The 57671-nt window shown below is 41.5% G+C and carries 57 protein-coding genes (2 of these 57 running past the window's edge); 21 read left to right on the top strand and 36 right to left on the bottom strand.

The annotated features are described in order from the left end of the window. The 6 genes from yhaM to BMW59_RS05040 all read right to left on the bottom strand — a co-directional run. On the bottom strand, positions 1-878 hold the 5' portion of the coding sequence (gene yhaM, locus BMW59_RS05015; protein WP_093048164.1) for a 3'-5' exoribonuclease YhaM. The gene continues 82 nt to the left of window position 1, outside the view; 878 of the gene's 960 nt are visible here — the first part of the coding sequence; the start codon lies at positions 876-878; the stop codon falls past the left edge of the window. Positions 879-1189: 311 nt separating this feature from the next. Next, positions 1190-2566 carry a sensor histidine kinase gene (locus tag BMW59_RS05020; RefSeq protein WP_093048167.1) on the bottom strand — a complete coding sequence of 459 codons (1377 nt, stop codon included), beginning with the start codon at positions 2564-2566 and terminating at the stop codon, positions 1190-1192. Next, positions 2563-3234 carry a response regulator transcription factor gene (locus BMW59_RS05025; RefSeq protein ID WP_093048529.1) on the bottom strand — a complete coding sequence of 224 codons (672 nt, stop codon included), beginning with the start codon at positions 3232-3234 and terminating at the stop codon, positions 2563-2565. The genes BMW59_RS05020 and BMW59_RS05025 overlap by 4 nt, the downstream gene beginning before the upstream one ends. Positions 3235-3410: 176 nt before the next feature. Next, complete coding sequence (locus BMW59_RS05030) at positions 3411-6428, bottom strand: ATP-binding protein (protein WP_177174187.1); 3018 nt, start codon at positions 6426-6428, stop codon at positions 3411-3413. Beyond that, a complete protein-coding gene (locus BMW59_RS05035; RefSeq protein WP_093048173.1) occupies positions 6428-7657 on the bottom strand; it encodes a metallophosphoesterase family protein in 1230 nt (409 codons plus the stop codon). Before BMW59_RS05035 ends, BMW59_RS05030 begins: the two co-directional genes overlap by 1 nt. A 168-nt stretch (positions 7658-7825) precedes the next feature. Beyond that, complete coding sequence (locus tag BMW59_RS05040) at positions 7826-8227, bottom strand: hypothetical protein (protein ID WP_093048532.1); 402 nt, start codon at positions 8225-8227, stop codon at positions 7826-7828. 213 nt (positions 8228-8440) lie between these two features. Between BMW59_RS05040 and BMW59_RS05045 the strand changes: the two genes are divergently transcribed. Beyond that, complete coding sequence (locus BMW59_RS05045; RefSeq protein WP_093048535.1) at positions 8441-8626, top strand: YhzD family protein; 186 nt, start codon at positions 8441-8443, stop codon at positions 8624-8626. Positions 8627-8680: 54 nt separating this feature from the next. Here the strand turns inward: BMW59_RS05045 and BMW59_RS05050 are convergent, their stop codons facing one another. The 4 genes from BMW59_RS05050 to BMW59_RS05065 all read right to left on the bottom strand — a co-directional run bounded on the left by BMW59_RS05050 (position 8681) and on the right by BMW59_RS05065 (position 12027). Beyond that, positions 8681-9106, bottom strand: a complete 426-nt coding sequence (locus BMW59_RS05050) for a PaaI family thioesterase (RefSeq protein WP_093048176.1) — start codon at positions 9104-9106, stop codon at positions 8681-8683. A gap of 329 nt (positions 9107-9435) precedes the next feature. Next, the gene (locus BMW59_RS05055; RefSeq protein ID WP_093048179.1) at positions 9436-10290 is read right to left on the bottom strand and encodes an HAD family hydrolase; all 855 of its coding nucleotides are present in this window, start codon (positions 10288-10290) and stop codon (positions 9436-9438) included. Positions 10291-10398: 108 nt separating this feature from the next. Continuing rightward, complete coding sequence (locus BMW59_RS05060) at positions 10399-10758, bottom strand: YlbF/YmcA family competence regulator (RefSeq protein WP_093048182.1); 360 nt, start codon at positions 10756-10758, stop codon at positions 10399-10401. Between the two features lie 126 nt (positions 10759-10884). Then, positions 10885-12027: a DUF445 domain-containing protein gene (locus BMW59_RS05065; RefSeq protein ID WP_093048185.1), complete on the bottom strand. Its 1143-nt coding sequence runs from the start codon at positions 12025-12027 to the stop codon at positions 10885-10887. Between the two features lie 179 nt (positions 12028-12206). On the opposite strand from BMW59_RS05065, the gene BMW59_RS05070 reads away from it, so the two are divergent. The 3 genes from BMW59_RS05070 (at position 12207) to BMW59_RS05080 (ending at position 14680) form a co-directional block, all read left to right on the top strand. Then, complete coding sequence (locus BMW59_RS05070) at positions 12207-12425, top strand: DUF5342 family protein (protein WP_093048188.1); 219 nt, start codon at positions 12207-12209, stop codon at positions 12423-12425. A gap of 29 nt (positions 12426-12454) precedes the next feature. Continuing rightward, positions 12455-13351 carry a PucR family transcriptional regulator gene (locus BMW59_RS05075; protein WP_093048191.1) on the top strand — a complete coding sequence of 299 codons (897 nt, stop codon included), beginning with the start codon at positions 12455-12457 and terminating at the stop codon, positions 13349-13351. A 237-nt stretch (positions 13352-13588) separates the two neighbouring features. Then, the gene (locus BMW59_RS05080) at positions 13589-14680 is read left to right on the top strand and encodes an ABC transporter ATP-binding protein (protein WP_093048194.1); all 1092 of its coding nucleotides are present in this window, start codon (positions 13589-13591) and stop codon (positions 14678-14680) included. A 188-nt stretch (positions 14681-14868) separates the two neighbouring features. On the opposite strand, the gene BMW59_RS05085 is transcribed toward BMW59_RS05080, so the two are convergent. The 12 genes from BMW59_RS05085 to nadB form a co-directional block, all read right to left on the bottom strand. Beyond that, positions 14869-15087 carry an alpha/beta-type small acid-soluble spore protein gene (locus BMW59_RS05085; protein WP_093048197.1) on the bottom strand — a complete coding sequence of 73 codons (219 nt, stop codon included), beginning with the start codon at positions 15085-15087 and terminating at the stop codon, positions 14869-14871. A gap of 166 nt (positions 15088-15253) precedes the next feature. Further along, positions 15254-15904, bottom strand: a complete 651-nt coding sequence (locus tag BMW59_RS05090) for a 3-oxoacid CoA-transferase subunit B (protein WP_093048200.1) — start codon at positions 15902-15904, stop codon at positions 15254-15256. Between the two features lie 16 nt (positions 15905-15920). After that, positions 15921-16613 (bottom strand): CoA transferase subunit A, encoded by a 693-nt coding sequence (locus tag BMW59_RS05095; protein WP_093048203.1) that lies wholly within the window; start codon positions 16611-16613, stop codon positions 15921-15923. Positions 16614-16629: 16 nt separating this feature from the next. Beyond that, complete coding sequence (locus BMW59_RS05100; RefSeq protein WP_093048206.1) at positions 16630-18159, bottom strand: acyl-CoA carboxylase subunit beta; 1530 nt, start codon at positions 18157-18159, stop codon at positions 16630-16632. 28 nt (positions 18160-18187) lie between these two features. Further along, the gene (locus BMW59_RS05105) at positions 18188-18964 is read right to left on the bottom strand and encodes an enoyl-CoA hydratase-related protein (RefSeq protein ID WP_342739650.1); all 777 of its coding nucleotides are present in this window, start codon (positions 18962-18964) and stop codon (positions 18188-18190) included. A 2-nt stretch (positions 18965-18966) separates the two neighbouring features. Beyond that, positions 18967-19869, bottom strand: a complete 903-nt coding sequence (locus tag BMW59_RS05110) for a hydroxymethylglutaryl-CoA lyase (RefSeq protein ID WP_093048212.1) — start codon at positions 19867-19869, stop codon at positions 18967-18969. Positions 19870-19880: 11 nt separating this feature from the next. Beyond that, positions 19881-20099, bottom strand: coding sequence for an acetyl-CoA carboxylase biotin carboxyl carrier protein subunit (locus BMW59_RS05115; RefSeq protein ID WP_093048215.1), 219 nt, complete (start codon positions 20097-20099; stop codon positions 19881-19883). A gap of 26 nt (positions 20100-20125) precedes the next feature. Further along, positions 20126-21454: an acetyl-CoA carboxylase biotin carboxylase subunit gene (locus BMW59_RS05120; RefSeq protein ID WP_093048218.1), complete on the bottom strand. Its 1329-nt coding sequence runs from the start codon at positions 21452-21454 to the stop codon at positions 20126-20128. Between the two features lie 84 nt (positions 21455-21538). Continuing rightward, complete coding sequence (locus BMW59_RS05125) at positions 21539-22687, bottom strand: acyl-CoA dehydrogenase (RefSeq protein ID WP_093048221.1); 1149 nt, start codon at positions 22685-22687, stop codon at positions 21539-21541. 189 nt (positions 22688-22876) lie between these two features. Then, positions 22877-23980, bottom strand: coding sequence for a quinolinate synthase NadA (gene nadA / locus BMW59_RS05130; RefSeq protein WP_093048224.1), 1104 nt, complete (start codon positions 23978-23980; stop codon positions 22877-22879). Beyond that, positions 23973-24821 carry a carboxylating nicotinate-nucleotide diphosphorylase gene (gene nadC / locus BMW59_RS05135; RefSeq protein WP_093048227.1) on the bottom strand — a complete coding sequence of 283 codons (849 nt, stop codon included), beginning with the start codon at positions 24819-24821 and terminating at the stop codon, positions 23973-23975. Before nadC ends, nadA begins: the two co-directional genes overlap by 8 nt. Continuing rightward, on the bottom strand, positions 24787-26316 hold the full coding sequence (nadB, locus tag BMW59_RS05140; RefSeq protein ID WP_177174188.1) for an L-aspartate oxidase: 1530 nt from the start codon (positions 26314-26316) through the stop codon (positions 24787-24789). The genes nadC and nadB overlap by 35 nt, the downstream gene beginning before the upstream one ends. Positions 26317-26407: 91 nt before the next feature. Here nadB and BMW59_RS05145 point away from each other — a divergent pair, with 91 nt between their 5' ends. Beyond that, positions 26408-27538, top strand: coding sequence for an IscS subfamily cysteine desulfurase (locus BMW59_RS05145; protein WP_093048233.1), 1131 nt, complete (start codon positions 26408-26410; stop codon positions 27536-27538). 12 nt (positions 27539-27550) lie between these two features. Continuing rightward, entirely contained in the window at positions 27551-28102 is a 552-nt protein-coding gene (locus BMW59_RS05150; RefSeq protein WP_093048237.1) for a transcription repressor NadR, read from the top strand. Positions 28103-28112: 10 nt separating this feature from the next. Here the strand turns inward: BMW59_RS05150 and BMW59_RS05155 are convergent, their stop codons facing one another. Further along, positions 28113-28841, bottom strand: a complete 729-nt coding sequence (locus BMW59_RS05155; RefSeq protein WP_093048240.1) for an urease accessory protein UreH domain-containing protein — start codon at positions 28839-28841, stop codon at positions 28113-28115. A 182-nt stretch (positions 28842-29023) separates the two neighbouring features. On the opposite strand from BMW59_RS05155, the gene BMW59_RS05160 reads away from it, so the two are divergent. Further along, a complete protein-coding gene (locus BMW59_RS05160) occupies positions 29024-29662 on the top strand; it encodes an NAD(P)-dependent oxidoreductase (RefSeq protein WP_093048243.1) in 639 nt (212 codons plus the stop codon). 313 nt (positions 29663-29975) lie between these two features. On the opposite strand, the gene BMW59_RS05165 is transcribed toward BMW59_RS05160, so the two are convergent. The 3 genes from BMW59_RS05165 to BMW59_RS05175 all read right to left on the bottom strand — a co-directional run bounded on the left by BMW59_RS05165 (position 29976) and on the right by BMW59_RS05175 (position 34938). Then, positions 29976-31991, bottom strand: a complete 2016-nt coding sequence (locus BMW59_RS05165; protein ID WP_093048246.1) for an ABC transporter ATP-binding protein — start codon at positions 31989-31991, stop codon at positions 29976-29978. Further along, on the bottom strand, positions 31988-33748 hold the full coding sequence (locus BMW59_RS05170; RefSeq protein ID WP_093048249.1) for an ABC transporter ATP-binding protein: 1761 nt from the start codon (positions 33746-33748) through the stop codon (positions 31988-31990). Before BMW59_RS05170 ends, BMW59_RS05165 begins: the two co-directional genes overlap by 4 nt. Before the next feature lie 578 nt (positions 33749-34326). Further along, positions 34327-34938, bottom strand: a complete 612-nt coding sequence (locus tag BMW59_RS05175; RefSeq protein ID WP_177174189.1) for a response regulator transcription factor — start codon at positions 34936-34938, stop codon at positions 34327-34329. Positions 34939-35256: 318 nt separating this feature from the next. On the opposite strand from BMW59_RS05175, the gene BMW59_RS05180 reads away from it, so the two are divergent. From BMW59_RS05180 to cydS, 3 genes are read left to right on the top strand one after another with little or no spacing between them, the layout of a single operon-like run. Beyond that, positions 35257-36603 (top strand): cytochrome ubiquinol oxidase subunit I, encoded by a 1347-nt coding sequence (locus tag BMW59_RS05180; RefSeq protein ID WP_093048256.1) that lies wholly within the window; start codon positions 35257-35259, stop codon positions 36601-36603. A gap of 22 nt (positions 36604-36625) precedes the next feature. Next, positions 36626-37639, top strand: coding sequence for a cytochrome d ubiquinol oxidase subunit II (locus BMW59_RS05185; protein WP_093048259.1), 1014 nt, complete (start codon positions 36626-36628; stop codon positions 37637-37639). A gap of 22 nt (positions 37640-37661) precedes the next feature. Next, positions 37662-37817, top strand: coding sequence for a cytochrome bd oxidase small subunit CydS family protein (cydS, locus tag BMW59_RS21535; protein ID WP_177174190.1), 156 nt, complete (start codon positions 37662-37664; stop codon positions 37815-37817). A gap of 73 nt (positions 37818-37890) precedes the next feature. On the opposite strand, the gene BMW59_RS05190 is transcribed toward cydS, so the two are convergent. The 3 genes from BMW59_RS05190 to BMW59_RS05200 all read right to left on the bottom strand — a co-directional run bounded on the left by BMW59_RS05190 (position 37891) and on the right by BMW59_RS05200 (position 41671). Further along, complete coding sequence (locus BMW59_RS05190; RefSeq protein WP_093048262.1) at positions 37891-38844, bottom strand: aldo/keto reductase family protein; 954 nt, start codon at positions 38842-38844, stop codon at positions 37891-37893. A 32-nt stretch (positions 38845-38876) separates the two neighbouring features. Continuing rightward, entirely contained in the window at positions 38877-40574 is a 1698-nt protein-coding gene (locus BMW59_RS05195) for a glycoside hydrolase family 13 protein (protein ID WP_093048265.1), read from the bottom strand. A 206-nt stretch (positions 40575-40780) separates the two neighbouring features. Further along, positions 40781-41671 (bottom strand): NAD-dependent epimerase/dehydratase family protein, encoded by an 891-nt coding sequence (locus BMW59_RS05200; protein ID WP_093048268.1) that lies wholly within the window; start codon positions 41669-41671, stop codon positions 40781-40783. 251 nt (positions 41672-41922) lie between these two features. Here BMW59_RS05200 and BMW59_RS05205 point away from each other — a divergent pair, with 251 nt between their 5' ends. From BMW59_RS05205 to splB, 11 genes are all read left to right on the top strand, one after another. Then, positions 41923-42774 (top strand): ABC transporter substrate-binding protein, encoded by an 852-nt coding sequence (locus tag BMW59_RS05205; RefSeq protein WP_093048271.1) that lies wholly within the window; start codon positions 41923-41925, stop codon positions 42772-42774. A 21-nt stretch (positions 42775-42795) separates the two neighbouring features. After that, positions 42796-43494: an ABC transporter permease gene (locus BMW59_RS05210; RefSeq protein WP_093048274.1), complete on the top strand. Its 699-nt coding sequence runs from the start codon at positions 42796-42798 to the stop codon at positions 43492-43494. Continuing rightward, positions 43491-44246, top strand: a complete 756-nt coding sequence (locus BMW59_RS05215; protein ID WP_093048277.1) for an energy-coupling factor ABC transporter ATP-binding protein — start codon at positions 43491-43493, stop codon at positions 44244-44246. The genes BMW59_RS05210 and BMW59_RS05215 overlap by 4 nt, the downstream gene beginning before the upstream one ends. Positions 44247-44468: 222 nt before the next feature. Continuing rightward, the gene (locus BMW59_RS05220; RefSeq protein WP_093048280.1) at positions 44469-44864 is read left to right on the top strand and encodes a GntR family transcriptional regulator; all 396 of its coding nucleotides are present in this window, start codon (positions 44469-44471) and stop codon (positions 44862-44864) included. Then, entirely contained in the window at positions 44830-45729 is a 900-nt protein-coding gene (locus tag BMW59_RS05225; RefSeq protein WP_245732950.1) for an ABC transporter ATP-binding protein, read from the top strand. The genes BMW59_RS05220 and BMW59_RS05225 overlap by 35 nt, the downstream gene beginning before the upstream one ends. After that, the gene (locus tag BMW59_RS05230) at positions 45719-46729 is read left to right on the top strand and encodes an ABC transporter permease subunit (RefSeq protein ID WP_093048287.1); all 1011 of its coding nucleotides are present in this window, start codon (positions 45719-45721) and stop codon (positions 46727-46729) included. Before BMW59_RS05225 ends, BMW59_RS05230 begins: the two co-directional genes overlap by 11 nt. Positions 46730-46898: 169 nt before the next feature. Then, positions 46899-48314 carry a PTS system trehalose-specific EIIBC component gene (treP, locus tag BMW59_RS05235; protein WP_093048290.1) on the top strand — a complete coding sequence of 472 codons (1416 nt, stop codon included), beginning with the start codon at positions 46899-46901 and terminating at the stop codon, positions 48312-48314. Between the two features lie 169 nt (positions 48315-48483). Next, positions 48484-50121, top strand: coding sequence for an ABC1 kinase family protein (locus tag BMW59_RS05240; RefSeq protein WP_093048293.1), 1638 nt, complete (start codon positions 48484-48486; stop codon positions 50119-50121). Between the two features lie 30 nt (positions 50122-50151). Next, positions 50152-50496, top strand: coding sequence for a phasin family protein (locus tag BMW59_RS05245; protein WP_093048296.1), 345 nt, complete (start codon positions 50152-50154; stop codon positions 50494-50496). 130 nt (positions 50497-50626) lie between these two features. Continuing rightward, positions 50627-50905 carry a transcriptional regulator SplA domain-containing protein gene (locus BMW59_RS05250; RefSeq protein WP_093048299.1) on the top strand — a complete coding sequence of 93 codons (279 nt, stop codon included), beginning with the start codon at positions 50627-50629 and terminating at the stop codon, positions 50903-50905. Then, a complete protein-coding gene (gene splB / locus BMW59_RS05255; protein ID WP_093048302.1) occupies positions 50902-51930 on the top strand; it encodes a spore photoproduct lyase in 1029 nt (342 codons plus the stop codon). Before BMW59_RS05250 ends, splB begins: the two co-directional genes overlap by 4 nt. A gap of 832 nt (positions 51931-52762) precedes the next feature. On the opposite strand, the gene BMW59_RS05260 is transcribed toward splB, so the two are convergent. From BMW59_RS05260 to map, 7 genes are all read right to left on the bottom strand, one after another. Further along, on the bottom strand, positions 52763-53083 hold the full coding sequence (locus tag BMW59_RS05260) for a hypothetical protein (protein WP_093048306.1): 321 nt from the start codon (positions 53081-53083) through the stop codon (positions 52763-52765). A gap of 166 nt (positions 53084-53249) precedes the next feature. Continuing rightward, positions 53250-54107 (bottom strand): GNAT family N-acetyltransferase, encoded by an 858-nt coding sequence (locus tag BMW59_RS05265; RefSeq protein WP_093048309.1) that lies wholly within the window; start codon positions 54105-54107, stop codon positions 53250-53252. Between the two features lie 83 nt (positions 54108-54190). After that, a complete protein-coding gene (locus tag BMW59_RS05270) occupies positions 54191-54649 on the bottom strand; it encodes a GNAT family N-acetyltransferase (protein WP_143051194.1) in 459 nt (152 codons plus the stop codon). A 292-nt stretch (positions 54650-54941) separates the two neighbouring features. After that, on the bottom strand, positions 54942-55607 hold the full coding sequence (locus BMW59_RS05275) for a CAP domain-containing protein (RefSeq protein WP_093048315.1): 666 nt from the start codon (positions 55605-55607) through the stop codon (positions 54942-54944). Between the two features lie 107 nt (positions 55608-55714). Continuing rightward, on the bottom strand, positions 55715-56575 hold the full coding sequence (locus BMW59_RS05280) for an STAS domain-containing protein (protein WP_177174191.1): 861 nt from the start codon (positions 56573-56575) through the stop codon (positions 55715-55717). A gap of 188 nt (positions 56576-56763) precedes the next feature. Continuing rightward, positions 56764-57261: a hypothetical protein gene (locus tag BMW59_RS05285; protein WP_245732951.1), complete on the bottom strand. Its 498-nt coding sequence runs from the start codon at positions 57259-57261 to the stop codon at positions 56764-56766. Between the two features lie 286 nt (positions 57262-57547). Further along, positions 57548-57671, bottom strand: partial view of a type I methionyl aminopeptidase gene (gene map, locus BMW59_RS05290; protein WP_093048320.1) — the end only. 647 nt of this gene lie beyond the right edge of the window; only the last 124 of its 771 coding nucleotides appear in the window; its start codon lies off the right edge, out of view; its stop codon occupies positions 57548-57550.

Here is a 57671-nt window from a genome sequence, read left to right on the forward strand (position 1 = left end):
CCAGGCATAACCCGGTCTAACGCTCTGTCCATCATATTCATTTTCGCATCTATATTATCGACCATATGTAACATTTCCGCTTCCCTGATCATCGGTGCTTTAGGGCTCCCCCACTCGCCTTTTGAATGATGTGAAAGAACGAGATGCTGAAGAACCATAACTTCTTCCCCTTCAATTCCCAGTTCTTTTGCAGCTTCTTCAATTTCATTTACCATCATACTGATATGGCCTATAAGTTTCCCTTCAACTGTATATTGAGTAGCCATAGGTCCTGACAGTTCCCTGACTTTTGCCATATCATGGAGAATAACGCCGGCATACAGTAAATCCTTATCTAAACTTGGGTAAAGCTGGGCTATTCCTTTGGCCAGCTGCAGCATAGACACAACATGATAGATAAGTCCTGAAACAAATTCATGATGATTTTTCGTCGCTGCGGGAGACACAGAAAAGGCTTTTTGATGTTTTTTAAAAAGGTGCCTAGTAATTCGCTGGATTTTTGCATTTTGCATATCAAAAATATATTGGGTAATCTCTTCAAGCATTTCTTCCCGGTTTCTCGGCGCTGAAGGTAAAAAGTCATCCGCTTTTACTTGATCCATTCCGGAAGTCGGACGAATAGCCTTTATTTTGAGTTGCCTCATTCCCCTGAAATCCTGAACCTCTCCCTGAAGGTGGACAACCGTTCCACTTATGAAAGTAGCTTCATCTTCCGGAGAAATGCCCCACAGCTTCGCTTCAATTTCTCCTGTTTTATCTGTAAGCTGAAGAGTCAGAAAAGGTTTCCCGTTACTCGCAATCCCTTTTTTAGATGTTTTAATTAATAAATAGGCATCGACTTGTTCACCTATTTGATGATGGTGTATTCCTTTTTTCATTCCGCCAATTACCTCCAGTTTTTACTTTTCCCAATTATAACATAAGCAGCTTTTTCTAACGATAATCATCTATAAGCCTCGTTCCCAAAGCAATCCTTAGGAACGTTAGTTGAAGACAAGCCCTCGGGTAAAGAAAACACAGCGAACTTCCACACGGATGTGGTGACTTCGGCGTTTTCACAGGACGTGAAGGGCTTAGCCGAAGCTCCTAATGACCTATGTGGCACTTATGCCTGTGGTGTAAGCCATGGTCTGGAGTGAACCGGCAAATTAAGCTTCCCCAAATATAAAAAATACCGGCTCCAGCCTCATTAAATTTGAGACTGCAAGCCGGATCCGTCATCTTTTTTAGGTATGACCATTATGAAGACTACCCCGTCTTCTTCATTTCTTACTTTAGGATACCCTCCGTGAAGTTCGCAAATTCTTTTCACGATAGCAAGCCCCAATCCAAATTGTCCCTTGTTCCCTTTTCTGAATGGGGTAAATAAATGATCCAGTTCGTCTTCAGGTATTTTTTCGCCATTGTTCTTAACTTCAATATGAACGTAATTATCGTCTATATCTTCAGCTCTCATTTCAATTTCATCTACCGCATAGCGCAACGCATTTTCTACTAAGTTTTCCATAAGCACACGCATCTGTTCTTTATCCGCATACAACATTGTCTGGTCTCCCTGGACAGAAATTGACACACCGTCCCTGGCCAGACGGAACCTTTCTTCTACATGGTAAGCAATTGAACCAAAAGGAAATTCCGACATTTCCATCGGAGCTTCTTTTAGTGAATCAAGCTTTGTATAATAGAGCATATTTTTCACTCGTTTTTCCATCCGGTTTGATTCTTCTATAATAACATCCATCGTTTTTTCCATGTTATCTTTCGGCATGATCCCGTCTTTTACAGACTGTGCATAACTTTTAACCACCATAATAGGCGTTTTAAGTTCATGGGAGGCGTGTTGGATAAACGTTTTTTGAGCAGAATCGTACTTAATTAAGTTCTGCCTCATTTCTTCAAACTGGTTGGACAGCTTTTCGAAATCTTCATCACCTTCCCAGTGAAAGGGCTCCTTCCAGTTGCGCTCAGCAATTTGCTCAAAATGGTTTCCTAAGCTGGTAAGAGGAGACTTTAAATAATACTTCAGCCAGAATGCGGGTACTAAGCTCATGAGACTGGCAAAAAGCATGATGTAACTGAGTCGGCCCCAAAGCCTGTTAACCATCTGATCGCGGTAAGTGTCCCACATGTATGAAATATGGTACATTTCGCCGCCAGTCGTATAGACTTTATAGACAACATAAAATAGAGTTGCTTCATTATAAGTAAGTTCGTATCTTCCCCTGCGGGTCATCTGATTTTGAGCCCTGTCTCCCATTTCCCTTAATACTTCACTGGGAACAGGATCCCCCTCAATTGTACCGAATTGATTCATTAAGAAAAAATGAAATACAGACCGTTCCGCTTCCCGCCTTTCTATAAAATCCAGTTCAGATTGAGGCGGAGCGATATACTCACCGGAAGGGTTTGCAAAACGGGTCTGTTCCTGTTCAATAATACGGTACGTTTCTTCAGTCAGAGTGCTTTTCAAAGAAATAGGATATATAATTCCAATGAGCAAAGCCACCATCAAAAGAATAGAAATAAAAGAAAACCAGATTCGCTGGGTTAAGTTCAACCTGATCATGAAGAGAGAACCCTGTACCCATAACCATATAATGTTTCAACATGGATACGTGGAAGTTTTTTTCTTACGCGCCGGACCACGTCATCCACTGCACGCTCTGAACCGAAATAGTCAGCGCCCCAAACGTATTCAATAATAGTTTCTCTTGATAATGCGTTCCCCAGATTAGAAGTAAGAAGAATGACAAGATCCATTTCTTTTGTAGTTAATTCAATTGGTTCTTCCCCATCGTACACTGTTCGTGATTTTGGATCGACCAGATACCCGTTTAAATCAATAGCATCTTCTTCCTGAACTTCCGGTGGATACACTCTGTCCAGAAGTTTTTTTGCTCTTATAAGCAATTCCTCAGGCAAAAAAGGTTTCGCAAGATAATCATCACTGCCCAACTCCAGTCCAAGCACCCTGTCCAGATCTTTATCACGAGCGGAAATAAATATAACCGGAGTATCCGCTTCACTCTTAATTGATTTTAATAGCTGGTAACCATCCATTCCGGGAAGCATTATATCCAGAATCCATAAATGCGGCGGGTTTTGAATTTCGTTATAGGCTTCTCTGCCGTCAGTAAAATGTTTAACTTTCCAACCTTCTTTTTCCATATAAGCTTTGATGACTTCACCTAAGTTTTCCTCATCTTCAACTAAATAAACTAGAAACTCACCCATGTGATCATCCCTTTTATAATTAATTTTCTCTTTAATCTCTGTTTCCATCTGCCCCTTTGAATGAAAGTTATATATACTGTGTAGTTATTTTGGCCTGTGCAAAAATGAAGGGCATCACGTTTAGTTTAATATAAAACTAATAAAAAATGAAACGGAACGACATTTTTACACACAATTCAGTATTGCTCCTCAAATTTCAGATCATTTAAGTAAAGCACGGGTAAATGAGGAGATGTCTCTTTAAATTCATCCCTTAGATGGTTATGGCAAGTAAAGAAAAATATTTGTCTTTCCTGAGCGATCGTATGCAGCATCCTTATTACTTTTTTTCTTCTGTTTTTATCCATATTGACTAACGTTTCGTCCATAAACAGAGGAAAAGCGGTCTTCGCCTTATCTTCAATCGCGAGCCCTAAGCGCAAAGATAAATAGAGCAATTCACCTGTTCCCCTGCTCAATTCAGCAGGATCAAACCTTTGTCCATCAGATCTTTCAACAATAAACCGTTCTTCCCCGAGCGGAGCAAATAAAAATAGGTAAGAGCCGGAAGTGAGCTCCCGAAAGATGCTCTGTGCCCGCTTCATTACTTTTGGCTGACGTTCTTTTTCATAAATCTCTTTTACTTTACGAATCATATGCTGGCTTGTTTTTAAAACTGCCCACTCTTTAGCCCATTCATTCAACTTCTCTTTCATACTGATATAGCGCTGCTGAAGCTCCTCATACGTCCCCCTTTCTTCCATTTCTTTCATCTCGTTTATTGATTCTGTTTTCTCAGTTATAAGATCATTCTTGTCTTCTTCTAAAACAGCCGCTCGTCCAAGAAGCCTTTCCTGCTCTCCTGTTTCATCAATGTCTTCTTGAAGGACCGCCCTAATCAAGCCTTCTCTTTCAGTGGCAACAGGTATAATTGCTGTTATTTGAAGCCATAAATCGTTCATACGGTCATATGCCTGCTGCTGGTTATCATAAAGTTTGGCTTTCGCCCTGAAATCCTCTTCTTTTTCAACTCCTGCATGTTCAAAAAGCTTCATTTTTTTATTATTTATGAGGTCTCTTTCCCGCTTTGCTTTTATTAGAGCCTCTTCACGGTATTTAATCTTTTCTGTTAACTGCTGAATATTTTCTTTTAGTGCATTTTGATCCTCTACGTATATTTTTAACGCCCTGATTTCCTCATCAGCCGGCTGGCTGTCTTTTCGTCCAAGCGAAGAAACACTTAAGCGAAAGAGCCATTGCTCATACTTTTCAAGTTCATTTATTAAAGACCGGTGTTTATCTGCAATTACCCGGTGATGGGCATCAAGACTTTTCCATTCTTTAACGTCATTTAGAAGGCTGTCGTAATAAAGAATATCTTTTCCTTGAGGTAAGGATGCTTCTTCCTGCCATCCTGCAAGTTCCTCTTCTGCCTGCTTCCACTCTTCGTGCAACTCCTCCCACTCTTCTTCCCATTGTTCAATTTGACGTTTTATAAATATGAGTCTCTGTTCAAGGGTCCCTATCCGCATGTTTCTTTCTTTATGATTGGCAAGAAGGTTCTCAATTTCTTCTTTATTTGAGCTGCGGGAAGATTGAATTTCTTCTTCGATTTTCTTAACTTTTCTTGCAAGCTCTTCTTTTTCAGCAGGCATGGGACTGGAGCCTTCTCTTTTTCGAATGGAAAATATTAAGTAAGCCCCTGTACCTGCAGTTAAAAATAAAAAGGTAAGAATTACAGCAGGAGATGCTGTAAAGAAAGAGATTACTGCCGCAATCAGCAAGATCAGACTCGTACCAGCTAACTGTTTGATTTTTAAAGTTTCTTTAAGTCTGACTTTCTTTTCTTCATTTTCCAGCCATTCAATCTGATCTTTCAGTAACTTTTTCTCCGTAGTTAAGGCACCGGGATGATTCTTTAAAGCTACTGTTTCCTCAAACTCTTTCACTTTGTCTTCGTCCAGCAAAAATGTTTTCTCAGTTTCCAGCTGATCTGTGACGGTATTTTTTTCTTTTTGCTGTTTTTTTTCTTCTTCAACAAGCTTTGTTTCTTTCGTCATTAATGTATGCCATTTTTTCTTCAGCCGGTCAAATTTCTCAGTGATATACGTATTAACCGATGCGTTATTAAACGCCTTATCAGTCAGCTGCCACTCTTCTGTAAAATTCGATTTTTGATTAATAAGGGATTTTTCTTCAAACTTCAGCTGTTTCACTTCTTCTTTTGTTTTCTTATAAACCGGATACATTTCAAACGTTTCTGACAGTTCGCGTGCCAAATCGTCTGTTATAGAAACTTCCGGCAGCTTACTGCGCTCGCTTATTAACTTCTTAACGGCCTCTTCCTCATGATCCAACTGAACTTCTTTTTCTTCAAGCTGATTATTTATCTCTTTAAGACGATAGATGCCTTCAGCCGGAAAAGTTATTTTCTCGTCCTTATTAGCAGATTCTTTTAAGGCAAACCACTCGTGGACCAGCGGAGATAAAGAAATTCTTTTGTCCAGTTCCCGGACCTGCTGTTGAATAGTTTTTTGCTCCGTATGTATTTTGTTGATTTTCTTTTCTTTATCTGCCGCGGCAATTTGTAAATAAGAATATTTATCTAACCGCGTTTCCCACTCCTGGAGAGACCGTTTCACTCGTGAAATATCTTCAGCAAGAGCATTAATATCTGTTTTCTTCCCTTTAGGTTTGAAAAGCCTGTCTGTTTCCTGCTGGACTGTTTTTTCCAGTTTTGACAGGCGTGAAGCACCGGACATTCCCGCGTCATATAAATACCGGTTCAGTTCTTCTGGATTTAAATTCTTCATTTCCTGAAGACCATCTAAGTCAAAATGAAAAATGCCCTTAAAACTGCCGGCATCCAGGCCTTTAAGTAGCTTTTCCAGCTCCCGTTCATCTCCTGTCCTTCCATCAGCATACTGGACGGTAACTTTTCCTTTTTGCTTCCTGCCTGCCACACGTTCAATAAAAATATTTTCATAAGGCGGAAGATCAATCAGGGCAGCCCCTCCATACCTCTCTGTCTCACGGGGGTGATACTGCCCTTCCCTTTTGGGAGGAAATCCAAAAAAGAGGGCATAAATAAAGGCCATTAATGTTGATTTTCCGGATTCATTGTCACCATATATCACCGACATTCCTGAAGGGAAATCCCATTCACAGTCGACCCACTTTCCGAAACCGTAAATTTTTATCTTTTTTATTTGCACTAATATTCCCTCTCTTCCAATAAAGCTGATAAAATGAGTGTTTCTGCTTTTTCTATAATTTCCTCTTCAAGTTCCCCAGTTATTTCATCTATAAAAGGACGTATTTTTCTATGGTCTGTTAAAGGGGATAATATGTTTGTCCATTCCCCGTCGTATTTTAAGGAATCTCCTGTCCGGACCACATCTCCCAGTAAATTATCCTGCGTCTTCCATTGGTCTTTTTTTAACGGAGGAGAAGAACGGACTTTGACACGGTCAACCCAGGTTTTCTCGCTGGAATACTCTTCATTTAAAAAAGCAACGACCTCTTCCCTGCTTTTTTTATCAGACAACTGATCGTGAAGATCCCCGACACCGGTAATATGCAAGACTAATACGTACTTTTTATGGTCAGGCAAACGGTCAATCTGATTATTAATTGCTTCAGTCAGATGGTCTATATTTCGAAGTCCGTCAATTGGCACGCGGATATTTTCCCACCTGACAGGTGCTGTATCAATAAACTCTAAATGTGTTTTCTGTTTTGATAATTCTACATACATCGCCCCTTTAGGGCCTTCTTCCTTTCTGTGTGCTCCCTGTATATTGCCCGGGTACACAACGGCAGGATCTTTTTTGAGAATCTGCTGTTTATGGACATGGCCAAGTGCCCAATAATTAAACGATTTTTCTACGAGCTCTTTTAACGTGAAAGGAGCGTATGGATCATGGCCTTCCTGTCCTTGCTCCTGGCCATGAAGCATGCCTATATGATAGGCGTCTTCATCGTCAATTTTATTATAAAAGGGCAAAGGGTTTTCTGTATAAGCAGCTTGCGGGTAACTGAAACCGTAAATAACTGCTTTTTCACCGCCCGCTGTATGGCAAACGGTATGGGATACTTCTGTTGAAAAAATATGTACATTGTCGGGCATTTCCACCATTTCCTTGTTGCCGAAAACCGGATCGTGGTTGCCATGTATAACGAATAAGGGTATATTATTGGCCTTCAGCAGCTCTGCCTGCTTCTTAAAAAACCACTGTGCTCTTATAGCACGGTCTTTCTGGTCATAAATATCCCCGCTCACAATAATAAAATCTGTTTTTCTTTTGATTGCTTCCTGAACGATAGCCTTAAAAGAAGTATAAGCAGATTCTACTGCCTCTTCTGTAAATTTCTCATTCATATCAAGAGCCGTTTTGAATGAGCGGCCTAAATGAAGGTCTGCACAATGTATAAAACGAATCATTCTTATTCCTCCTTTTATAATCAAATTATAACACAAAGCGAATAAACGTTCGCCGGAGATAAACGTGCGAAAGCCTGCCTCTGATGTAAAAAAGCTGCCAAAGATCTTCAGAAAAAAAAGACTCAATAATTATTGAGTCACCGCCCCTTATATCGATATGTGAGTTATTTAAAAGTAAGGCAGAACGGATAAAGCGGTTAACGCAGCCAGAGGCAAGATCAGCCTTTGGAAACGCCGCGGGCGGTAATAGAAAGGAGAATAATAACCATAAGGCGGGAAAGACGGATAAGGCGTATAAGGAAATCCGTAAGTTTGGTAGCCTGGGAAAAACTGGCGGGTCTGTCCCCCTTCATAATCTCCTTCGAAACCGCCTTCATATCCATACCTGAACCCCTCCTCTCCATGCGAAGCACCCGTATGCATTTCTCCTCCCATGGGTACGGCAAAAGATACATTTTCATTATCTATAGATTCTATTATTGCATCAAATTGATGGCCGTCCTTAGTTGTTACCAGTACATAACGGTGTTTATGATTTTCACAGAGCTTTTTCATTTCCTGGGCATTCATTACATCGCCTCCTTTACTGCCCAGTTTATTCACCAGAGAGTTAAACGTGACAAAAACCCAAAAATAGGTAAGAATGGTAGTTTTATCTGGAGAAGCCCCTCTAAACTCTTTAACTAAATAAATAACTTTAAAAAAAGAGGAATCTTTTTGAATAAAAAGACATTTCATAGTAAAATGAATATGTATTCATTTCTTGAAGGGAGCTGCTCTAAGATGGCCAAATATTTTTTAACTGCATACAGTAAATCAGGTGAGCATCTGCTGAATGAAATAATTGAAGCAGATTCTGACAATGAAGCCTCGGATAAAGGTAAAGAAAGACTTGATGCTGAGAGCTTAAGCGCTAATCCCAGCCGTGTTGTCCGGTCATCGGGAGGACTTGTACACTTTCACCCATAACAAAAATGAAGCAGGCCTTTTGAACAGGCCTGCTTCATTGCCGGTTTATTTGAACTAAATTGTGTAAAAGGTACCGGTTATTTTGCTGAGTAAATATCCCTCTTCATTATGAATTACGCATTCTGCAAATTGTACTTGTTTGCCTTTTTTAATAAAATAGGCTTTTGCTTCTAATTCTCCTGATTTGACAGATCTGAGAAACTGCGTTTTTAACTCTAAAGACACTGATGGTCTGTCTTGAAATGCGGCGCATAAATGACCCATCGCCGTATCAGCCATATATGTAATTATCCCGCCATGAATATAACCGACCGGGTTGTACATTATTTCTGATATTGGAGCTTTTATTTTCACTTCTTCATTCTCTTCACCATACTCGAATGAAAAATCAAGCATGGAATATAAAAACAGTTGCGGCGTGCCATCTTCGTGGTCATTTAAAGCCTGTTCAAACCGTTCCCTCATTTTTTGTTTATCCATTAGTTCCCCTCCCTCTGTTTGTTCTTTTTATTATACCTTCTTTAGAGACATAATCAGCGATAAAAAGTAAAAACCTGTCTGCTTAATTTGAAAGTTAATAATAAAAGACATTCGGACACTATGTGTCCGGATGCCTTTTGGTTACTATTCTTTTCACCGGGCTTACCCCTCCCGCCAATCACATCGTCAACGCAGCGGAAGTTCCTCCCATGTTGGACATCCGCCTTGGGAAGAACGGGAAGGACGGTTCATGCAAATAAATGGTTACTTTCGTCATGAAAATACTAAGATCCCTCTGCAAATTTCCTGTAAATTAATCAGTGAATAGCTCATTGGTGTGGTGTTTCTATTCTGAGCTGCTTTCTGAATACCTCTTTCACCATATAGGCGACACCGCTCTGATCATTAGAACGAGTAATCCAGTCTGCTGACGCTTTAACTTCTTCAGGGGCGTCTCCCATTGCTACCCCCAGCCCTGCCTGGGAAACCATATCCCTGTCCCTCATATCCGCTCCTACGGCTACGATTTCGTATGGAGCTATCCCCAGCCTGGAGGCAAGATTTTGAAGAGCGAGTGCTTTAGAGGCACTCTCATGGTTAATAAACAGTTCCTCTTTTCCGCCTGGCGTGATACGGATTCCTGTAACGGACTCTTCCAATTCTTCTAAAGCATCCCTTCGCTCTCTTTTATTCCAGAATTCAGCACGGATATTCAACACACTCAAAGGCTGGTCAATAAGACGGTGGCTTGGTGACTCAACATAATGCACAGGATAAAACAAGGGGTCTGTCAACTGAAGGTTCACTCTCGAAATCAGCTGGGCTTTTTGTCTTGTTTTATTTGCAATGACGTATTTTTCGTGAAAAAGTTTAAAGTGGCAATGGTAATTCTCCAGAATATCTACTACCTGATAAACAGTTTCTGCTCCTATTCTTCTTTCGAAAACCGGCTCTTTCACATGTGAGGCCAGAAAAGAGCCATTATGTGTGATAAGGTAAGGATCGGAAAGTTTGAGAGATTTCGCTACTTTTCTAGCAGATATAAATGACCTCCCTGTTGCAAGCGTAATGTAAACTCCTTTATTTTTTACGTATTCGACTGCTTCTTTCGTTTCTTTTGTTAATCGATGATTCGACTTTAACAGGGTGTCATCGATGTCTAACGCAAGTAAGCGGTATGCCATGGTTGTCAGCCCCCTAATTCCATTGATTGGTACTATATATGAGCAGGGACAAGGGATTAGAACAGAAAAGCGACCCGGATTACTCCGGATCGCTTCGTTCTTTATTAATTATTCACCTTGCTGCTGGTCAACTCCATAAAGTTCTTCAAGAGGCTGTGTAATAATTTTGTTTAATTCGCCAACAAGCTGGCTCATCTTTTGTTCTTCTTCCATAAGCTTAGAAATCACTTCATGCTGCTGAACAAGTTCAAATTGCTTTTGAGCATTTTGGATTTCTTCTTCCGTAATCTGTTCACCTTGCATTTGTTTTTGCTGAAGTTCCATTTGAACCTGGCGGAAATTATCAAGCATTCTCTTAGCTACTTCATCTCCATTAACTTCGTTGTGCAAGTCACGAAGTTTTGTAAACTCTTCGCTTTCTTTTAATTCTCTTGCCAGTTCATTTGCTTTATCGTATGGGTTTGCCATGTGTAATGTCCTCCTTCAGTATTTTACGTGCGTTTCTGTCAAAAATTCATTTGTTACAGCGCACATATCTGGACTCTTAGAAGACTATAACATGAATTAATTATGAATTCATCCTGCACAGCCATTTTAAATGAAAAAAAGAACAATTATACCCTGGACAAAACCAACGAGAGCCCCAATTATTCCTCCGAGCACCGCAATCATTTTTAATTCCCTGTTTGCGATCAATAAAAGCATATGCTCCAGTCTGGAGAGGGGAAACTGGTTTACTTCGTCTTTTACAATATCACGAATCCCTATTTTTTTAATCATTGACTTAATATAGCGGGATAAGATCGTAGACGCAGAAGCCATAAAAGTTGGAAGAAGCGTCTCCCTTATGACTGACTCATACTTCCCGCTCCAGGCACTTAGCGGCTTGCTCCATTCCCCAATCACAGGTGCTTGTCCTACCACCTGTTCAGTAAATATATGAACTTTTTCTTCAATCATTTCATCAGTAATAAATTCTGATGGTGCTTTAGAAACGGCAGCTTTCCACTCATTATGCAGAAGATGTGTCAGAAGCTGTTTCGTATGCGGCTGCCTTAAAAAACGAAGGAGCTCTTTCGTGATAGCAGAAGACAAAGAAAAACGGCTCGCCATTCTGCCAAACATGCTGGTAAAGCTTCCTTTAGATTCGAAAAAACGATCAATCATCGCGTCAATCTGTCTTCTGCCTTCCTCTGAGAGCAGATATGTTTCGGTTTTCTTAAGAATATTTTCAGCTACGTCCGGTATTTTGGATTCGAGTTTCTTCTGCCAGGCTAAAGGTGCCCATTCTTTAACAGGTCTGTCTTTATATTCATAGATCCATGCCGTCAGTTTTGCTTTCATGCCTTTTTCAATAGACATTCTGACTGTTTTCATCTGATCTTTTTTTTCCAGGTTTATTTCAATCCACTCATCCAGGGTCCGTTCATCCTGCAGGAGTTCTTTTATTCCATTGGAAAGTCTGTCTTCTATTTCCCGAAGCAGTACCCCGTCTTTAAGTCTTGCCTGTATCCCTTCAGGGGTTACTAAATGCTCTTCAACTGTTTTACCTAAACTGTCTGCTATTTCTTGTCTCCTTTTAGGAATCAGCCCCGGAGTGAACGGTAAACGGAAAGAACCTAAATATACCGGCTTATAAGGACGAAACAGCATACGTATAGCTATAACATTGGTGCCTCCTCCGATAATAGCGCCGATTAAAACTAGTATAGTTAATAAGATAATGGCATTGCCCATAACGATCCTCCATTACTCACTGGTCGTTTTTGTTAGTGTCTATTTTTGGTTACTTTTCTTATGTGCTATGGTACATTCATTCCCAAAATAATAATAAACCAATCTCCCTTTCTTTCATGCGTTTTCCCTTCATGGTAACATATAACTAATATATGCTATCAAAACAGGAGGGGCTAAGTTTGCTTACTCATTTTCAATTAAAAGAGATAAAGAATAATATGATTAATCAGGAATGGGAATTCTCTTTTTACTATAAAAAAACCCGTTACCGGGGTAAATACTATAAAAACGGGGATATTAAATGGCTCTCCCCCTCATCTCTTGCCGAAGAAGAAGAGAAATTTCTCTCTTCTTGCGTCCATGACCTTATGCTTTACCACGTCTATGAAGATCATTAAAATTAAACCGATGAAAGGACCTGCCAACCATGTTTGACCGCTTACTCAGTTATTACTCGCATGCACTGTCTGACGGCAATCTGCCGGCAGAGCACAAACTCACTCTCAATTTTCCTGATCAGAGCCAAATAATTCTTGATAAGTCTCAACTTTCTTCTGAAGAGACCGCTCTCTTAAAAGCACTTTTTGACGGGGAAGAGTCACCGCTGCTTCCTGTTAGTTATCATGACCGGTTTGTCTTTGAATGGCTCATTGAAGAGAGAAACGTTAATACGGAAGAACTGATCAATATTTTCTCTCCTCCTGTAAGGCTGATCCATTTTAATGTGTATGGAGAACTCGGAGAAAAGGAGGGTTTTTCGGAGGCTTTACAAGGTTTATTCCCAGTTACTAAATCCCTTCTGTGGAAAAGTCCAACTGAGGGAATCCTCATACAGCAAATAGACGCTGAATTTGAAGAAGAACTCTCAATAAAATCAATTATTGATACGATTACCACTGATTTTTTTATAAAAATATCTTTTTACATCGGCTCTCCGATAACAGACCTGCCTCTTCTTAAAGAAAGGTATGAATGGGAGAAAAGTATTTATAACAGTGTAAGAGCTGACTTCCCTAAAAAGAATTACTTCTATGAGCAGGAAATATTAATTTACTACCTGTTACATAACCTGCCTGGTGCTTCAACCGAAAAGATGAAAAAAATGCTGGCTCCAGTCCAGGATGACCAGGAACTGATTGATACTGTGAAAACTTATCTGGAGTGTAATTTGAATACCACCCTGGCTGCAAAAAAGATGTTTATGCATCGCAACACTCTTCAGTACAGGGTAGATAAATTTATTGAAAAGACGTCTATCGATATTAAACAATTCCCTAATGCCGTGGCTGTGTATGTGATATTAGCTGCCATAGACCCCCATTAACCCGGATGGACTTGGGGCTGCACGGAGACACCTTCAGCCTGTCTCACCTTTAAAAGAACGGCTGGTTTATTTTCATAAAACCTTTCTCAATCCGCAGAAACTGAAATCGTTTGCAGAAGTGCACAAAAACGGTTTCTTTTTTTTGTGCACTTTGTCAATAGAAGTGAAAACCCTTTCGCGATATACTGTGGTCAGTTAATTAATTACTTGAAGCAATTCATTCAGGAGGTTGTAATAATGGCAGATATTAAATTTGAAAGTCTATACAAAATTTATGACGGTGATGTACAAGCAGTTACAGATTTTAATCTGGATATCGAAGACAAAGAATTTATCGTTTTCGTCGGCCCATCCGGTTGTGGTAAGTCAACCACTTTACGTATGGTTGCAGGCCTGGAAGACATCTCAAAAGGTTCCTTATTCATAGGAGAAGATAAAGTAAATGATGTCGCCCCTAAAGACCGGGACATTGCCATGGTTTTCCAAAACTATGCTCTTTATCCGCATATGAATGTATATGAAAATATGGCATTTGGTTTAAAACTGAGAAAGTTTAAAAAGGAAGATATTGACGAGAGGGTAAGAGAAGCTGCGCGTATCCTGGGGCTGACTGAAATGCTTGACCGGAAACCGAAAGCGATGTCGGGCGGACAGCGTCAACGTGTCGCATTAGGCCGGGCGATCGTCCGAAACCCTAAAGTATTCTTAATGGACGAGCCGTTATCAAACCTGGATGCGAAACTGCGTGTTCAAATGCGTTCAGAGATCATTAAGCTGCACCACCGTCTACAAACAACAACAATCTACGTGACCCACGATCAGACTGAAGCGATGACTATGGCTTCCCGTATTGTCGTTATGAAAGACGGATATATCCAGCAAGTAGGGGCGCCTAAGGATATTTATGACTATCCTGAGAATGTATTCGTCGGCGGATTTATCGGATCCCCTGCCATGAACTTCCTCAATGGTACATTAAAAGACGGAAACTTCTATCTGGGAGAATTCCCGGTAAAAGTGCCTGAAGGAAAGCTGAAAATGCTCCAAAAATACAATAACAAAGAATTAATTTTAGGCATACGTCCTGAAGATATTCATGATGAGCCAGTATTCCTTGATGCTTCTGAAAACTCTAAGTTTACAGCTACTATTGATGTTGCGGAGCTTATGGGTGCTGAATCTTACCTTTACTCAAAAGTAAATGATCAGGATTTCATTGCACGGGTTGATTCCCGAACAGACGTCTCAAGCGGTAAAAAGCTGGAGTTGGCTTTCGATATGAATAAAGCTCATTTCTTTGATCCTGACGATGAACAACGTATCCGCTAATTAATTTTGACTTTAATTTAAGGCTTAGTTAATCTGTTAGGCCCCCGAAATTTTAGATCTTTTCTAAGATTTCGGGGGCTTTTGTATGTATTAATCATTTTTTATGAGCGTAAAAATCAAAGGAGCACTTCTAAACACAGCAGCACCTGCATGAGGCAGGTGCTGCTACAGCCATGTATTCAGTTGAATTATCGTTGTTGTTGCTGACCGTTGAACTGCTGCTCAGCCATTTGTACAAGACGCTTAGTGATTTCACCACCAACTGAACCGTTAGAACGGGAAGTAGCATCCGGTCCTAGTTGGACACCAAATTCTTGAGCAATTTCATACTTCATTTGATCAATTGCTTGTTGAGCTCCAGCTACTACAAGTTGGTTTGAACTTCTGTTGTTATTGTTGTTAGCCATTTGTCTCACCTCCTGTCGTAAGCATAGTTTGTTACAATTGCTCTGAGGTATGTAAATTTATTAATAGCAATATTTAGCAGGTTTTAATTAAAGAGGATGAAAAAAGAATGGTTACCATAAAGAAATCCGAACAAAATTTTAGAATTTTGTTCGGATTTTCTTATATTTAATTAAGCTGATTTTTTAAAACAGGTTCTGTAACAGCCTGGATCTCGTCAAACGTACTTCCATCCAGAATTTCAACTAACGCTAATCCGTCTTCTGTCACATCCATAACAGCACGATCAGTGATAATACGGTCAACCACTCCTTTACCAGTAAGCGGAAGAGCACATTCCTTAAGTATTTTCGGTTCACCGGCACGGTTGACATGTTCCATAATAATGACCACTTTTTGGGCTCCATGGACAAGATCCATTGCTCCGCCCATTCCTTTTATCATTTTGCCCGGAATCATCCAGTTAGCCAAATCACCGTTCTCGGCCACTTCCATAGCCCCAAGTATGGCTACATCAATATGTCCTCCGCGAATCATTGCAAAAGACTCGGCATTGTTAAAGTAGGCTGCCCCATCAATTGCTGTCACTGTCTCTTTACCTGCATTAATCAGATCGGCATCCAGTTCTTCTTCTGTCGGATAAGGACCAATGCCCAGGAGGCCATTCTCCGACTGGAGAATAACTTCTTTATTATCAGAGATATAATTTGCTACCATGGTTGGCATCCCGATGCCTAAATTTACATAAGCTCCGTCGTAAATTTCTTTTTCCGCACGACGGGCTATTTTTTCTCTTACTGCTTTACGATCTACACTCATAAAGTTCTCTCCTCCTTTATGCTTCCTTGACCGTTTTTCGTTCAATTCGCTTTTCCTGTTCTCCCTGGATTAACTTATTAACATAAATACTTGGCGTATGGATATGATCAGGATTCAGATCTCCCGGTTCAACTAAATGTTCCACTTCTGCAATCGTGATCTTTCCTGCTGCTGCAACCATCGGGTTAAAATTCTGCGCAGTTTTCCGGTAAATTAAATTGCCGTATTTATCGCCTTTATATGCTCTTACAAGGCTGAAATCACCTTTTATAGCTTTTTCCATCACATATTCTTTACCATCGAACTCACGGATTTCTTTCCCTTCGGCTATCTTTGTTCCTACTCCGGCCGGTGTATAAAAAGCAGGAATACCAGCTCCCCCGGCTCTCAGCCTTTCAGATAGAGTCCCCTGCGGCACTAACTCCACTTCCAGTTCCCCGTTAAGCACCTGGCGCTCAAATTCTTTATTTTCTCCTACATAAGAAGCATAAATTTTATCAATTTGTTTGTTCTCTAACAGCAGGCCAAGTCCCCAGTCGTCCACGCCGCAGTTATTCGAAACAACCGTTAAATTTTTTACTCCTTTTTCCCGGAGGGCTTTTATCAGGTTTTCAGGTATTCCGCATAATCCGAAACCTCCTACCAGGAGTGTGGCACCGTCGTGGATCTCATCAACAGCTTTTTCAAATGAATTATAAATCTCTTTCATTTTAATTTCCTCCTCATTAAACAGGATATACCGGGTGTTTACGAGTTGAAAATATCTGATCTTTGGATTCATACATTTCGAAACGATCCACCAGCTCATCCCTTAATTCATCTGCTGGCACAATATTATCAACAATTAATTCAGAGGCTAACCGGTAAATATCAATATTTTCCTGATACTCTTTTCTTTTTTCCTGAATGAACGCAGGGCGTTCCTCTTCAGGCAACGATTGAATTTTATTGGCATATACAGCATTTACAGCTGCTTCAGGCCCCATAACGGCTATTTGGGCAGAAGGAAGAGCAATACAGCAGTCCGGCTCAAATGCAGGGCCTGCCATCGCATATAAACCAGCGCCATAGGCTTTACGCACGACGACCGAAATTTTAGGAACAGCTGCCTCTGACATAGCCGAAATCATTTTCGCCCCGTGTCGGATAATACCTGCTTTCTCTACTCTTGTACCAATCATAAACCCTGGGACATCAGCCAGGAACAGGAGAGGGATATGATAAGCATCACATAAAGTGATAAACCTTGCCGCTTTATCTGCAGAATCGTGGAAAAGCACCCCGCCTTTCTGCTTTGGCTGATTAGCTACAATACCAACGGCTTTACCATTTATTCTGGCAAACCCTGTGATCAGTTCCTTAGCGAATAAAGCTTTTATCTCGAAAAAACTGTCTTCATCAATTAAGCCGTTAATAAATTCATACATATCAAAAGGGGCATTCTGGTTTTCAGGAATCAGATCCGCCAGGGCTTTATCCATTTGCTTAGGAGCTGCCGGCTCTTTAACTTCCGTTTTTTCTTTATAGTTAGAAGGGAAATAGGAAATGTATTTTTGTGCTTGTCTGATTGCTTCTTCTTCTGATTTTACAAGAATATCACCGCATCCTGAAATGGAACAGTGCATTTTTGCTCCTCCCATTTCTTCTAACGACACTTTCTCTCCAATCACCATCTCAGCCATTCTTGGAGATCCAAGATACATTGAGGCGTTGCCGTCAACCATCATAACGACATCACAAAAAGCCGGTATGTAGGCGCCGCCAGCCGCAGATGGACCAAACAAAAGACAAATTTGCGGGATCATCCCTGACAGTTTGACTTGATTATAAAAGATTCTCCCTGCCCCTCTTCGGCCCGGGAACATTTCTATTTGGTCAGTGATCCTGGCTCCTGCCGAGTCTACAAGATAGAACAATGGAACCTTTAACTTCTCGGCTGTTTCCTGAATCCTGATTATTTTTTCGACCGTTTTTGCTCCCCAAGAGCCTGCTTTTACCGTGGAATCATTGGCCATGACACAGACGGTCTTTCCTTCTACTTTTCCGATAGCAGTGACTACGCCGTCGGCTGGGAGGCCTTCTGTTTCGCCGTTAGCAAATTTCCCGTCTTCACGCCATTCCCCTTTGTCAAATAATAAAGCCAGCCTTTTTCTTACGAAGAGCTTACCTTTAGCTTCATTAGCCTCATGATATTTTGGGGCCCCGCCGCTTTCAATTTTCTTAATTCTTTCTTCCCAGTTCCTGTCTAACTTCATCCGTGTCACTCCTCCTGAACTTCGTCTGCTATCTCCCTTTAAATACGGGGCTTCGTTTTTCTTTGAAAGCTTTTAGTCCTTCAAGACGGTCTTCAGTAGCTATTATTTGCCCGTATGCGTCCTCTTCAATTGTTAATCCCTCTTCCAAAGAGGACTCAATTCCTTTATTTATGGCATGTTTTGCCCATCGGTTGGCCAAAGGCCCTTTTGTACTAATTTCATAAGCTAAATCCAATCCTACATCCAATAACTCTTTCCTGTAAGTCACTCTTAAAAGAAGCCTTTCATGCAGAGCTTCCTGTGCGCTTAACCGCCTGCCTGTAAAAATCATTTCTTTAGCTTTATGAACTCCGATAATTCTTGGCAAACGCTGTGTTCCTCCTGCCCCGGGGATAATACCAAGCCCTGTTTCAGCTAAAGAAAAAGTGGCATTTTCTGAAGCGATTCGTAAATCACACGCTAATGCGAGCTCTAATCCGCCTCCAATAGCTGCTCCATTTACAGCACATATGACAGGTTTAGGAAAATCATAAACAGCCTGTACTGTTGAGCGGATCTGATCGACAGCTTTCGGTACTTCTTCTTCGCTCATCTGCGCCCTTTCTTTCAGGTCAGCACCGGCGCAGAAAACTTTCTCGCCCGCGCCAGTAATAAGTAAGACGCGTATTTCAGGATGGTCTGTCCATCTTTCTAACTGCTCTCTCAATTCCCGGAGCAGCACCTGCGATAACGCATTCGCGGCCTCCGGACGATTCAGGGTAATAACACCTATAGAGTCTTTAATTTGACTTAAAATGACAGGCAAAATTAAGTCCTCCCTTCGAGCAATTTCAGCTGCCGGCCAGGCAGAGGTTTACCTAAAGCCTTTTCAATGAATGAAGCCGCTTTCAAAAATTTATTAAAATCAATCCCAGTATTTATACCCATTTCTTCGAACATAAAAATTAAATCTTCACTGGCTGCATTCCCGCTGGCACCTTTAGCATAAGGACAGCCTCCAAGTCCGCCAGTCGAACCATCGAATGTCGTTATACCGGCGTTTAAACCGGCTAACGTGTTTGCCAGCGCTAATCCTCTCGTATCATGAAAATGGAGAGCAAAACGATCAGCATCAAAATCGTTAACCAGTTCCCGCAATACCTCATCAACTTGTTTCGGATTGGCGATACCAATTGTATCCCCCAGAGAGATTTCGTAAACTCCCATGCTGAAAAGTCTGTCGCACACTTTCTTTACCTCACTGACAGCCACTTTACCATCATAAGGACATCCGAATACCGTTGAAACGTATCCTCTGACTTTCTTCCCTGCTTTCCTCCCTTCATCTGCCACTTCTTCCAGGACGGGAAAGGTTTCTTCAATTGATTTATTAATGTTTTTACGATTATGCGTGTCACTTGCTGACATAAAGACGGCAAATTCATCCACATTTGCTTTCAATGCCCGCTCAGTTCCCTTGGCATTAGGTACTAGAGCGGAATAAGTAACCCCAGGCTGTCTTGTAATCTTGCTGAATACTTCATCAGCATCCGACAACGCTGGAATCCACTTCGGATGTACGAACGAACTCACTTCAATATAAGAAAGTCCGCTCTCGCTTAATTGATTAATCCATTCAACTTTATCCTCTGTTGAGATAAATACCTTCTCATTCTGCAGGCCGTCTCTTGGCCCAACTTCTTTCAAAATCACATCTTCCGGAAGCCTCATGTGAAACCTCCTTATTTATCTTTTAATTTGAACAGTACGTCTTCTTCATTGACAAATGAGCCTTCTTCGATCAGAATTTCTTCCACTACGCCTTCTACTTCAGACGAAATAGGAATTTCCATTTTCATTGACTCCAATATGACCACTTCTTGTCCAGCAGTCACTTCATCTCCTTGTGCCACTTGAATTTTCCATACGTTACCTGCCATTGTTGTTTTAATTTCCTTCACTGCTGATCGCCTCCATCATTTATCTGCTACTGCCCCACAAAATGGGTATTTACTTTTCCATGTTTAAACCGCTCATCTTTCAAAGCTTCCAAAAGCATTGGAATATTTGTTTTAATTCCTTCAACTTCTGCTTTTTCAAGACATTCAGTTAATAATTTTATACAATTGTCTCTTGAATCAGAAAAAGCTATTACTTTACCGATCATCGGGTCATAATACGGAGTGACGACTGTTCCTTCTTGAACGCCAAAGTCATAACGGATACCATCCATTTCCGGAAAACGCCACGTATTTAAAGTTCCTGGGGATGGGAAGAATGTCTTAGGGTCCTCTGCATATACTCTTACTTCAATCGCATGTGCCGCTTTATGACCACCTTCTTTTTGCTCAGCAATTAATTGTCCTTCTGCAAGCCGGATTTGCCACTCAACCAGATCAATTCCTGCTGTTTCTTCTGTCACTGGATGCTCTACCTGGAGACGTGTATTCATTTCAAGAAAATAAATATTCTCTTCCTCATCAACCAGAAATTCTATCGTCCCGACATTCGTATAATTTAATGCTTTTCCTGCCTTAATAGCTTCTTCAAGAAGGCGCTGATTTCCTTCTTTTGAAAACTCCGGCGGCGGAGCTTCTTCAATTATTTTCTGGTGTCTCCGCTGAATTGAGCAGTCACGGCTGCCGACCGCCACGATATGACCTTCATTATCCCCTGCAATTTGCGCTTCAATATGCCGGGGATGCTCAATATATTTCTCAAGAAAAATATCTGCCGAACCAAAAAATGTCTCTGCCTTCTTCACAACAGACTGAACAGCTTTCATCAGTTCATCTTCATGTTCCACTTTTTGCATTCCAATTCCCCCGCCGCCTGCAGACGCTTTAACCATCAGAGGAAAGCCTATTTTTTTTGCGGCTGTAATGACTTCAAATTCTTCTGTGTTTTTAAGTGTCATACCAGGCACGACAGGAACTCCCGCTTCTTCCATCAGTTTTCTGGCATGAATTTTGTCCCCCATTTTATCAATAGCTTCAGATGACGGGCCTATAAAAATAATGCCTTCCTGCTGAACTTTTTGAGCAAACTCTGCATTCTCAGACAGAAAACCGTACCCTGGATGGATCGCATCCACTTCTGCTTCTTTAGCTGCTTCAATAATTTTTGACTGGTTCAGATAACTTTCATTGACCCTGGCTCCGCCAACTAAATAGCTTTCGTCTGCTTCACTCACATGGACACTGTACTGGTCTGCCTCTGAAAAAACAGCCACTGTTTTTATACCAAGGGACTTGCATGTTTTAATGATACGGCAGGCAATTTCGCCCCTGTTAGCAATTAATATTTTATTGATCATATTTAACCTCCTGGTTTTAAAATTTATTTATCTCTCGTTCTGTTGAAAGTTAGTATCATCATAGACGGATGCTGCAGAAAAACGTTATCGGGGGCAACCTATTTCCCGGGCAATGACAAGCCTCTGGATTTCTGATGTCCCTTCACCAATTTCCATTAATTTAGCATCACGTAAATACCTCTCGATATGATATTCCCGCATGTAACCGTATCCTCCATGGATCTGCAGAGCCTGGTTACATGCTCTTGTAGCAGATTCCGAGGCAAAAAGTTTTGCCATAGCTGCTTCTTTTTTAAATGGCTTTTTCTGATCTTTCAACCATGCAGCTTTATAAACCATATTACTAGCCAGTTCCAGTTCCATCGCCATGTCTGCGAGCTTGAACTGGATCGCCTGGAAACTGCCAATCAATTTGCCGAATTGTTTTCTTTCATTGCTGTATTGCAAAGCCGCTTCGTATGCTGCTTTACCAATACCGAGTGCCAGTGCAGCAATAGAGATTCGTCCGCCATCAAGCGTATATAAAAACTGATTAAAGCCTTTGGACGGGTCGCCAAGTATGTTTTCTTCAGGGACTTCCACGTCTTCTAAAACAAGTTCTGTCGTATTTGATCCCCTGACGCCCATTTTCTCGTATTCACTCCGGATGGTAAGGCCTGGCGAATCTGCCGGTACAATAAAAGCAGATATTTTATTTTTCCCCCGGTCATCTTTTCCTGTTACGGCTGTTACGATAACGGTCCTGGCAAAACTGGCATTAGTTATCCAGCATTTTTCGCCATTTATGACATATTTGTCTCCTTTGAGCTCAGCTTTTGTTCTTGTCCCTCCTGCATCAGATCCTGCATTAGGTTCTGTCAACCCGAAGGCTCCCAGGCTTTCTCCTTTAGCCAGAGGAACCAGATGTTCCTTCTTTTGCTCTTCTGTCCCAAAAGCATATAAAGGAGAGGCTCCTAGAGAAACAGCGGCAGCATAGCTTAGTCCTGTACTTCCGCATGCTTTACCAATTTCCTCAACAGCTAAAATGTACGATAAGGTATCCCCGCCGGAACCACCATATTCTTCAGGGAAAGGAATGCCAAGAAGTCCTAACTCCCCCATTTTTTTAAAGTTTTCAATTGGAAATCTTTCTGTCCGGTCGACCTCTTCTGCAATAGGCGCAATTTCCTTTTGTGCAAAGTCCCTGACCATATCCCTTATCATCAGCTGTTCTTTAGAAAATGAGAAATCCATGTCAACACTCCTCTTATTTAAATGTAAAGGCTTACAAAAACATTTTTAAAACTGACTGAGCATTCGCTCAGACCCATATCAAATAACTATTTATTATTATAATAAATGAATTTAGAATTGTAAATTAATTTTTAATATTCAAATTTATAAAATGATACGTGGCCGGCTTTCGCTGACCACGTATCCTGGTTACACATGCATCATTCTGTTTATTGCAAGTTTAGCTGCTCTCGAAATCTCCTTGTCCACTGTAATCACATTAGGTAACTTCCCATTATAAATCTCATCAAGAGTCCAAACGAAATGCGGTAAATCGATTCTGTTCATCGTTAAACAAGGGCACATTTCCGGATTTAAGGATTCAACAGATTGATCCGGATAAAGTTTTTTCAGCCTTTTGACTAAGTTCATCTCTGTGCCTATGGCCCATTTTGTGCCAGCAGGAGCTTGACTGACCTGCTCAATAATAAACCTTGTGGACCCTGCAAGGTCTGCTGCTTGTGTGACTTCCCAGGAGCATTCAGGATGAACAAGAATCTTACGGTCAGGCTCCTTTTCCCGACTCTGATTGACATGTTCAATTCTGAAATTTTCATGGACAGAACAATGGCCTTTCCAAAGAATCATCTGCACCCTGTCTTTTGGAATTTCTTCCTCCACTACATCAAGAATAGGATTCCACACGACCATGTTTTCTAGTGGGATCCCCAACTCATAAGCCGTGTTCCTTCCAAGATGCTGATCCGGCAGAAAAAGGATCCGTTTCTTTTGAGCAAAGGCCCATTTTAGAACCTCTTTAGCATTTGAAGAAGTCACCGTAGCTCCCCCGTGGTTCCCTACAAAGGCTTTTATCTCTGCGGATGAATTGACGTAAGTGAGAGGGATAATAGTATCTCCGTAGTAAGCCGTTAATTTCTCCCATGCTCTAACAGTCTGATTTTTGTCGGCCATGTCGGCCATTGAACAGCCTGCCCTCAAATCGGGAAGCAGAACACTTTGCCCGTCATTCGTTAAGATATCAGCGGTTTCAGCCATGAAATGCACACCGCAGAACACAATAAAGGAAGAATGCTGATTATTAGCCGATACTTGAGCAAGCTGCAGCGAATCTCCTGTTACATCAGCAAACTGTATGACATCGTCTCTCTGATAATGATGCCCGGGAATAAATAAATCTTTTCCTAATTGCTTTTTTCTCTGATGAGCCCGGGCGATAAGTTCTTTGTCACTCGCTTCCTTGTAACCTGGAGGCAGTTGCGGCTGAACTTCCTGAAATAAATCTGTTTTAAACATAGCTGGTCCTCTCCTTTACTAAAATATCCAGACTAATATCCACTGAGCCGGCAGAGTGAGTCAGGGCGCCAATGGAAATGACATCTGCTCCTGTCTGCGTGAATGCCTCAATCTGACTGATGGTCACACCGCCGGATATTTCAACAGTAATATGGGAAGGAATCATTTTGCACCAGTCTGCAGCCTGCTGAGGACCGCAATTATCCAGCATAATAACATCCGCTTCAGCTGCTACTGCTTCTTTCACCTGATCCGTATTTTCGACTTCAACTTCTATTTTCACCATATGGCCGCCCGCTTGTTTTGCTTTTTTAATAGCAGTTGTGACTGATCCCGCACGGGCAATGTGATTATCTTTTATGAGAAATGCATCATCCAGGCCAAAACGGTGGTTAATCCCTCCACCGCACCGGACCGCATACTTTTCCAGCATTCTGAGGCCTGGGGTTGTTTTTCTTGTATCACTTATCTTTACTTGTGTACCCGCTGTACGGGATACTGCCTCATGCGTCATGGCTGCAATTCCTGATAATCGCTGAACGAGATTTAGAATCACCCTTTCAGTACTGAGAATGCAAGTGACAGGTCCTTTAACTTTTAATAATGTCTTGCCGGCACTGAAGGATTCACCATCCCGGACAAATAACGTAAAGCCCAGTTCAGGATAAAGCTCTTTCACAGCATTAATAATCTCTTCCCCGCAAAAAACACCGGGGGCTTTTGCGACAAATACCCCTTCGCCTTGTTCATCTTTAAAAATAGCGTTAGAAGTGATGTCACCGTAACCTATATCTTCCGAGAAAAAATCAGCTAATTGTTGTTTCAGCAAAAACCTGTTCATTAACGCCTCTCCCCTTCCCGTCTTCTCTGAAATGAGCCCCGCAGCTATGCTCGTTTTTTAAAGCAGCTTTTGCAATTAACCATGCCGAAAGGAGCATACTTCTCTGTTCAATCATTTCTTTATTAAATAGAGAGCTGGAATCAATGGAAGAAGATTTAAATTCATACACTTCAGCCCATGAAATAAAATCCTGAAGATCTTCTCTATTCCGGCAGACTCCGAGTGCAGAGGATACCTTCCTGCGGATGACTTCCTTCCCTGGAAGCCTGGTTAATCCGCCGTCATGAATGTCCTGTAATTTTATGCTCACCTTCCTTGCATGAAAAGGAGCCGGGTGGCTCAATATATACTCTCCTGTTCTTTCACCGAAAACTACTGCTTCAAGCAGAGAATTGCTGGCGAGCCGGTTTGCTCCATGAACCCCATTCCCGGCTGCTTCCCCTACCGCATATAATCCTGGAACAGTCGTCCTGCCATTTTCGTCTGTCCGGACTCCCCCCATATGAAAATGCGCTCCGGGGCGGACCGGAATCACTTTTTGCTTTAAATCAATTCCCTGTGCCCTGCAAATTCGTGATATTTGAGGAAAACGTTGACAGAACCGGTGGATTCGGGAGATATCTAAATAAACATCATGTCCTTCCCGGACTTTTTCATATAGTTTCCGGGCCACCACATCTCTCGGGGCCAAATCTTTCAATGGATGAACACCTTCCATTATTTGTCTCCCTGTTTCGTCAATAAGCCGGGCTCCTTCTCCCCGTAAAGCTTCAGAGGCGAGCCCTGTTGCTTTTCCATTTGAATAAATTAGAGTGGGATGAAACTGGATGTATTCTAAATCTTTCAGAGCTGCCCCGGCCCGCCAGGCCATCGCTAACCCGTCTCCTGTGATTAGACTGTCATTGCTTGTTTCCTGGAAAAGTCCGCCTACACCGCCTGTTGCGAGTATCGTATGCCGGGCAACTATTTTTTTTACGCTTCCTTGGTTACCTGTAAACAAGGCACCTCGGCATACTCCTTGATCTATGAGAAGTTCTGCTGCTGTGAGTGAATCATAAGCTCGAACCCTCCCCTTTAACCGTTGGCCGAAATAATCCATTACTTTTTCCCCTGTCCGGTCTCCCCCGGAATGAAGAATTCTCCTCATCCTGTGTGCGCCTTCTATGCCGTATGAATAGTCCCCGTCCTCTGCCATGTCAAAAGGAAGGCCCTCTCCAATCCAGCGTTTTAACCTTACTTTTCCTTCATGAACCAGAATATTTACCATTTGCCGGTCATTTTTATGACAGCCTGCAATGAGCGTATCCAGTTCATGAAGAGATGGAGAATCACTTTTATGAAGAGCAGCCGCAATGCCGCCTTGTGCTTTACATGAATTGCCGTCTTCTACGGTTCCTTTTCTTACCAGGATCACACTCATTTGATCGGCTAATTTTAGAGCCGCCATAGTGGCAGCCAAACCTCCGCCTATGATCAGTACATCACATTTCCCCATCTGAACCACCTTCATTCTTTACAACTGTCTTGACACCTATATTTACATAATTTTAAACTAATGACAAGACATTTATGAAAGTGGGATATTCATGATATATTTAGATTACGCAGCTACAACACCAATGTCAGATGGCGCTATGGAAACATGGGTGAAAGCCAGCCATTACTATTTTGGCAATTCAAGCAGTCTTCATGAAGCTGGAAACAACGCTCACGAACTGATCAAAACTTGTAAAGAACGGTTTTCTTCAATGGCGGGATGTCCTTCCGAACGCATTTTTTTTACTAGCGGCGGGTCAGAATCAAACCTCCTTGCATTGGAAAGCCTGTATTTAGCCAATAAACATCGCGGAAACCATGTCATCACTTCCTCTATTGAACATCCTTCAGTCCACTCATTTTTTAATCGTCTTGAAAAAAGTGGTGTGGAGGTGACCTATTTGCCTGTTGGTTCAAGTGGCCTTCTTCAACTGGAAGAAGTTAAAAAAGCGATTCGTCCAGATACATTTTTAGCTTCTATCCAGCATGTGAATTCTGAAATTGGTGTTATTCAGCCATTGAAGCAGCTTGGTGAATCGTTTAAGGAAAAAGGAATTGTTTTTCATAGTGATTGTGTCCAGTCATTTGGAAAAATTCCATTTCACTTGTCTTCCCTGAATGTAGACGCCGTTTCAGTGTCCAGTCATAAACTAAACGGCCCTAAAGGGGTTGGTGCTGTCTTTTTATCCAAAGACACTGAATGGGAGTCCGTTTATCCCTTAACAACCCATCAGCATGGTTTTCGTCCAGGCACCTTGAATACTCCGGGAATAGCTGCTTTTACACATGCAGCCGCCGAACATTACGCTCGTCTATCGGAAGAGTTGGCTGCCGCCTGGCACAAGAGGGAACTATTTATACAGGCGCTGTCTTCTTTAGGGGACCGTTTAACCGTTGAAGGCTCTCCCAGAAAAGAAGAGCAGTCCCCGTGGATTGCCGGTTTAGCCATACACGGGGTGCAAGGACAATACATGCTCCTTTCCCTGGACAGGTTTCAAATCTGTATTTCTACCGGAAGTGCCTGTCAATCAGGAAAACTGGATTCTTCTTCTGTCATGCAGGCCATTTATCAATCAGAACAGGAAAGACTTCGCTTTTTTCGTGTCTCTTTTGGGAAAAATACAACTTTGGAAGAACTTCTGCTGGCTGCGGATAAAATACTGCAGATTGCGGATGAATAGGAGGGAATTTCTATGTTGAAAAATAGAAAATGGCTTGGAGATGAGCGCCGAAATGAAATACTTACACTCCTGAAAAATACAGCTGCCCCTATAACCGGTGGTGAACTCGCTGAACGTATGAATGTCAGCCGGCAAGTGATTGTCCAGGATATTTCATTATTAAAAGCCAAAAATTATCCGGTGATGGCAACAAGTCAAGGATATATTCTCACAGAAAATAATGACACTGGAGAAGGAATAAAGCGGATCGTCGCTTGCTACCATGGCCCGGAACAAACAGAGGAAGAGCTGCTTCTGCTTGTGGATCAAGGTGTACGGGTAAATGACGTGAAAGTTGAACATCCGATTTACGGAGATATAACAGCCAGTATTATGGTCAGCAACCGGAAAGAAGTCTATCAGTTTCTGAAAAAGATGGAACGAACAAAGGCCAGCTACTTGTCTGAGCTGACCGGGGGAGTGCACTTGCATACAATTGAAGCAAATTCTGAAAAAGATTTAGATGATGCGGTAGATGCGTTAAACGAAGCAGGCTTCTTATTAACAGGTGAACCCCGCCATTAGCATGTAGAGCTTACCAGAAAGTAAGGATATCCAAGATCCCAATGGCAATCATAAACGTGCCGGCTGTCCTTTGAACATAAAGGCCGATCCGACGGCCTTTTTTCATGACCTTTCCACTTAAACCCAAATACCAGATGGCAAAAATAACAAACAGAAACGGGATGGAAGTCCCAATTGCAAATAAACTCGGCAGGACAGCGCCATACCCTGTTGCTAAAGTCAGTGGCATTAATAATACGAAAAACAGGATAAACATTGTTGGACAAAAGCCCAGGGAAAAACTGAAACCAAGCATAAAAGCTCCCCATTTCCCTTTCCGTTTTTTATTGCCGGACGGTTTCCACAGCTGCAGATTCCAGCGCATCGTAAAAAAGCCAAGCATATAAATCCCAATAAGGATAAGGACTGGTCCCAGTATTTTTCTCATCGGCTCAAAAAATAACGGCAATTGCTGCTGGAATTCCTGTCCAAGCAGAAAGACAATCAAACCTAATCCTGAAAAAGCAACGATTTTTCCAAAGACGTAGAAGAGGGTATCTGACCAGGAAATACCTTCTTTAAGTGAATTCGTACCGTATAAAGTAATGGCGCTTATGTTCCCCGAAAACTGGCAGGGGGCTAAGGCACCGACTAATCCAAGCAGCAAAGCAAACAGCAACGGAACGGACTCCATGCTGTTTGCTGCATTCATAAACGGCTCCCGCAGAAACTGGCTGATTCCTTCTATAAATTCAAACATGGAGGACACTCCTTCCGGGAGGTATTATTCAATGTGATTTTAGCATATTCCAATCTGTATGATAGGATATAAATGTGAACTTTTTGCAAGGTTTTTCAATAGTTATAAAATCGTTAAAAACCGAAACAGGCAAGATAACGTCTCTAATAGTTTATCAGATTGGACATAAAAGGAGAATTTATATGCGGCTCGTTTTATTTGGCGCAACTGGAAGAGTAGGAAAAGACGTTTTAAAATTGGCTTTGGCAGATGGGCATGAGGTTACAGCTTTCGTCCGTTCAGCCGCTCGGCTGCCACAAAGCCTTTCCGGAAACAGAATGTTAAAAATCCACCAAGGGGACGTGTTAAACAAGTCAGATGTCGAAGATGTGATGTCGGGCGGCTATGATCTCGTCTTCAGTGCCTTATCTACTGATAAATCATCTACCCTTTCCAAAGGAGTCCCTCATATTATAAACGCCATGTATAAACACGGCATAAACAGGTTCATATCCATTGGCACTGCAGGAATACTGCAAGCCCGTTCTGCTCCCGCCCTTTACCGCTTTCAATCAAGCGAATCCAGGCGGAAAAGCACAGCTGCGGCTGAAGAACACCTTGCTGTTTATAAGTCCCTGGAAAAAAGTACGCTGGACTGGATAATATTCTGCCCTACTTATTTGCCAGACGGTGAAGCCACTGGAAATGTTATATATGAATTGGATAAACTTCCGGAAAACGTCAAAAAAATATCAGTCGGTAATACGGCTCAGTTTTCTTATTCTCAAATGTTTAATGACTCATTTACAAGGCATCGGATCGGTATTGGCGAGACCGAATAGGGGAAAACCCTCGGGTAAAGGAAACACAGCGAACTTCCACACGGATGTGGTGACTTCGGCGTTTTCACAGGACGTGAAGGGGTTAGCCGAAGATCCCTGCGACGATGTTGCACTTATGCCTGTGGTGTAAGCCTTCGCCGAGAGTGAACCCACAGATTAAATTATTAGTGTACAAGCCCCTGGGCAAGCGTCCGCCTGGCGGACTGAAATCACTCCTTTTCTCAAAAAAAACAGCCGAACAAAATTCGAAAATTTTGTTCGGCTTTCTTTATGATTACTATTCTTTTGTCCCAGCCTCTTCTTTCCCTCACTATTAACCTGCCGATTCTCTTATGGCCCCTTTTTGGAGCTGGTACATGTTGTAATAACGCCCCTTCACGTCCATCAGTTCATCATGGCTTCCCCGCTCGACTATTTCCCCTCGGTTTAAGACCATAATCTGATTGGCCTGCCTGATTGTTGACAGACGGTGGGCAATCACAAACGTGGTTCGGCCTTCTTTTACAACTTCAAGTGCTTTTTGAATAACTTCTTCTGTTTCAGTGTCAATATTAGCTGTGGCTTCATCCAATATCAATATAGGTGGATTAAATACGAGGGCCCTCGCAAATGATATCAATTGGCGTTGTCCGGCGGATAACGTACTTCCTTTCTCTTTTACTTCTTCATCAATTCCACCAGGCAGCGAGTCAAGCATATTTCCTGCCCCTACCTTGCGTAGAGCGTCTATGATTTGCCCGCGTGAAATAGAAGGGTCGTTCATACTCACATTTGAGGCAATGGTGCCTGTAAACAGGAAAGGGTCCTGAAGCACAATAGCCATATGTTCCCTTAATTCCTGCTTTGTCATTGAATGAATGTCAACACCATCCACTGTAATTTCACCTGCCTGGTGATCATAGAACCGGAAAAGAATATTCATAATTGAACTCTTACCGGAGCCCGTATGCCCCACAAAAGCCGTTGTCTCACCTTGACTGGCCGAAAAAGAAATATTTTTCAGAACGTACTGATCTTTCTCATAAGCAAATGAGACATCTTTAAACTCTACCTCTCCTTTAAAACGTGGCCGCCTTTCTTCTGTTAATGGTATGCCTGTTTCATCCATTAAATTAAACACCCGCTCTCCGGCAATTCTCGCTTCTTCCAGTTGGGCGAGCTGATTGACAATGCCGTTCAACGGTTCAAAGAGCCGGTTTATATAATCTACAAAAGCGTAGACGACTCCAAGGCTGAAAACCATCCCTACACCTATAGAACCACCGCCGAAATACCAGATTAAAGCAACAAACCCCGCATTTCTAAAGAAATTCAATAAATTAAAAGACGTCATGGCATTTAACGTAAGAAGTTTATTGTTATATTTAAAGTGTTCCTGATTCAGTTTTTCAAATTCGCCGGTAATTTCTTTTTCACGGCCAAATGCCTGAATGATCGGCATGCCTTGGATGTTCTCGTTAATTTTCCCATTAATATCGCTTAGCTTTTCACGGATCACTCGATTATATTTTCCGGCATACTTGCGGTACAAGGTCATCCAGACAATCAATACAGGAATGATCGTCAAAGCAGCCAAGGCCAGTCTGGAGTCGAGAATAAACAGGGCTGTAAAGATACCCGCCATATAAACCAGACTTGTAAAGAAGGTAGCTAATACACGGACATAAAGCTCTCTGATCGCCTCAGTGTCATTAGTAATTCTTGAAACAATCTTCCCCGTCGGCATACTGTCGAAGTACTGAACCGGCAGTTCATGGACTTTCGCAAAAACGTCTTCTCTCATTTTCTTAATAATCCTGTTTGCAGATGTCTGCAGCCAGAAACTCTGATAGTAATGGAACACCGAAGAAATTAAAATCAGAAGAAGGTACCCTCCCATCAACAGCAGCAGATACGGTATTTCCTGCTGGAAAAATGAATAAATTTCTGCCTGTGTCATAGGTGCAGCTTCATAGACTGCCGAATCGTCCCCTCTTGTAATAGTCATTTCGTGATTTTCATAGTTTCGTTCTCCGTCAAATTCTACAGGACTGTCAATAAAATAATAGGTGAGGCCGACTTGAAGCAGGTTAACCTCCCGATCCGCCTGCCAGTCTGCTTCCATACGGTCGGAACGAACAAATTCCCTGCCCTTGTAGCTGACATCTCCTTCTTCCACTTCGACCCAAGGCTGTTCAATACCGATAATATGATTATCAATCATCGTTTTAGCAATAAACGGACCGGTTAATTCCGCAGCAGCAGCAATCGCCAGAAAGAAGAGTGCAAGTAAAATCGTTCGTTTGAATTGAACGGCGTATTTTATGAGCCTTTTATCTGCATCTTTCATGAGGCAGGCACCTCCTCTTCTTCTGTCTCTGCATTGGCGGATTGCTGTTTTGCATATTGTTCAGCGTACCAGCCTTCTAGTTTTATCAGGTCTTCGTGTGTTCCTGCTTCAGCGACTCTGCCGTGGTCCATAACAAGGATGAGATCGGCATGCCTGACAGCCGACATCCGGTGGGCAGCAATAAATGTCGTTTTACCAGCTCTTTCGGAACGAATATTTTTAACTATAACCGATTCGGTCTTAGCATCCACTGCCGATAAAGCATCATCAAGCAGCAGCAGTTCAGGATCTTTAATTAACGCCCGTGCAATTGCAATTCTCTGCTTTTGTCCTCCGGACAGTGAGACGCCTTTTTCACCAACCAGGGTCTCAAGGCCATGCGCAAACGTTTCTATATCTGCAGTAATGGATGCCTGGTCCATGACCCTCTGAAGAGCCTCCCCGTCAGCGTGCGGATTTCCGAACAGGATGTTTTCCCTGATGGTCTTTGAAAACAAAAATTGGTCCTGCGGGACATAACCGATCCATTTTTTCAATTCGCTTAATGCAATTTTTTCTACAGGTATACCTGAAACGAATAACTGGTTTTTTTCAATCGGATACTCCCTGAGCAACTGTTTAAATAAGGTTGTTTTTCCGCTCCCAGTCTTTCCTGTAATACCGACGTTGTAACCTTTCGGAATGTGCACATTTATGTTTTTCAGCACTTCCCCGCCGGACGAAGGATAGTGAAAGGAGAGATTCTTAATATTAATAGATTCCAATTCTCTCATTCCCCGCCCTTCGCTTTTCACGTCTTCTGTATAGCTTAATGTCTCATTTAAACGATCCATTGATGCATTCCCGCGCTGCATCACATTCATTAATTCACCAAAAGCAAACATCGGCCAGATAAGCATACCTAAATAAATGTTGAACGAGACAAGCTGTCCTAGAGTAATCTCATTTCTGAAAACGAGAAACGCCCCGTAACCCAGTCCGATCATATAGCTCATACCGACTAATATTTTTATCGTCGGTTCAAAAAGAGCGTCAATTTTTGCTACTTTAATATTTTTATCCAGTACATCCTGTGTCTTATTGTTAAAGCGGTTCTGATCATCTTTTTCCTTCACAAATGCTCTGATAACTCTTATCCCTGAGATGGATTCCAGCACTTGATCGTTAAGATCACCAAAAGCTTCCTGCGCTCCCATGAAGCGTTCATGAATTATTTTTCCGTATTTTTTCATCAGCCACGCCATAAGAGGCAAAGGTAAAAACGCGGCAATAGTAAGCTTCCAGCTGACAAGGAAGCCCATCATAAATAAGATAATAATCAAAAACACGGTGGCATCCACAAGCGTTAATACCCCAAACCCTGTCGTGAGGGAAATGGCTTTTAAGTCATTGGTAGCTTTAGCCATTAAGTCCCCTGTTTTATTTTTCTCGTAAAAAGTCGGTGTCATTTTCATTAAATGGTTCATATATCTTGATCTCAACGTTCTTTCAATAATGAAGGCCCCTCCAAAAAGCTGACGCATCCAAGTGAACGTAATGGCATAAATTACCGCCATAAGAACGATAAACAGGAGAATGTAATTTCTCAGGCTCTCTTCTGTCAACCTCCCCTGGTGAACGTCATCAATTACGAGACCAATCAGCCTCGGCGGGAGGACCTCTAAAAAACTCGCGAAAATTAACAACCCGATTGCTGTGATGTAGCGCTTTTTATGCTTCTTAAAAAACCAAGTCAATTTCTTTAATACTGAAAACATAGATTGTCACTTCCTATTCAATTTAACTCAGTAAACTAACCTCCGCCTGTCGTTTCCTCCTCTGTTTTTCTAACTCTTCTACCCATTCTCACGTGCAGCATGTTCATCCCTCCAAAATAAATTTTATGTGAACGGACAGAGCCGTTAACACCTGTGATTCATAGACGCTGTTAAAGAGGAGTGATACCTGCGTTTAAATACCAAGGAGTCTCCAGGATGGCAGGCAGCACAAAAAGTTCTATTTCAATAATTACGTCTAACAGTGTTTAATCAGTAATAAAAAAAGCATGAGATTAATTAATCCCATGCGCGAATTACATTTTTTTACAGTTTCAAGTCATAAAAAAACACATGGTTTTCCTATCCATGTGAACAACTAAAAAACTTCTGTTAACAGAACTGGTGTTTTTTAAGAAGGAGACCGGTCAGCCGCAGCATGGACGAGACATTGGTATTCAATTAGGTGAATGTTCATTACTCTCTTTTTCATGCTGCTCTCCTCCTTTCAAAATTTTTAGATAACTTTCATTTTTTATCTTACACCGGGGGCAAGCCCCCAGTCAATACAGTTTTCCAATTTATATGTTGCCTAACCTTTTTCCCCATTCATACCATTCATGGTTCTTTTTTATGTTTAATTTTTTCTTAATATTACGGCGGTGGTTTTCTACTGTTTTTACAGAAATATTTAAAAGTTTAGCCGAGTCAAGGACAGAGTACCCGCGGACTTTAAGAGTAAATATTTCTTCTTCCCTAGGTGATAAATCACTTGGAATTTCTTCTCCATGGATGTTTTCATCACCAAACACTTTCAGTATACTTTTTTCACCGCTAATCACTTTTTCAAAAAAGACCATTAATTCATTTAAGGAGGATTGTTCATAAAAAAGGCCATCCAGCTTATCTGTCTCTAACATGTCTTCCAGTTCCCTGACTGGTTCTGTATACATAAATACTTTTTTGCACCCGGGGGCCTGGGTTTCGAGAAGTGACACAATATTTCTTAACCCGCCCGGCCCTGCCAGACGGACATCAATGACAATTAAATCGAATGCATACTGTTTTAAAGCGTAGACAAGCTCTTCAGCAGACTCACTCATCACCATTGATTCGATTGGATGAACATCTTTGATCAGCTGGATCAGTCCATATCGGAGAAGTTCATGTTTCATGGCTGTCAAAACCCTCATTTTCCTTCCTCCTGTACACATCAGTATGTATTGATGCTGTTAACGTAGCATCTTCGCGCGGCTTATTCAAGTTTGAACGGCTTAAAAACTCACTTCACAATTAAATCACTCCTCGTTCAAAAAACGCTCACAAATTCACAATAATATAAGGGAAAACACCTATCAACGAAAGCTGTAATATTTATTACTATTTAAACAGTGTTAAACCATGTGCAAAATAACACATAAATTTTTTAATAAAGGGTAAAGAGTGGCGTACTTATTTTATCATTTAATACCTTTTGCTCTCACACATATATAAAGAAAGGAATGTCCTCTATGTTTTTTGAAAACGATCCGGTCTTATTAAGCCGAATTTTGACCTATGTTACGCTTGGTTTCCATGTCATTTTTGCCACAATAGGTGTCGGAATTCCGTTAATGATCGCCATTGCTGAATGGATTGGAATAAAGCGGAATGACCCTCATTATACACTTCTTGCAAGACGTTGGGCCCGCGGCTTTGTGGTGACAGTGGCTGTAGGGGTAGTTACAGGTACAGCTATCGGTCTTCAGCTCAGTCTGCTGTGGCCTAATTTTATGCAGGCCGCCGGCCATACGATCGGCCTTCCTATGTTTATGGAAGTATTTGCTTTTTTCTTTGAAGCTATTTTCCTTGGAATATACTTATATACCTGGGACCGGTTTAAAAGCAAGATGAAACACTTTTTACTTATTATACCAGTAGCCATTGGCGCTACCGCGAGTGCTTTCTTTATTACCACGGTAAATGCGTTTATGAATGTGCCGCAGGGATTTGAATTTGTTAATGGCGTATTAACAGATGTTAATCCACTTGCAGCTATGTTTAACCCGGCTACACCGACGAAAGTATCCCATGTGATTCTGGCATCTTATTTAACCTCTGCATTTATTTTAGGGGCTATTGCAGCGATTCACCTTATCAGAGGAAACAAGCATGTTTATCACAAGAAAGCCCTTCACCTGACAATGGTTTCGGCAGCTATTTTTGCAATTGGGACAGCGTTAGTAGGAGATTTTTCAGGGAAGTATCTTCATGAGTACCAACCTGAAAAATTAGCAGCTGCTGAATGGCATTTTGAAACAGAATCAGAGGCTCCACTTATTCTCGGCGGTATTTTAACAGAAGATAACGAGGTTAAGTATGCATTGGAAATTCCATATGCCCTTAGTATTCTGTCAGGAGGGACCCCAGACACTGAAGTGAAAGGGCTGAATGAGTTCGATCCAGAAGTGCTTCCGCCATTGTGGATTCATTATTTCTTTGACCTGATGGTCTTTATCGGCATGTTCCTGGCGACAGTTTCAATTTTATTCGTCGTATTAAGCCGAAAGAAAGGCTGGAACCCGTTTAACAGACCTCTTGCGTGGATGATAGCAGCAGGCGGACCTCTGTCGATGCTGGCCATCCAGTCAGGATGGGTCTTTACGGAAGTCGGCCGCCAGCCTTGGATATTAAGAGGTTTAATGACTACTGCGGAAGGAGCGACTACTTCTTCGCATGTCGGTTTAATGCTGATCCTGTTCTCGGTCTTATATTTGGTTCTTGGAGTAACGTGCGCCGTGGTGTTAAGGAAAATGTTTAAAGGAAATCCAGTGGAACACGAACTGGAAGAGCGCGGAATCAGCCAGCCTACAGCCTAATAAAGAGAGAAGGTGATTTAAATTGACTTATGAAGTAATTGGAATTACAGTATTGTGGATATTTCTTTACGGCTATTTAATTGTGGCGTCGGTTGATTTCGGCGCCGGATTCTATAGTTACTACACGAAACGCACCAATAAAAACCATATCATTCACGACATTATTCAGCGTTATTTATCGCCCGTCTGGGAAGTTACAAACGTGTTTCTTGTATTCTTCTTTATAGGTATTGTAGGCTTCTTCCCTGCTACCGCCTTTTATTATGGAACGGCATTGTTAATCCCCGGGAGTGTGGCGATAATTCTGCTTGCTATTCGGGGCTCTTACTATGCCTTTGCCACGTATGGCGCACATGAAAGCAAAATATACACCTTTTTATACGGAGCGACGGGGCTTTTAATTCCTGCATCCTTAACGACTGTATTAACTATCTCCGAAGGCGGGTACATTTCGTATGAAGACGGAAATGTTCAGCTGCTCTACGGAGAATTGTTTGGGAGTCTTTATTCCTGGGGCGTTGTTCTTCTGGCGATTGTAAGTGTCTTGTTTATCTCAGCTTCTTTCTTAACTTATTACGCCTCGCGGGCTAAAGACAGAAACGCACTGGCCTTGCTTAGAAAGTACGCTCTTATTTGGTCTTTTCCCTCTATAGGAATGGGGGTCGTTGTCTTTTTATTGTTAAGCCAAAGAAACGCCGAACATTTTCAGAACATGGTAGATATCTGGTGGGTTTTCGCTTTGTCATTAGCAGCGTTTGCCGCAGCCACATATTTGATCTGGCAGAAAAAAGCATTGGGCGTTGCCTTTATCATGGTGATGATTCAGTATTTCCTGGCTTTCTTCGGCTACGGCGCCTCCCACCTTCCTTACCTGCTGTATCCGTATTTAACCATTTATGACGGATTTACGAATGAAACGATGGCGATCGCTCTCATTGCGGCATTTATTGGCGGTCTTGCTATGCTTATCCCTTCATTATATTTATTGATGAAACTGTTTTTGTTTGATGCCGATTATATCGAAGGTAAAAAATAACTGAAGTTAAGGAGGTCAACTTATGGATCTGCACTGGTTTTTAATTATGGTAGCCCCGCCAGCAATGGTTATTGTCACAATTATAGGTCTGTTTTGGTGGGGCGCTAAAGGAAACCCTCCTTCATTTATTTCTGAAGAGGAAAACAACATCCGAAAAAGAAACAAGCGGGACAGCTGACCTTCCCCTGATCCTTTTTAGAGAAGAAAAAAGGCGGTATGAACCTCAAAAGAGTTTCATACCGCCTTTTTGGTTATTCCTCTGACAAAATATCGCTTATATCTTCAAGTGTCTCATTTGTTAAATTAACATCAATCGCTCTTATGTTTTCTTCCACTTGTTCAGGCCGGCTTGCACCAATAAGGGCGCTTGCTATATTTTCCTGTCTGAGAACCCAAGCCAGAGCAAGCTGTGACAATTTAATATTATAATCAGCCGCTATCCCGCTCAGTTTCTCGACTTTATCCAGTTTTTCATCTGTCAGGAAGCGGTCAATAAACTTTTTCTGTTCCGGGTTTGAAGCTCTGCTGCCTTCAGGAATTTTTCCGCCTTTTCGATATTTCCCAGTTAGTACCCCCTGGGCCAGAGGTGAAAAAACAACTTGTCCAATGCCGTGCTTTTCGCCGACTGGTATGACCTCTTTTTCTATATACCTGTTCAGCATATTATAGACCGGCTGATTGACAACAATCCGGTCCAGAAGTTTCCGGTCAGCAATTCTCACAGCCTCTTCTAGTTGTGCCGCTGACCATTCACTGACACCGGCATAAAGTATTTTACCTTGGCGGATGAGATCATCAATAGCTTTGAGCGTCTCTTCCACCGGCGTTTCAGGGTCATATCGGTGACAATAAAAGATATCCACATAGTCGAGTCCTAACCTCTTCAAGCTCGCATGCAGCTGTTCAAATATATGTTTTCTGGACAGCCCTTTATCATTCGGCCCTTCTCCCATCGGCCCAAAAACCTTGGTGGCGAGCACATACGATTCTCTTGGATATTTTCTTAAAGCTTCACCGACTACTTTTTCTGCTTCTCCCCGGTTATAGACATTGGCTGTATCAAAAAAGTTTACTCCTGCTTCATAAGCAAAATCAATGGTTTTTACAGCCCCGTCCCGTTCAACGCTGTCTCCGTATGTCAGCCAGCTTCCCAGGCTGATTTCACTCACTTTTAAGCCTGACTTTCCCAATCGGCGATAATTCATTTTAATCCTCCTTTACTTTAACAAGCATATAGTCAGTTCAATTTGTAAACGCGTGCTTCATATGGCCGAAGCGTGAAGCTGGAAATACTTTCGCTTTCTTTCACCTCATAGTTACTAATAAGCAGTGTTTTATGATCAAATGCAATGTCTTCAGGCAACTCGAATACCGGCTCCCCTGCAAAGAAATTTAAGATGACTAACAATTTTTCTCCGTTTATAGACCTCGTATAAACATAAAGTTCTTCATGGTCTGCCATGTACAGCTCATAAGACCCGTAAACGATCACATCTTCCTGCTTACGAAGTTCGATCAATTGTTTATAATAGTTAAAGATAGAATCCGGATCGGACATTTGCTGTTTTGCATTAATTTCCCTGTAATTTGGATTCACTTTGATCCATGGCGTGCCTGTCGTAAACCCGCCGTTTTCGGAATCATCCCATTGTACAGGAGTCCTCGCATTATCACGTCCGGTGGTCCATATTTTATTCATTACTTCTTCATGTGAATAGCCCCGCTCTTCCGTATATTCTTTATACATATTGTGAATTTCCACATCACGGTAATCCTCTATTGAAGGAAAGCGGACATTCGTCATTCCGAGTTCTTCTCCCTGGTAAATATACGGCGTCCCTCTCATCGTATGAAGGTAAGTCGCTAACAGCTTCGCAGAATGTTTATGGTAGTGCTTATCATCTCCAAACCTTGATACTTGCCGTGGTTGGTCATGATTATTAAAATACAGGCTATTCCACCCTCCGCCTTCCATTTCTTTATCCCACTTTGTCATAATATGTTTCAATTCCGGCAGTTCCCACTGCCGCGTCTCCCATTTCCCTGCATGCGTGCCGGGCTGGGCATCCACTGCCATATGTTCGAACTGAAAGACCATATTTAAAAATCCGACGTTTTCATCAGTCATCTTTCGAGCAGAGTCGATAGGCAAAAATGCTGTTTCACCGACCGTCATAATATCATAATGTTTTAATACACGTTCTTTCATTTCCCCTAAAAACTCCATCAGTCTCGGTCCATTTGCAAAATGTTCAGCAGCAAATTGATAGTCGGAGTCCGGGTCCTTGACTGAGGCATCCGGCAGCCCGGGAGACTTGGAAATATTATTTATGACATCCATCCGGAATCCGTCAACCCCCCTGTCAAGCCACCATGTCATCATTTTATATACATCGTTCCGCACTTCAGTATTTTCCCAGTTCAGGTCCGGCTGGCGTTTTGTAAACAGATGAAGAAAATACTGGTTTGTCCGGTCGTCATATTCCCAGGCAGAGCCGCTGAAGAAAGACACCCAGTTATTTGGTTCACTTCCATCTGGTTTAGGATCTCTCCAAATGTAATAATCCCTGTATGGATTATCTTTCGATTGCCTTGATTCCACGAACCACGGATGTTCATCGGAAGTATGATTGACCACAAGATCCATAATCAGCTTGATTCCCCTGTCATGCAAAGCATCGAGCAGTTCATCCCAGTCTTCCATCGTTCCGAATTCGTCCATAATTTGCTGATAATCGCTGATGTCATACCCATTATCATCGTTAGGAGACTTGTAAACTGGAGACAGCCATACCACATCCACACCTAACTCCTGTAAATAATCAGCTTTTTCAATGATTCCTTGCAGGTCCCCAATACCGTCTCCGTTAGAGTCATTAAAGCTTCTGGGATAAACCTGGTAAACTACTGCCTCTTTCCACCATTGCCTTTTCATGAAAACGCCTCCATTTTAAGTTGTTAAGTAACGTCCTATGTATGTCTTTATAGCTCTTATTCTCCCATATCTGAACGCTTCCGTAAAGTAAACGTTTACGTATAAAGTGTGAACATTTTGTCATAGGAAATTAGCAGAACAATGCCTCATAGAAAAAACGTATAAGAATAAACCTCACCTTCAAAGGCGAGGTCTATTATCTGAAACTAGTTTGTAGATTCTTCCTTTACAATCTGCCGGACAAGCGGTTCAAACCATTCAGAAAGAGGTTTAAAGCTGTAGCCATTTGCTTCAGCTAAAGAGACATCCTGATAAGCCGAAACCGGAAAATTTAAAGGTGAACTTTCTGCCCCGCTGCTGGTTGGCTCTATAACTGCTTTCTTTTCTGACGCTGTTTCAATTAATTCAATCATCTTGCCGAGTGTAATCTGATCTGGCGAAGATGAATTTACCGGTCCTGTAAATTCCTGAAAGCCCGTCCAGTAAAGGAATTCTGCTAAATCGTCTGAATCTACAAATGATACGGCTGCTTCCGGATGATCCAATCCGATTCTTTGCCCGGCTAATACTTTTCGCGCATGGTAATGAAGTCTTTCAGTATAATCATCCGGACCAAAGACTACGGGCGGGCGAGGTGCTGCTACCGGAAACTTTGCTTTCTGGAAAAAAACTGCTTCAGCCTGGCGTTTTCCTTCACCGTAATCAAATTGTTCTTTTCTCCCTGAACGCCATTCATGGGAATAAGGATCAAAATCTGTTTCATTTTTTTCTGGTTTCTCATTAAACTCATAAACAGATAAGGTTGAGGTTAATACATAACGGTCTGTTCTCCCTTCAAAAATTTCACAGGCATCCAGAGCATCATCCGGAGAAAAGCAGATTTGATCATAAATGACGTCCCATTCTCCATCCTGAAATGCTTTTTCCATTGACCCGCGGTCAAATCTGTCCACCTTGATATGATGAACCCGTTCTCCAAATGGGTGCGGTGTTTCTCCCCTTGTAGCTACAGCCACTTCATCTCCATTGTTTAATAGTTTATGAACCAGCCTTTTCCCAAAAAACTTTGTTCCGCCTAAAACAAGTATTTTTCTCATTTTATCACTCCGATCATTCGTATTCAGACAATTCTTATTGGTCTATTTTAGTATAACAGGAGTGAAAATAACAGCGTTCCGTTAATTCGCCATCTTAAGTACAGATATTAGCTGAATTGTCAAAGATTTGATGGAAAGGCCGCTTTATTTATGAGAAAATTTAATAGATATCGCGCTTTACTCCTGGCAAGGACGCTGCCTTTATAACGGCTGTGGAAGGTGAAGGATTAAATTTCGAGAGCGGGGGACAAATGATGAAACAAGTTTCAAAGTGTATGATGGGAATGCTTGCCTTAACAGTTTTGGCAGGCTGTGCAAACAGTGAAGAAAATGCAAGCGGGGAATCTGATGACATTGGCGGGCAGATGATTTTAGCTACTACTACCAGTACATATGACAGTGGGTTGCTGGATGAACTCGTTCCTGTATTTGAAGAAGAAACGGGCACGGATGTTAAAATTATTTCAGTCGGCTCAGGCCAGGCGTTAGCTATGGGCGAAAATGGAGAAGCTGATGTTCTGCTCGTTCATGCCCCTGCTCAGGAAGAAGTCCTGGAGGAGGAAGGCGCAGTAATTAATCGTCATAGAGTCATGCATAACGACTTTGTGATATTAGGTCCTGAGGATGATCCGGCGAATATAAACAGTTTACCTGTTGATGAGGCCTTGTCATCTATTGCAGAAGATAACCACTCTTTCTATTCCCGAGGTGACGATTCAGGAACGCATTTTAAAGAACTGGATTTATGGGAGAGTGCGCAGATAGAACCTGAATTTGAAGCTTATGAGGAAACAGGACAAGGTATGGGAGATACACTCAGAATAACTGCGGAAAAAGATGGTTACACCCTGTCAGACCGCGGGACCTTCCTTTATTTAAAAGATGTGCTGGATCCTCTTTCTATTTTAGTGGATGGTGACCAGTCACTGGAAAACATTTACCATGTGATGCAGGTGAACCCTGACTTGTCAGATCAAATTAATGCTGAGGCTGGCGAAGCATTTGTATCATTCTTTGTACGGGACGATACTCAGAGCATAATAAAAAATTATGGAATAGACGAATGGGGAGAGCCTTTATTCTTCCCTCATTTAATAGACTGACAGACGTAGGAGGTGCCGGGAGTGGAATTAATCTGGAGAGGTATTATTGAAGCTGTGCATATGATTTTATCAGCTGATCGTGAGGTGCTCCAGATAACCTGGCTCACGCTGCAAGTTTGCCTTTTTTCAACTCTGATCAGTACAATTCTAGGTGTACCTGTCGGCATGCTTTTAACCTTTAAATCTTTTCCCGGGAAAAAAGCCGTTCTACTGTTAAGCCATGCAGGCATGGGTCTTCCACCAGTAGTGGCCGGATTATGGGTGACGATGTTTCTGTGGAGATCCGGCCCCCTCGGTGAATGGCAATGGCTGTTTACAACAAATGCCATCGTACTCGCTCAAATTGTCGTTTCACTCCCTATCCTTATTTCTCTCTCTTACTCATCTTTTAAAAAAATAGACAAAGGGACGAGGCTGCAACTGAAAGCCCTCGCTCCTACAAAAATTCAAACTTTGCTGCTCTATTTGAAGCAGGCTCAATTCGGTTTATGGGCCGCAGTAATGGCGGGTCTTGGCAGAGTATTAGCTGAAGTAGGGGCAGCTATGATGGTCGGCGGCAACTTACAAGGGCAGACAAGGATTCTTACCACTGCTATGGTGATGGAGGTATCGCGGGGCAACTTTGAGATTGCCCTTGCTCTTTCTTTCATTCTAATGACTATTGCGCTTGCACTTACCTTTGTATTGTTAAGACTTCAGCAAAAGGAGGCCTCTGTATGACCCCGCTTTTGGAATACAGGAATATTGTATGTAAGAAATCCGGTAAAACTATTATCTCCCTTGACGCTCTTGACGTCCAAAAAGGCGAAATTATTGGCATCATGGGTGAAAACGGAGCCGGAAAATCTACACTCTTAAACGCTCTCAGCTTGCTTGAACTTCCATCAGACGGCAGTATCACGTACAAGGGAAAAGAAGTAAACCTGAAAAAACCACAGCTTCATATAAGAAGGCAATGGGCGTGTGTTTTCCAGCACTCTTACCGGTTCGTCGGTACAGTTTATGATAACGTGGCAATCGGATTGAAACTCCGGAAAGTTTCCCCAATAGAACAACGCCTTCGGGTGATGGAGTGGCTTGCCCGGTTTAACCTTTCCCACCTATCGCAGGAGAAAGCCCATAACCTTTCCGGAGGAGAAGCACAGAGGATGAACCTTGCTCGTGCTTTTGTTCTGGAGCCAAAAGTATTATTTTTAGATGAACCATTCTCTGCCCTCGATGTGCCTGCAAAAATGCATGTGCTGGACTCCTTACGCGACGTTTTAACCGAAACTAAGACTACGGTATTAATGATTAGCCATGATTTAACCGAAATAGAATTCCTCGCCAGTTATTTTATATATATATATAAAGGAAAAGTAGCTGATCAAGGTCATGCAAAAACTGTATTCCAGCACCCTTCCTCTGACTTAAATAAATTTCTTTCGCCCTGGAAAAAAGCCCGTCAAAACCAGGCCTTTACCTTTTACTAATCCGTTATCCGTCCCTCCTCTTCTGGTGCTTACAGGACGGATAAACCCTTATCCTTTTGAGCAATCCTCACATTATTATCGCCCTTCAAATACTCCCTTCCCTCTTTAAATTTTCCTTGACGCCGTTATTTGTCCCTCTTTAGACTATAGGTGTACTAATATCCTTAATACACTTTCAGGTGTTTCTGTTAAGGCACCTGTTAATTAAAGGCGGGGACAGTGATGTTTTTTCATATTGACACGAAAAGTAATGCTCCTTTATATGAACAAATCATTCAACAAGTTAAAGAGATGTGCGCCAAGGGGTTGCTTACCCCTGATGAAAGGCTGCCCTCTGTAAGAGAACTATCTTCACATATGGTTATAAACCCGAATACGGTCAGTAAAGCTTACCAGGAACTGGAACGGCAAGGGATCATCGTTACCGTCCGCGGCCGGGGAACATTTATTTCAAAAAAAACAGACCGTACAAGCGATCCTGGCAGATTAAAGGCGATCAGAGAGTCTTTAAAGGAAGCAGTCATTGAAAATTATTATGCAGGGTATTCCAAAAAAGAGCTTATTAAATTATTGGAAGAGGTATATGAAGAAATGGAGGGAAAAACAGATGAAAATTAGCGGCTTGTCTAAAACCATTCATGGCAAACACATATTGTCCGATATCAATTTCTCAATTGAAACAGGAAGTATTATAGGCGTAACCGGAAGAAATGGGGCAGGAAAAACAACTCTTTTACGCACCATGACCGGAATCCTCGACCCAACTAAAGGCGATGTGACAATTGATGGTTACAGTATATTTAAAAAACCTCAAACAAAAGAACAAGTTATATTCGTGCCGGATTCTTCGGAAGCTTTTAAAAATTACAGCACAAAGGAAATTTTAACACTTTACAAAAATATTTATTCAAAGTTTGATGAAGAGTATTTTTATGGATTAATGGATCGCTTTTCCCTTCCCTTTGTCAAAAAAACAGGTGCTTATTCTAAGGGAATGAAAGCACTTTTCTCACTTATCATTGCTTTCTCGACAGGCGCCAAGTATATATTGCTTGATGAACCGACTGACGGGCTGGATGTTATTGTTAAAAAACAGGTGCTGCAAATTCTGGTCGAAGAAGTAGCCGCTAAAGACGTATCAATCATTATTTCCTCACACAGACTGGATGAGCTGGAGTTTATGGCAAATAAAATAATTATGATTAAAGACGGAAAAGTAGACAGCCTATATGAGATTGAAGAAATGAAAGAAATGTATAAAAAGGTTCAGCTTGTTTTTAAAGAAGCGATGCCTCAAAACCTGAAAAAAGAGGTTACTATATTGGATCAGACAGGAAGAGTTTACACAGTAATAATGGATAGAAATGATCCAAAGCTACAACACATGATTGAAGAAACAGACCCCCTACTCTTTGAAGAACTGCCATTATTACTTGAAGACATTTTTGTAGCTAAATTAGGCGGTGTCAGCAATGTTTCATAAAGCTCTCTGGTATCAGAATTATAAACAGACCAGAATGATTATATGGATTATTCTTGCTTTATTCATTATTCATATGCCGTTTCAGTCAGTTCTGTCTCTGGAAACGTGGAAAGAGAGAGAAGAACAAGCCAATCAAGCAGAAGGATATGTGTATGAGGTGCAAAAATGGGATGTGCTGCAAATATTTTCACAGGGGACTCTGCCTGTCTTTTTATCTTTTTCTATTATCGCTTTAGCATGTTTGCTAATTGGATTAGAAAGGAATACAAGAAGAAACGATTTCACTTTTTCACTGCCTTTTTCGAGAAAAGATTTATTTTTAGCTAAGTGGCTTTACGGGGTTTCAGCCATTTTTTTCTTTCATATTATTAATTTTTTTACAGCTTTTTTTATTATTTATCAGTCTGATTATTCGACTGCCCTTTATCTCGTTTCGTGGATTGAGATTTTCTGGGGCCCGCTTTTAGGATTTATAATGTTTTTTACTTTCGCTCTATTGATTGGAACCTTTACAGGGGAAATGATCTCCCAGGTCGGACTGACCTTCCTGTTAGGTTTCTTGCCTCAAGGGGTGTTTGCATTAATTCAATCTTTTACAGAGGTTCATTTCCGATATATTTTCAGCTTGCCGGACTGGATTAATTATTTAACCCCATTCAACTATGTTTTTAATCAGTCAGGAGAGATATTATCTGTCGTGCTTCCATTAATTTTTACCGGGCTTTTTCTTTGGCTGAGTACTTATCTTTACGAAAAAAACAAAATTGAACATAATGGAGAGTTTTTAATTTTTAAAGTTCTTAATCCTGTATTTCTTACCGGGATAACAATAAGCATTTCTTTGGCAGGCGGGATGATTGTCTCTGCGCTGGCTCCTTGGAGCGCTGATGCTTTAAGAATAATCGCGTATTGGATCGGGTTTACTACATTCTTATTGTTTGCTTTATTGATTGGAAGGCGGATTGTCACAATGAATATTCAATTTTATGGAAAACCTTAATCATTTTTATCTCCCAGTACCTGCGGCAGCCAGGGGTTTTTCCAGTAAATTTTATATAAATAAAACGGTTGCAAAACATGTATATACAAATTATAATAGAGATAGCTAAGATATTTGTATATACATGTTCTTGATTCTAATGTAAACGATTTATTTAGGAGGGTAATTTATGCAAAAATACGAACAGCAAGTTCGTGAACTCCTGGAAGCTATTGGAGGAGAAGAAAACGTTGATAAAGCGACTCATTGTGTGACAAGACTTCGCTTTGCTTTAAAAGATGAATCTAAAGTTGATTCTGAGAAGCTCGAATCTATTGATATAGTTAAAGGGTCTTTTTCCACGAACGGACAGTTTCAGGTTATTATTGGACAAGGGACTGTGGATCAGGTTTACCGGGAAATGGTTGCTATGACTGATATCGGTGAATCTTCCAAAGATGATGTGAAGTCCGCAGGTTCCAAAAAAATGAATCCTTTTCAAAAAGCGGTCAAAACATTAGCTGATATTTTTATACCTATTTTACCTGCGATTGTAACTGCCGGTTTATTACTTGGTTTAAATAATATTTTAACCGGTGAAGGAATTTTCTTTGACGAAGCACTTATCGAAGTTTATCCGCAATGGGCGGATATGGCTGAAATTATTAATATCATTGCAAGCGCAGCCTTTGCCTTCCTCCCCGCTTTGATCGGCTGGTCAGCAGTCAGGCGTTTCGGGGGCAGCGATCTGCTCGGAATTGTTCTTGGTTTAATTATGGTTCATCCTGACTTGTTGAATGCCTGGGCTTATGCAGATGCACAGGCTGCCGGCGACGTGCCAATGTGGAATCTGTTTGGCCTTGAAGTTGAAGCAATAGGCTATCAAGGACAAGTATTACCTGTTTTATTCGCTTCTTATATTTTATCGAAGATCGAACTTTTCCTTCGAAAACGGGTTCCTGATGCTATCCAGCTCCTTGTTGTTGCTCCAGTGGCACTTTTAGCTACAGGATTTATCACTTTTGTCGCTATTGGTCCACTGACATTTGCGTTAGGTAACGGTATTACCGGCGGATTTGTATGGTTGTTTGATGTCCTTCCTGCTTTAGGCGGTTTAGTTTACGGTATCATGTACGCACCTTTAGTTATCACTGGGATGCACCACGCCTTTCTTGCTGTCGACCTGCAGCTCACAGGAACTGGCGACGGTACGTTCTTATGGCCGATCCTTGCTTTATCTAACATCGCCCAGGGTTCTGCCGCATTAGCAATGATGTTTGTGTCCCGAAGTGAAAATCTCAAAGGGCTTTCAGGTACATCAGCTGTATCAGCTTATTTAGGTGTTACGGAACCTGCTATGTTCGGGGTTAATATTCGGTACAGGTATCCGTTCGTCTGTGCCATTATTGGTTCAGCAATTGCCGGAACGTTTATTTCGATTAGCGGGGTATTAGCCTCAGCCATCGGTGTTGGCGGAATCCCTGCATTCTTATCCATCTTCCCTCAGGACTGGGTGCCATTTTTCATAGGTATGTTTATTGTGCTTATAGTACCTTTCACTTTAACTTATCTCTATGGAAAATTTGTTTCTAAAGAAAAAATTTAAGTCATGATGAGCGGCTCTGCCTGAAAGCAGAGTCGCTTTTTATTGTTCCTTTCCAGAAAGGCCTTTCTTTTTTTGACATACATTCTTTCTTAAAGGGGTATACAAAGTTTAAAAGACAGCGTTATTATTTAGTTACAGATCCAGTTTATGTCTGACAGGGAGGACCATTGTGAAAAACTTCTCATTATATCGTATAATGGTTATTGTAGGAATGTTTATAAAATTTATCGTTCAACTTTATTTTTTTAACAAAAGAAATAAAACATGGGATGCCCAAACTCAGGAAAAATGGGAAGAGCTTCTAAAAAAGCAAGCCGAAGAATACAGGGAAAAGGCAATTAAACTGGAAGGCTTGATGATTAAAGTCGGACAGTTTCTCAGTACAAGAGCGGATATTATGCCGGAAGTATTTTTAAAAGAGCTTTCCGGGCTCATCGATCAGGTCCCGCCTGTTCCTGCTGACATATCCAAGAAAATACTGGAAGACGAATGGGGCCAGCCCATCGAAAATTATTTATCGGAGATCAGCGATAAACCCGTGGCTTCTGCTTCAATTGGAGAAGTATACAAAGGTAAATTGATTAACGGCCAGGAAGTAGCCATTAAAATTCAGCGCCATAATATTAATAAAATTATTCATACGGATTTTAAAGCGTTGCGCATTGTTTTATGGATAACGAGCACTTTTACAAAATTGGGAAAAGAGATAGATGCGAAAGCCCTCTATAAAGAAGTCGTTACCATTATCGGCAATGAGCTCAATTACTCTAAAGAATTAAAAAACGGCCAGTATTTCCAGAAAAGGTTTCATGACAGCAATGATTATTATATCCCCCAGTTTTATGAAGATTACTGTACACGTAAAGTGCTGGTCATGGAATGGATGGAAGGAAGAAAAGTGACTGATATTTCCTTTTTAAAAGAGAATCAGCTTGACCGGAAAGAAGCTGCCCGCAGAGTATTTCAGTTTTTCGTCGATCAGCTGCTGGATTACGGCATGTTTCACGCCGATCCTCATCAGGGAAATATTCTTATAACAAAAGATGGTATGATTGTTATTATAGATTTTGGCATGGTGGGTGAGATTTCAAGGGAAGAAACACAGCAAATCAGAAAAATGATCCAAGGATTTGTTCTTGATGATTATGAACTGGTAATCAGCCAGTTGCAGGAGCTTGGCTTCCTCCTTCCCCATGCAAATAAATATAAGCTTCAGTCTTTACTGAGAACTTATGTGGAAATGTATCTGGAACAGGATATTAAACAGCTTGACGAAGAAGTGGTTCAGGAAATTTTTAGGGATCTTCAGGAAATTGTCCACGAACAGCCTATCCAGTTGCCTGCCGAATTCGCTTTTCTAGGCCGTGCAGCTTCAATAGGACTGGGTGTTTTGACAATTATCGATCCTGACATCGATTTTATGTCTTTGGGGAAACCTGTTGTCACACAGTGGCTTGAAGAGAACAATGAAGATACGGGAAGCCTTAAAATGCAGGTTATTAAGGATTCAGCGAAACCTTTACTATCGCTTCCCCGTAATATAAATGAGTGGCTTGAAGCTCCAACATATCAGAGAAGATCGGAAGAACGCCGGCAATGGAGACAATTTGACCATCAGCGCCAGTTGATGATGGCCGGTATTTCCGCTTTAACTTTTCTGCTGTCTTTAGTATTTTTATTGGTTTCTATTATAATGGCGCATTCTTATCTTCTGCTCGTCACGTCAGTTTTGACAATTATTTCTTTTATAATAAGTATCTTAACGTTTATCTTGCATAAACGCTGGGTGGATAAATTTCGAAGATAAGCGGGAAATTATTTAAAGGAGGGCAACCAAATGAGCAACTTATTAAAAACAGGATTTTTATTAGGATTAGGCGCTGCCGTATCAAGTAAGGAAAAAGTGGAAAAGTATATTGACGACCTTTTATCAAAAGGGAAAGTGACTCCTAAAGAGGCAGATGAATTATATCAATCCCTCTTAAAAAAAGGAGAGGAAACGGAAGAACAATGGTCTACCCGCTCTAAAGAGAGAATGCGTTCAGTAATGGAAGATTTAAACATTGTTTCAAGAGACGAACACTTACAGCTTAAACAAAAAGTAGAAGTACTTGAGCAGAAAATCATGCAGCTGGAACATGATAACAAACAAACGAATGATGACAATCAAAGCGAATTTTAATTAAAGCAGCAGTCTGCCAGACTGCTGCTTTTTTGTGCTGACAAGATGGTGAAATTTTTCCTTGAATATTCACGTACCTTTGCTGTCAAGCTATAGTTATAAAGACTGCTTAAAGTAAAGGAGGGTGAAAATGACTATTGAAAAACTCCACGCCGGAGACAAGGTTTATATTATTCAACGAAACCCCCATACACAATCTGTTGCTCATATCCAGGAAGCTTATATTATAGATAATCCTTATCACCCAGGGGAGCTTTCACTTTTTTTTAGAGATGAATATTATCCTCTAACTGACGATTTCGCAATGTTCCCAAGTTATGAAGAAGCTGAAGAAGTCTACAGGGATATTTTTAATCCAAATGATGAGGAGCTGGATTTCAACCCAATTCATGAGGTATACAGATTATGATAAAACCTTTCGTCCCTCAGCTTGTTTATATAGAGCCTGGCGCACTTGAATATCCAGCCGGGGTTCAACTGAAGAAAAAATTTACAGAGATGGGAATTGAAATAAGAAAAACTACTTCCCATAATCAGGTAAGAGATATCCCGGGCAAAAATGATTTACAAAAATATAGGAATGCAAAGTCCACACTGGTTGTCGGTGTGAGAAAAACACTCAAATTTGACACATCCAAGCCGTCAGCCGAATATGCTATTCCTCTGGCAACCGGGTGTATGGGCCACTGTCAGTATTGTTATCTTCAAACGACTATGGGAAGCAAGCCTTATATAAGGACATATGTAAACACAGACGAAATTTTTGAGGCGGCTGAACAATATATGAAAGAGCGCGCGCCGGAAGAAACCCGTTTCGAAGCAGCATGTACGTCTGATATCGTAGGAATTGACCATTTAACACACTCTTTAAAACATGCCATCGAATACTTCGGTAAGTCCAAATATGGAAAACTGCGGTTTGTGACCAAGTATCATCATATTGATCACTTACTGGATGCGGACCATCAAGGAAAAACGCGTTTTCGTTTCAGCATCAATGCAGATTATGTGATAAAAAGCTTTGAACAAGGAACCTCTCCTCTCAATGAAAGAATCGGCGCGGCAGCTAAAGCAGCCAAAGCTGGCTATCCTCTTGGTTTTATCATTGCACCTATTTATTTACACGAAGGGTGGAAAAAAGGGTATAAGGAAATGTTTGAAAAGCTCTATGACGAGCTCCCTGCCTATGCCTTGGATGATCTGACATTCGAACTGATCCAGCACCGTTTTACAAAGCCGGCCAAGCGGGTCATTCAAAAAAATTACCCTATGACAAAACTGGAGCTTGACGAGGAAAAAAGGAAGTATAAGTGGGGAAAATACGGAATTGGCAAGTACGTATATCAAAGTGACGAGCAGGAAGATATTCAAAAAACACTGTATGAGTATCAACAGCAATTTTTTCCTGAAGCCACCATCGAATATTTTACGTAAAAACTTTTTTATTTAATTAGGGAAACCGCGGGGACAAAGATGGGCTGTCTCTCGGTTTCCTGTTTTTTGTGGCTCTGCTTCGTCGCAAGTGGGGAGGGCTACGCCGGTAGCATGTTGGTGCTACACCCGTAGCACCTACCTACCTGTTACTCTTTTTCAGATTGCTTATGCGGCCGTTTCCTCTTCATTTCTTCCTGATACATTTTTAGGTGCTCCTGCGCCGCTTTCGGCTTGCTCGTCGCAGGTGATAAGTGCTACACCCGTAGCACCTACCTCTCTGTTACTCTTTTTTAGCTTGCTTATGCGGCCGTTTCCTCTTGATTTCTTCCTGATACGTTTGTTGGTGCTACACCCGTAGCACCTACCTCTCTGTTACTCTTTTTTAGCTTGCTTATGCGGCCGTTTCCTCTTTGTTTCTTCCTGATACGTTTGTAGGTGCTACACCGGTAGCACCTACCTACCTGTTACTCTTTTTCAGATTGCTTATGCGGCCGTTTCCTCCTGATTTCTTCCTGATACATTTTTAGGTGCTCCTGCGCCGCTTTCGGCTTGCTCGTCGCAGGTGATAAGTGCTACACCCGTAGCACCTACCTCTCTGTTACTCTTTTTTAGCTTGCTTATGCGGCCGTTTCCTCTTTGTTTCTTCCTGATACGTTTGTTGGTGCTACACCGGTAGCACCTACCTACCTGTTGCTCTTTTTCACCCCGTCTTTGGTTCTGCTGCTGCCCTTTGAAAAAAATAAACTGCTTTAGCCTGAAAAGCTAAAGCAGTTTAGCAGCGCTTTATAAGTTTTCCTGTCTCTTTGACAGGAAAGGTTTAAAAGACAGTCGTTCAGTTGCTATTTCTTTTTTTCTTGCCTGGTTTTTCTTTTTTAAGCTCTTCTTCTCTCTTTTGTTCAGATGTATGTACCTGAAACCAGATGAATCCCCAATAAGCTCCAATAGCTAGAAAAACAAGGAGATATATTGTGCTTCTTATCAGTTCGGAAGTTGAAAGCATGACCGAAAAATCAAACTGATAAGATATGATCAAACTTACAAGCATATAAAGTAACCACAATTTAATTCCGAACTGGTAAAGACCTTCTTTCACAATAAAAGAGGTTCTTCCTTCTTTAATTCTTTCTCTCATTCGTTTCTTACGTTTATTCAAAGACTTAATCCTCCTGGCGGCTGCAGAGACTGTAATTTCAATCCCAGTATACTTTATAAACAGCCGGTTTGCCACTTTGCAGACAGCTTGTGCCTTAAAGGAAATTACTGGGGGGACAGACCCCCCAGTAATTTACAAAAAAGTAACTTCACTGGGGTGAAGTTTATCAATTATAAATAAATTTGTATTCAGCAGCATCGCCTACTGATTCATAGCCTATTTTCATATATATGGAATTAGAAGCAGGGTTTTCAGCGTCTGTGTTTAAACTGCAAAAGCGAAAGCCCTCATTTAATAAACGCTCACTCAGGGCTCCTACGCAGCTGGTCGCATAACCTTTCCGCTGGTATTCTTCAGGAGTGTAAACGAAATTAACCACCACTCCATTTTTTAATTCTCTGCCTTTTTTAGCCATTGAAACGGGCGTGCAATGTTCATCTCTCCAAAAGTAAACCTGATTGTTCCTTATTTCCCTTCGAACCGTTTCTTCAAGATTAGGGTGCTCTGTTATCCCTAAAGCTTCTTCTTCAAATTCTTTTGTCCACGCTAAAACTAATGCGATATCGTCTTCAGTTGCGTAAGTTAACCTCCCGGGATTTCTTTGGAAACTTTTAAGTTCCTGCAGCTGGTATATCTTTTGTTTCATAGCCTGCTCCACACGGCAGGATGTTAATTTAGCCCATTCCTCGGAGAAAGCTTTAGCTGTATTTGAGCAGCCTACCACTCCTGGCAGCTCCGTTCCTTCTTCAGCTAACCAGCGGGCTGCCTTTTCCACTCCTGAGCCCGTTCCACAAATAATCAGGTTTCTCGGAGGTGTTCTTACCATCACCACTTCCACTTCTCTTTTATCATTTTCCCCTGCTGCCATGAAAATATCTTTGGAATAGTCCGGTGATCTCTCTTCTTCTTTAGAAAATTGCCGGAGTATACCGAGAGGAAGATTATGGGTCACTTCTTTTTTCAAAAGGAAATCCTCTGCTCTATTTAAAATAAGAGAGGCAGAATCATACCGGGTGAATTTCATAATTAGCCCTCCTTCCAGCTTGATTTACCTGTTAAATACTTCAAGAACAACACAAGAATATCCTTCTAATCATCCATGTCGTTTTATAAAACCTTTTTTTCCATACGTACAAATGGGACCTCTTCTCCATTTGTATGCTGCATAAAGTGGTCAGTCTTTTGAAAGCCTGCCTTCTCATAAACTGCCATGGCTCTCTCATTAAATTCTGCCACCTTTACTATCAGTTTTTTAGGGTCATACCATTTTACTGCCACGGCAAGAGCATAGTCCACAAATGGAACGCCCTTCCCCTTACCTGTTAAATCCGGACGTAACCCTAAGCCAATCTCCACTTCTTCGAGGTTTAGAGGGTTGAATGTATAAAAACCAACCAGCTCATTTTTTTCATAAATCGCAGCATAATGGTTCCACCGGAACGGATTTAAAAACTCATCTAAATCATCCACATCATTTTGCAAATTATAAAATGAATACGGTTCTTCGTATTCCCACTCTGCTATCTCCAAAGCTGCATCATTCGTCATCCATTTCCATTCAAACATTTCTCCCACCCTTTCTATTACGGCAGTTCCTCTTATTCTATTATACCTTTTTCCACTTCTTCCTCCATTATTTTTAAATTTTTTAGGTAAATTCAAGCAAATATTCAATCCTATATATGTGTGTGGAAACAGGTAATTTTTTTAGAAAAGATGTTTGGGAGGGACACTGGAGAGGTTTATTAAAGAACTTTCGAGGCGACAGGAGGTTGTACTTACTTTTTCTGTGAAACTTGCAAGAGCCAAACATGGAAAAGACCGGCTCATAATTTATAAACCGGTCTTTTAAGAGAATTTATTTACTTATAAACATTTGCGTCCAGTAATGACCGTATGAGCCGCCTTGGACATGGCCCACACCTATGTGTGTATAATTTCTGTTCAATATGTTTTGTCTGTGGCCCTGGGAATTCATCCAGGCTTGGACAACTTGCTGAGGTGTTCTTTGGCCTGCTGCAATATTTTCTCCAGCCGCCCTGTAAGACACTCCGTAGCTCCTTAACATATCAAACGGGCTTCCGTATGTCGGGCTCTGATGGGAAAAATATCCCCGGTCCCTCATATCCTGAGACTTTATTCTGGCAACCTTCGAAACTTCCTCGTCAATTTGCAAAGGAGTTAATCCTCTATTTTGTCTTTCTACATTTGTTAAACGGATCACTTCCCGTTCAAACTGAGAAAGCTGACTGGACACTTGCTCTGCAGAAGTCTGCTGTGGTGCAGCCTGGCTGTTATTATTTGTTGGAATGGCCACCCGCTGTCCCGGGTAAATCACATTTGGATTGGAAATTTGACGGTTAGCCGACAACAGATCTGAGAATGAAAGATCATATTGAAGGGAAATCAGCCATAAAGTATCTCCAGATCTGACTTGATGAGTTGTGTTTGCTTCAGCATTTGAAACAAACAGAGGAAACACTAAACCTAAAACCAAAAATGATGTCATAATTTTTTTTAACATCTGTGAAACACCTCCATGGCGATTATTATGACATAAAAAAAACCCCTTTTGGCAAAGGGGAAAAAATTTCCATAAAGCAGATTATGGGAACTGCAGATATATTTACTTTAAATAGTTAAATTTGGATTGTTTTCTTTTATTTTAAGCCCAGTTACTGTTAAAGCCTGTTCAAGGTCACTGACCACTCTCATATTCTCAAATGAAATACCTAAATTAACGATCGTTTGAGCAAGCTCCGGTCTCAACCCTGAGAAAATAGCTGTCACACCAATTACACGCAAGGCGTCATTCAACTGAAATAAATTATGAGCAATAGCGGTATCAATAATATCGACGCCGGATAAATCAACAATCAAATACGCCAACTCCAGTTCGCGTCCCCGGTTAAGCGATTTATCGAGTAATTCTTTAGACCGGTGAGTATCAATTGTCCCAATAATCGGTAAAATGGCAACTTCTTTTGTTAAAGGAACCACAGGAACAGATAATTCCGTTAATTCTTCCTTAGCCTTCTTAAAAGTATCTTCATTATATTCAACATATGCGTGGCTAAAAGCATAAATTGTCCTGTCGACTATCGGATTTATATAATCCACCGCTTGAAAATAATCCTCCACCGGCCTGTCTGTTTTTTTAAATTCTGAGCGAATTAATTCTTCCATAACTTTTCTGAAAAACGGAAGCCCAAGCATCGCTTTATCAATTGCTACACCTGATTGAACCGCTGTTTTTCCAAATGTTGCGCCCCATTCTTCAATAGAAGAATTTGTATCCTGTCCATTATTTTCTAATAGAGTTTTCCCTATCCTATGTAATAATTCCACCATATTGTACTGAGACTCATTTTCATTTAAATCTCTGGCGTCTTTCTCATATTCTTCATAATAAAGGTCCCTAATGCGGTAGGCCAGGTTTTCCTCATTTTCTAAAATTTTTTGACCAAGTGTTGCAATAAAATCCCCCGCCATTTTAAATGCCTCCCATCTTGTTGAATTCTCTATCATATTAATTTACCACAGCTAACTCACTTTAAAACCTGTTTTTTAAAAGAAAACATTGTAATATTTTCTTATACTGTAAGTTAACAGACAGCCTTACAATACAAAAGAATATTTTCCAAAAACGGGGGGGACTGTCCCCCCATTTTTTGGATGCTTTACGTACATTGAAAGGATCTGATCTGGTTTGCGTCGATGCCAAAGTACACCCATCTGAATTGCCTTGGTCTCCAGCGGTAGCCTGCCACAGAAGTGCGGCCTATAAATGTAGGCCAGAACCAGAAACGCCGGCCGTCAACTAAGACCACGTAAGTGTACCGGTACAAGCACCTCCTAAAAGCTCCCGGGTCTACTGCGAACACTCCTATTCCCTCTGGGCCTGTCGGTGGCGGTGTAGCAGGTGGCGGACCTGGAGGCGGTCCCCCTGAAGGACCAAATCCCGGTCCCGGCGGCGGTCCCCCTGGCGGGCCAAATCCCGGTGGAGTACCTCCTGGAGGACCAAATCCCGGTCCCGGACCTCCTGGAGGGCCAAACGCCGTCCCCGGCGGTGGTCCCGGCGGACCAAATCCAAATAAAGATCCTAAACCTCCACCGCCCGTACCAAATTGGCCTGGTTGAGAGGGAAATAGCCAGTTGAAAATTTGTCGATTGTACACAATAGCCTCTCCTTTCCTATCTTTCAATACAGACTATGAAAGACTGAAAACCATGGTGCTTGCCTATATAGCAAAAACCTTAAGTAAAGATAAGAAATGGAGAATAAGGATAATCGCTCACTTCTCATTTAAAAGGAGTGTCTTCTTTATGCGTGGGTTAAGCACAATCTGTAATAAGGAGCTATAAAGCAAGAACCCGCCCCTGGTACATACAGTCCTCTGTATTCCCGGCAAGAAATAAAGAAGCTTATCTGTGACTGGCGGCAAGCCGCTTTATATCTTCATTTTACAAATCAAACAGACCCGGCTGACTTTGGTCTGTAGTAATGATCGGTTTGTCATTTGTTATAACCAGCGTGTGTTCATATTGGGTGGATATTGAACCGTCCTGAGTTCTGGCGGTCCAACCG

The sequence above is a fragment of the Salipaludibacillus aurantiacus genome (assembly GCF_900111295.1).
GTDB classification, from domain to species: Bacteria; Bacillota; Bacilli; order Bacillales; family Salisediminibacteriaceae; genus Salipaludibacillus; species Salipaludibacillus aurantiacus.

Coding starts and splice junctions, on each gene's coding strand:
- BMW59_RS05020 (WP_093048167.1), bottom strand. CDS start 2,566: ATGATCAGGTTGAACTTAACCCAGCGAATCTGGTTTTCTTTTATTTCT.
- BMW59_RS05025 (WP_093048529.1), bottom strand. CDS start 3,234: ATGGGTGAGTTTCTAGTTTATTTAGTTGAAGATGAGGAAAACTTAGGT.
- BMW59_RS05035 (WP_093048173.1), bottom strand. CDS start 7,657: ATGATTCGTTTTATACATTGTGCAGACCTTCATTTAGGCCGCTCATTC.
- BMW59_RS05040 (WP_093048532.1), bottom strand. CDS start 8,227: ATGAATGCCCAGGAAATGAAAAAGCTCTGTGAAAATCATAAACACCGT.
- BMW59_RS05045 (WP_093048535.1), top strand. CDS start 8,441: ATGGCCAAATATTTTTTAACTGCATACAGTAAATCAGGTGAGCATCTG.
- BMW59_RS05050 (WP_093048176.1), bottom strand. CDS start 9,106: ATGGATAAACAAAAAATGAGGGAACGGTTTGAACAGGCTTTAAATGAC.
- BMW59_RS05055 (WP_093048179.1), bottom strand. CDS start 10,290: ATGGCATACCGCTTACTTGCGTTAGACATCGATGACACCCTGTTAAAG.
- BMW59_RS05060 (WP_093048182.1), bottom strand. CDS start 10,758: ATGGCAAACCCATACGATAAAGCAAATGAACTGGCAAGAGAATTAAAA.
- BMW59_RS05065 (WP_093048185.1), bottom strand. CDS start 12,027: ATGGGCAATGCCATTATCTTATTAACTATACTAGTTTTAATCGGCGCT.
- BMW59_RS05075 (WP_093048191.1), top strand. CDS start 12,455: ATGTTTGACCGCTTACTCAGTTATTACTCGCATGCACTGTCTGACGGC.
- BMW59_RS05080 (WP_093048194.1), top strand. CDS start 13,589: ATGGCAGATATTAAATTTGAAAGTCTATACAAAATTTATGACGGTGAT.
- BMW59_RS05085 (WP_093048197.1), bottom strand. CDS start 15,087: ATGGCTAACAACAATAACAACAGAAGTTCAAACCAACTTGTAGTAGCT.
- BMW59_RS05090 (WP_093048200.1), bottom strand. CDS start 15,904: ATGAGTGTAGATCGTAAAGCAGTAAGAGAAAAAATAGCCCGTCGTGCG.
- BMW59_RS05095 (WP_093048203.1), bottom strand. CDS start 16,613: ATGAAAGAGATTTATAATTCATTTGAAAAAGCTGTTGATGAGATCCAC.
- BMW59_RS05100 (WP_093048206.1), bottom strand. CDS start 18,159: ATGAAGTTAGACAGGAACTGGGAAGAAAGAATTAAGAAAATTGAAAGC.
- BMW59_RS05110 (WP_093048212.1), bottom strand. CDS start 19,869: ATGAGGCTTCCGGAAGATGTGATTTTGAAAGAAGTTGGGCCAAGAGAC.
- BMW59_RS05120 (WP_093048218.1), bottom strand. CDS start 21,454: ATGATCAATAAAATATTAATTGCTAACAGGGGCGAAATTGCCTGCCGT.
- BMW59_RS05125 (WP_093048221.1), bottom strand. CDS start 22,687: ATGGATTTCTCATTTTCTAAAGAACAGCTGATGATAAGGGATATGGTC.
- nadA (WP_093048224.1), bottom strand. CDS start 23,980: ATGTTTAAAACAGATTTATTTCAGGAAGTTCAGCCGCAACTGCCTCCA.
- nadC (WP_093048227.1), bottom strand. CDS start 24,821: ATGAACAGGTTTTTGCTGAAACAACAATTAGCTGATTTTTTCTCGGAA.
- nadB (WP_177174188.1), bottom strand. CDS start 26,316: ATGGGGAAATGTGATGTACTGATCATAGGCGGAGGTTTGGCTGCCACT.
- BMW59_RS05145 (WP_093048233.1), top strand. CDS start 26,408: ATGATATATTTAGATTACGCAGCTACAACACCAATGTCAGATGGCGCT.
- BMW59_RS05150 (WP_093048237.1), top strand. CDS start 27,551: ATGTTGAAAAATAGAAAATGGCTTGGAGATGAGCGCCGAAATGAAATA.
- BMW59_RS05155 (WP_093048240.1), bottom strand. CDS start 28,841: ATGTTTGAATTTATAGAAGGAATCAGCCAGTTTCTGCGGGAGCCGTTT.
- BMW59_RS05160 (WP_093048243.1), top strand. CDS start 29,024: ATGCGGCTCGTTTTATTTGGCGCAACTGGAAGAGTAGGAAAAGACGTT.
- BMW59_RS05165 (WP_093048246.1), bottom strand. CDS start 31,991: ATGAAAGATGCAGATAAAAGGCTCATAAAATACGCCGTTCAATTCAAA.
- BMW59_RS05170 (WP_093048249.1), bottom strand. CDS start 33,748: ATGTTTTCAGTATTAAAGAAATTGACTTGGTTTTTTAAGAAGCATAAA.
- BMW59_RS05175 (WP_177174189.1), bottom strand. CDS start 34,938: ATGAGGGTTTTGACAGCCATGAAACATGAACTTCTCCGATATGGACTG.
- BMW59_RS05180 (WP_093048256.1), top strand. CDS start 35,257: ATGTTTTTTGAAAACGATCCGGTCTTATTAAGCCGAATTTTGACCTAT.
- cydS (WP_177174190.1), top strand. CDS start 37,662: ATGGATCTGCACTGGTTTTTAATTATGGTAGCCCCGCCAGCAATGGTT.
- BMW59_RS05190 (WP_093048262.1), bottom strand. CDS start 38,844: ATGAATTATCGCCGATTGGGAAAGTCAGGCTTAAAAGTGAGTGAAATC.
- BMW59_RS05195 (WP_093048265.1), bottom strand. CDS start 40,574: ATGAAAAGGCAATGGTGGAAAGAGGCAGTAGTTTACCAGGTTTATCCC.
- BMW59_RS05200 (WP_093048268.1), bottom strand. CDS start 41,671: ATGAGAAAAATACTTGTTTTAGGCGGAACAAAGTTTTTTGGGAAAAGG.
- BMW59_RS05205 (WP_093048271.1), top strand. CDS start 41,923: ATGATGAAACAAGTTTCAAAGTGTATGATGGGAATGCTTGCCTTAACA.
- BMW59_RS05215 (WP_093048277.1), top strand. CDS start 43,491: ATGACCCCGCTTTTGGAATACAGGAATATTGTATGTAAGAAATCCGGT.
- BMW59_RS05220 (WP_093048280.1), top strand. CDS start 44,469: ATGTTTTTTCATATTGACACGAAAAGTAATGCTCCTTTATATGAACAA.
- BMW59_RS05225 (WP_245732950.1), top strand. CDS start 44,830: ATGAAGAAATGGAGGGAAAAACAGATGAAAATTAGCGGCTTGTCTAAA.
- BMW59_RS05230 (WP_093048287.1), top strand. CDS start 45,719: ATGTTTCATAAAGCTCTCTGGTATCAGAATTATAAACAGACCAGAATG.
- treP (WP_093048290.1), top strand. CDS start 46,899: ATGCAAAAATACGAACAGCAAGTTCGTGAACTCCTGGAAGCTATTGGA.
- BMW59_RS05245 (WP_093048296.1), top strand. CDS start 50,152: ATGAGCAACTTATTAAAAACAGGATTTTTATTAGGATTAGGCGCTGCC.
- BMW59_RS05250 (WP_093048299.1), top strand. CDS start 50,627: ATGACTATTGAAAAACTCCACGCCGGAGACAAGGTTTATATTATTCAA.
- splB (WP_093048302.1), top strand. CDS start 50,902: ATGATAAAACCTTTCGTCCCTCAGCTTGTTTATATAGAGCCTGGCGCA.
- BMW59_RS05265 (WP_093048309.1), bottom strand. CDS start 54,107: ATGAAATTCACCCGGTATGATTCTGCCTCTCTTATTTTAAATAGAGCA.
- BMW59_RS05270 (WP_143051194.1), bottom strand. CDS start 54,649: ATGTTTGAATGGAAATGGATGACGAATGATGCAGCTTTGGAGATAGCA.
- BMW59_RS05275 (WP_093048315.1), bottom strand. CDS start 55,607: ATGTTAAAAAAAATTATGACATCATTTTTGGTTTTAGGTTTAGTGTTT.
- BMW59_RS05280 (WP_177174191.1), bottom strand. CDS start 56,575: ATGGCGGGGGATTTTATTGCAACACTTGGTCAAAAAATTTTAGAAAAT.